This is a genomic window from Acinetobacter seifertii (genome assembly GCF_000368065.1).
GTDB lineage: Bacteria > Pseudomonadota > Gammaproteobacteria > Pseudomonadales > Moraxellaceae > Acinetobacter > Acinetobacter seifertii.
This window is the reverse complement of record NZ_KB851200.1, coordinates 1-57671: the sequence shown is the minus strand read 5'-3', so window position 1 is coordinate 57671 and position 57671 is coordinate 1. Positions and strand designations below refer to the sequence as shown.

General features: G+C 38.0%; 45 protein-coding genes, 4 tRNA genes and 3 pseudogenes (1 of these 52 running past the window's edge). 23 read left to right on the top strand and 29 right to left on the bottom strand.

Features of this window, described 5'->3' with window-relative positions; genetic code table 11:
- Nucleotides 1–1102: the 5' portion of a hypothetical protein gene (locus tag F985_RS07595; protein WP_000344079.1), read on the bottom strand. The gene continues 626 nt to the left of window position 1, outside the view; only the first 1102 of its 1728 coding nucleotides appear in the window; the start codon lies at nt 1100–1102; its stop codon lies off the left edge, out of view.
- Nucleotides 1103–1286: 184 nt separating this feature from the next.
- Between F985_RS07595 and F985_RS07590 the strand changes: the two genes are divergently transcribed.
- A complete protein-coding gene (locus F985_RS07590) occupies nt 1287–2024 on the top strand; it encodes a hypothetical protein (protein ID WP_000101621.1) in 738 nt (245 codons plus the stop codon).
- A gap of 31 nt (nt 2025–2055) precedes the next feature.
- Here F985_RS07590 and F985_RS07585 read toward each other — a convergent pair whose 3' ends face one another.
- A complete protein-coding gene (locus F985_RS07585) occupies nt 2056–2976 on the bottom strand; it encodes a hypothetical protein (protein ID WP_000022452.1) in 921 nt (306 codons plus the stop codon).
- A 177-nt stretch (nt 2977–3153) separates the two neighbouring features.
- Here F985_RS07585 and F985_RS07580 point away from each other — a divergent pair, with 177 nt between their 5' ends.
- Nucleotides 3154–3420, top strand: a complete 267-nt coding sequence (locus F985_RS07580) for a helix-turn-helix transcriptional regulator (RefSeq protein ID WP_000572501.1) — start codon at nt 3154–3156, stop codon at nt 3418–3420.
- Between the two features lie 55 nt (nt 3421–3475).
- On the opposite strand, the gene F985_RS07575 is transcribed toward F985_RS07580, so the two are convergent.
- Together F985_RS07575 and F985_RS07570 are read right to left on the bottom strand one after the other, a co-directional pair.
- A complete protein-coding gene (locus F985_RS07575; protein WP_000235462.1) occupies nt 3476–4690 on the bottom strand; it encodes a tyrosine-type recombinase/integrase in 1215 nt (404 codons plus the stop codon).
- Nucleotides 4691–4858: 168 nt separating this feature from the next.
- Nucleotides 4859–4948, bottom strand: a tRNA-Ser gene (locus F985_RS07570).
- A 350-nt stretch (nt 4949–5298) separates the two neighbouring features.
- Here F985_RS07570 and greB point away from each other — a divergent pair.
- The 3 genes from greB to F985_RS07555 all read left to right on the top strand — a co-directional run bounded on the left by greB (nt 5299) and on the right by F985_RS07555 (nt 8587).
- Entirely contained in the window at nt 5299–5772 is a 474-nt protein-coding gene (greB, locus tag F985_RS07565) for a transcription elongation factor GreB (RefSeq protein ID WP_004699685.1), read from the top strand.
- A 196-nt stretch (nt 5773–5968) separates the two neighbouring features.
- Nucleotides 5969–6943, top strand: coding sequence for a 3-oxoacyl-[acyl-carrier-protein] synthase III C-terminal domain-containing protein (locus F985_RS07560; RefSeq protein ID WP_004699683.1), 975 nt, complete (start codon nt 5969–5971; stop codon nt 6941–6943).
- Between the two features lie 531 nt (nt 6944–7474).
- Nucleotides 7475–8587, top strand: coding sequence for an MltF family protein (locus tag F985_RS07555; protein ID WP_004699682.1), 1113 nt, complete (start codon nt 7475–7477; stop codon nt 8585–8587).
- 78 nt (nt 8588–8665) lie between these two features.
- Here F985_RS07555 and F985_RS07550 read toward each other — a convergent pair whose 3' ends face one another.
- From F985_RS07550 to ttcA, 3 genes are all read right to left on the bottom strand, one after another.
- Nucleotides 8666–9367: an IS1-like element ISPa14 family transposase gene (locus F985_RS07550; RefSeq protein ID WP_001223318.1), complete on the bottom strand. Its 702-nt coding sequence runs from the start codon at nt 9365–9367 to the stop codon at nt 8666–8668.
- A 107-nt stretch (nt 9368–9474) separates the two neighbouring features.
- Nucleotides 9475–9861 carry an SCP2 sterol-binding domain-containing protein gene (locus F985_RS07545; protein WP_004699680.1) on the bottom strand — a complete coding sequence of 129 codons (387 nt, stop codon included), beginning with the start codon at nt 9859–9861 and terminating at the stop codon, nt 9475–9477.
- A 208-nt stretch (nt 9862–10069) separates the two neighbouring features.
- Entirely contained in the window at nt 10070–10975 is a 906-nt protein-coding gene (gene ttcA, locus F985_RS07540) for a tRNA 2-thiocytidine(32) synthetase TtcA (RefSeq protein WP_004699678.1), read from the bottom strand.
- Between the two features lie 505 nt (nt 10976–11480).
- Here ttcA and F985_RS07535 point away from each other — a divergent pair.
- Together F985_RS07535 and htpX are read left to right on the top strand one after the other, a co-directional pair.
- On the top strand, nt 11481–12347 hold the full coding sequence (locus F985_RS07535; protein WP_004699674.1) for a lytic transglycosylase domain-containing protein: 867 nt from the start codon (nt 11481–11483) through the stop codon (nt 12345–12347).
- 257 nt (nt 12348–12604) lie between these two features.
- Nucleotides 12605–13510, top strand: a complete 906-nt coding sequence (gene htpX, locus F985_RS07530; protein WP_004699673.1) for a protease HtpX — start codon at nt 12605–12607, stop codon at nt 13508–13510.
- A gap of 38 nt (nt 13511–13548) precedes the next feature.
- On the opposite strand, the gene F985_RS07525 is transcribed toward htpX, so the two are convergent.
- A complete protein-coding gene (locus F985_RS07525; protein ID WP_004699670.1) occupies nt 13549–14124 on the bottom strand; it encodes a DUF4112 domain-containing protein in 576 nt (191 codons plus the stop codon).
- A gap of 72 nt (nt 14125–14196) precedes the next feature.
- Nucleotides 14197–17292, bottom strand: coding sequence for a multidrug efflux RND transporter permease subunit (locus F985_RS07520; protein WP_004699668.1), 3096 nt, complete (start codon nt 17290–17292; stop codon nt 14197–14199).
- A 264-nt stretch (nt 17293–17556) separates the two neighbouring features.
- Here F985_RS07520 and F985_RS07515 point away from each other — a divergent pair, with 264 nt between their 5' ends.
- Entirely contained in the window at nt 17557–18696 is a 1140-nt protein-coding gene (locus F985_RS07515) for a glycerophosphodiester phosphodiesterase (protein WP_004699666.1), read from the top strand.
- Between the two features lie 42 nt (nt 18697–18738).
- Here F985_RS07515 and F985_RS07510 read toward each other — a convergent pair whose 3' ends face one another.
- On the bottom strand, nt 18739–19701 hold the full coding sequence (locus F985_RS07510; RefSeq protein ID WP_004699665.1) for an MBL fold metallo-hydrolase: 963 nt from the start codon (nt 19699–19701) through the stop codon (nt 18739–18741).
- Nucleotides 19702–19808: 107 nt separating this feature from the next.
- Between F985_RS07510 and F985_RS07505 the strand changes: the two genes are divergently transcribed.
- Complete coding sequence (locus tag F985_RS07505; protein WP_004699662.1) at nt 19809–20183, top strand: diacylglycerol kinase; 375 nt, start codon at nt 19809–19811, stop codon at nt 20181–20183.
- Nucleotides 20184–20356: 173 nt separating this feature from the next.
- Here F985_RS07505 and groL read toward each other — a convergent pair whose 3' ends face one another.
- The 4 genes from groL to F985_RS07485 all read right to left on the bottom strand — a co-directional run bounded on the left by groL (nt 20357) and on the right by F985_RS07485 (nt 24203).
- Entirely contained in the window at nt 20357–21991 is a 1635-nt protein-coding gene (gene groL / locus F985_RS07500; protein ID WP_004699660.1) for a chaperonin GroEL, read from the bottom strand.
- Between the two features lie 58 nt (nt 21992–22049).
- Nucleotides 22050–22340: a co-chaperone GroES gene (locus tag F985_RS07495; RefSeq protein WP_004652030.1), complete on the bottom strand. Its 291-nt coding sequence runs from the start codon at nt 22338–22340 to the stop codon at nt 22050–22052.
- Between the two features lie 185 nt (nt 22341–22525).
- Nucleotides 22526–23284, bottom strand: a complete 759-nt coding sequence (locus tag F985_RS07490) for a metallophosphoesterase family protein (protein ID WP_004699657.1) — start codon at nt 23282–23284, stop codon at nt 22526–22528.
- The gene (locus tag F985_RS07485; protein ID WP_004699656.1) at nt 23265–24203 is read right to left on the bottom strand and encodes a diacylglycerol/lipid kinase family protein; all 939 of its coding nucleotides are present in this window, start codon (nt 24201–24203) and stop codon (nt 23265–23267) included. Before F985_RS07485 ends, F985_RS07490 begins: the two co-directional genes overlap by 20 nt.
- Before the next feature lie 391 nt (nt 24204–24594).
- Between F985_RS07485 and F985_RS07480 the strand changes: the two genes are divergently transcribed.
- Nucleotides 24595–26427: a phosphoenolpyruvate carboxykinase (GTP) gene (locus F985_RS07480; protein WP_004699652.1), complete on the top strand. Its 1833-nt coding sequence runs from the start codon at nt 24595–24597 to the stop codon at nt 26425–26427.
- 41 nt (nt 26428–26468) lie between these two features.
- Here the strand turns inward: F985_RS07480 and glpD are convergent, their stop codons facing one another.
- Both glpD and glpK read right to left on the bottom strand, forming a co-directional pair.
- Nucleotides 26469–27983 (bottom strand): glycerol-3-phosphate dehydrogenase, encoded by a 1515-nt coding sequence (gene glpD / locus F985_RS07475; protein ID WP_004699650.1) that lies wholly within the window; start codon nt 27981–27983, stop codon nt 26469–26471.
- A 149-nt stretch (nt 27984–28132) separates the two neighbouring features.
- Nucleotides 28133–29641 carry a glycerol kinase GlpK gene (glpK, locus tag F985_RS07470; RefSeq protein ID WP_004699649.1) on the bottom strand — a complete coding sequence of 503 codons (1509 nt, stop codon included), beginning with the start codon at nt 29639–29641 and terminating at the stop codon, nt 28133–28135.
- Between the two features lie 373 nt (nt 29642–30014).
- Between glpK and F985_RS07465 the strand changes: the two genes are divergently transcribed.
- Together F985_RS07465 and F985_RS07460 are read left to right on the top strand one after the other, a co-directional pair.
- Nucleotides 30015–31346 carry an MFS transporter gene (locus tag F985_RS07465; protein WP_077165145.1) on the top strand — a complete coding sequence of 444 codons (1332 nt, stop codon included), beginning with the start codon at nt 30015–30017 and terminating at the stop codon, nt 31344–31346.
- Nucleotides 31347–31462: 116 nt separating this feature from the next.
- The gene (locus tag F985_RS07460) at nt 31463–31885 is read left to right on the top strand and encodes a hypothetical protein (RefSeq protein ID WP_004699645.1); all 423 of its coding nucleotides are present in this window, start codon (nt 31463–31465) and stop codon (nt 31883–31885) included.
- 21 nt (nt 31886–31906) lie between these two features.
- On the opposite strand, the gene F985_RS07455 is transcribed toward F985_RS07460, so the two are convergent.
- Together F985_RS07455 and folD are read right to left on the bottom strand one after the other, a co-directional pair.
- Complete coding sequence (locus F985_RS07455) at nt 31907–32575, bottom strand: class I SAM-dependent methyltransferase (protein ID WP_004699643.1); 669 nt, start codon at nt 32573–32575, stop codon at nt 31907–31909.
- Nucleotides 32576–32831: 256 nt separating this feature from the next.
- A complete protein-coding gene (gene folD / locus F985_RS07450) occupies nt 32832–33680 on the bottom strand; it encodes a bifunctional methylenetetrahydrofolate dehydrogenase/methenyltetrahydrofolate cyclohydrolase FolD (RefSeq protein ID WP_004699641.1) in 849 nt (282 codons plus the stop codon).
- A 152-nt stretch (nt 33681–33832) separates the two neighbouring features.
- Between folD and F985_RS07445 the strand changes: the two genes are divergently transcribed.
- Nucleotides 33833–33906: transfer RNA gene (locus tag F985_RS07445), tRNA-Cys, on the top strand.
- 11 nt (nt 33907–33917) lie between these two features.
- Nucleotides 33918–34003: transfer RNA gene (locus F985_RS07440), tRNA-Leu, on the top strand.
- A 100-nt stretch (nt 34004–34103) separates the two neighbouring features.
- Here the strand turns inward: F985_RS07440 and F985_RS07435 are convergent.
- Nucleotides 34104–35867: an alkaline phosphatase D family protein gene (locus tag F985_RS07435; RefSeq protein ID WP_004699639.1), complete on the bottom strand. Its 1764-nt coding sequence runs from the start codon at nt 35865–35867 to the stop codon at nt 34104–34106.
- Nucleotides 35868–36063: 196 nt separating this feature from the next.
- Here F985_RS07435 and F985_RS07430 point away from each other — a divergent pair.
- A tRNA-Leu gene (locus F985_RS07430) sits at nt 36064–36149 on the top strand.
- Nucleotides 36150–36568: 419 nt separating this feature from the next.
- Here F985_RS07430 and F985_RS07425 read toward each other — a convergent pair.
- The 4 genes from F985_RS07425 to rlmE all read right to left on the bottom strand — a co-directional run bounded on the left by F985_RS07425 (nt 36569) and on the right by rlmE (nt 40678).
- Nucleotides 36569–36883 (bottom strand): DUF5713 family protein, encoded by a 315-nt coding sequence (locus tag F985_RS07425; protein WP_004699637.1) that lies wholly within the window; start codon nt 36881–36883, stop codon nt 36569–36571.
- A gap of 128 nt (nt 36884–37011) precedes the next feature.
- Nucleotides 37012–37863, bottom strand: coding sequence for a dihydropteroate synthase (gene folP, locus F985_RS07420; protein WP_004699635.1), 852 nt, complete (start codon nt 37861–37863; stop codon nt 37012–37014).
- 134 nt (nt 37864–37997) lie between these two features.
- Nucleotides 37998–39893 (bottom strand): ATP-dependent zinc metalloprotease FtsH, encoded by a 1896-nt coding sequence (ftsH, locus tag F985_RS07415; RefSeq protein ID WP_025469076.1) that lies wholly within the window; start codon nt 39891–39893, stop codon nt 37998–38000.
- 134 nt (nt 39894–40027) lie between these two features.
- Nucleotides 40028–40678: a 23S rRNA (uridine(2552)-2'-O)-methyltransferase RlmE gene (gene rlmE / locus F985_RS07410; RefSeq protein WP_000235573.1), complete on the bottom strand. Its 651-nt coding sequence runs from the start codon at nt 40676–40678 to the stop codon at nt 40028–40030.
- A 199-nt stretch (nt 40679–40877) separates the two neighbouring features.
- Between rlmE and yhbY the strand changes: the two genes are divergently transcribed.
- Both yhbY and F985_RS07400 read left to right on the top strand, forming a co-directional pair.
- On the top strand, nt 40878–41201 hold the full coding sequence (yhbY, locus tag F985_RS07405) for a ribosome assembly RNA-binding protein YhbY (RefSeq protein ID WP_004699631.1): 324 nt from the start codon (nt 40878–40880) through the stop codon (nt 41199–41201).
- Between the two features lie 15 nt (nt 41202–41216).
- The gene (locus F985_RS07400; RefSeq protein ID WP_004699629.1) at nt 41217–41753 is read left to right on the top strand and encodes a DOMON-like domain-containing protein; all 537 of its coding nucleotides are present in this window, start codon (nt 41217–41219) and stop codon (nt 41751–41753) included.
- Between the two features lie 56 nt (nt 41754–41809).
- Here the strand turns inward: F985_RS07400 and F985_RS07395 are convergent, their stop codons facing one another.
- Nucleotides 41810–42394: a hypothetical protein gene (locus tag F985_RS07395; RefSeq protein ID WP_004699627.1), complete on the bottom strand. Its 585-nt coding sequence runs from the start codon at nt 42392–42394 to the stop codon at nt 41810–41812.
- Between the two features lie 312 nt (nt 42395–42706).
- Between F985_RS07395 and carA the strand changes: the two genes are divergently transcribed.
- The 5 genes from carA (at nt 42707) to F985_RS07370 (ending at nt 48919) form a co-directional block, all read left to right on the top strand.
- Nucleotides 42707–43846 (top strand): glutamine-hydrolyzing carbamoyl-phosphate synthase small subunit, encoded by a 1140-nt coding sequence (gene carA, locus F985_RS07390; protein ID WP_004699625.1) that lies wholly within the window; start codon nt 42707–42709, stop codon nt 43844–43846.
- A gap of 14 nt (nt 43847–43860) precedes the next feature.
- Nucleotides 43861–47091, top strand: a complete 3231-nt coding sequence (gene carB / locus F985_RS07385; protein ID WP_004699623.1) for a carbamoyl-phosphate synthase large subunit — start codon at nt 43861–43863, stop codon at nt 47089–47091.
- A gap of 87 nt (nt 47092–47178) precedes the next feature.
- Nucleotides 47179–47655 carry a transcription elongation factor GreA gene (gene greA, locus F985_RS07380; RefSeq protein WP_004699621.1) on the top strand — a complete coding sequence of 159 codons (477 nt, stop codon included), beginning with the start codon at nt 47179–47181 and terminating at the stop codon, nt 47653–47655.
- Nucleotides 47656–47726: 71 nt separating this feature from the next.
- Entirely contained in the window at nt 47727–48359 is a 633-nt protein-coding gene (locus tag F985_RS07375; protein ID WP_004699619.1) for a CatB-related O-acetyltransferase, read from the top strand.
- A gap of 122 nt (nt 48360–48481) precedes the next feature.
- Nucleotides 48482–48919: a universal stress protein gene (locus tag F985_RS07370; RefSeq protein ID WP_004699616.1), complete on the top strand. Its 438-nt coding sequence runs from the start codon at nt 48482–48484 to the stop codon at nt 48917–48919.
- Nucleotides 48920–48957: 38 nt separating this feature from the next.
- Here the strand turns inward: F985_RS07370 and F985_RS0104185 are convergent.
- Nucleotides 48958–49702: pseudogene (locus F985_RS0104185) on the bottom strand (hypothetical protein).
- A 24-nt stretch (nt 49703–49726) separates the two neighbouring features.
- A complete protein-coding gene (locus F985_RS07365; protein WP_029767333.1) occupies nt 49727–50056 on the bottom strand; it encodes an MGMT family protein in 330 nt (109 codons plus the stop codon).
- Between the two features lie 79 nt (nt 50057–50135).
- Here F985_RS07365 and F985_RS07360 point away from each other — a divergent pair, with 79 nt between their 5' ends.
- Nucleotides 50136–50855 (top strand): zinc metalloprotease, encoded by a 720-nt coding sequence (locus F985_RS07360; RefSeq protein WP_025469075.1) that lies wholly within the window; start codon nt 50136–50138, stop codon nt 50853–50855.
- On the opposite strand, the gene F985_RS07355 is transcribed toward F985_RS07360, so the two are convergent.
- The 3 genes and pseudogenes from F985_RS07355 to F985_RS07350 all read right to left on the bottom strand — a co-directional run.
- Nucleotides 50852–52576, bottom strand: a complete 1725-nt coding sequence (locus tag F985_RS07355; protein ID WP_004699606.1) for a CapA family protein — start codon at nt 52574–52576, stop codon at nt 50852–50854. The two genes, F985_RS07360 and F985_RS07355, sit on opposite strands and share 4 nt — an antisense overlap.
- A pseudogene (locus F985_RS0104180) lies at nt 52573–54228 on the bottom strand (poly alpha-glucosyltransferase). The gene F985_RS07355 and the pseudogene F985_RS0104180 overlap by 4 nt, the downstream one beginning before the upstream one ends.
- A gap of 146 nt (nt 54229–54374) precedes the next feature.
- Nucleotides 54375–57578, bottom strand: a pseudogene (locus tag F985_RS07350) (BapA/Bap/LapF family large adhesin); the annotation flags it as partial.
- Nucleotides 57579–57671 lie beyond the last annotated feature (93 nt).

Genomic DNA, 57671 nt, shown 5'->3' with positions numbered 1-57671 from the left:
AATCCAAATCATTCAACTTGATATGTTGCTTCTTTTTATTGATTAATGCTTGTTTGAACACTTTTGCAAATACTGTCAAATCTCCTTGTTCCTGATGGCATTGTTGTAATTGCAAATAATGAATTAGACATTCTTTAATGAAACTAGAAATCGTCTCCTGAACTTGTGATGAAGACTGGATACGCTCAATCATTGTTCCAGAAATAATGTTGATTTTATCTGAATCAAGCCCCTTAAGAACCAATGTCGTAAGGTGATTGAGATCGCGTGAGTTGTCAGAATCCAACGGCTGCACCTGCTCAGAAATTACCGTAAAAATATCAGCAATCATTTTTATTTCAAAATGATGTCTTTCACTCGCTTCCAATATATAAAACCGACCATACCGAGCATGATTACCCCAAAAGGTATGAGATAAATTCAACACGTAGGTTGGCGTTATATTTTTTATAAATTTGTTATTGATCGTCCCATGCACATGTACCCGAAGCAGACCTATCTTTTTCAAAAAGTAGATCGAATCAAATATTGCTTGCTTATTTAACCCTGTTTTAGCAACCAGTTGTGTTGTACCTATATTACGTATCACCCCATAAGCATCACATGAGCGAGTCAAGTTTGATAATGTCAACAATACCCTAAAATCCAGTTTTTGTTCGGGTAGTAAATCAAACTTTTTAGTGGTCACTCTGACTTGAGATAATTTGATTAAAATAAGCATTAAAAGGTCAAACTGCTTAATCGCTCTCTTAAGGCGGACATACCTATGATGGGATGTTTCATGTTGATTAACTTTACTCAATAGCAGATTTAAATAATCTAAATTCAGCTGTATTGTTCTAACTCTTGCCCGCCGACCTGTTTCTGGATATGAAAACTCCAATATCTCAAAGCCTGATAACTCCTCCAATACCAGTTTTAATTTTTTATGTTGCACACCTATCTTTTCAGACAATTCCAACAATGAATCGTTGGTTTTTTGTGTACCAAAGAGACTAATAAATTTAATCAGCACCAGTCTAGCGTAGGAACTTAATCTATGTGGTGATAACTCATTAAAATTAAAAATGAGCTGCTTATGCTCTTCTGTCATTTCATCCATACATTTTTATTCATTCAACATTGCTATTAGTAAATTTTAGAATTATTTTTAGATAGGCACAAATATTTACTATAAAATAAATTTAAAACAAATAAACATTTACTAAACGTATTTAGAAATGTTTATTCCACCTTAATTAAAATCTATAATCATATTAGAATTTCAAACATCATAGAACATCAAAATGGCAAGAAAACAACTGACATTGCAACAATGGCTTGATAAAGATCAGACATTAAAATCCTTGTTTTTAGAGCACGAATGTAACAAAGAGCAGGCACTACTGCAGATAGTTCAGCTTCCTGATGGACGATTGCAAATTCAGCCCATCGAAACCATGATCCACCCATTACTCGTAGCAGAAATAACGAATCAATGGGTACTTTTACTCAATGAAAAATATTTTTCCGATCTAAAAAATAGATTCAGAAATTTCAAATATTCCAAGAAAAATCATGCGAATGTGAGAAAGCAATTTTATCTAACCTCACATACAGCCAAAAAAATGGAGGCATTGACTGAAAAGCTCAAACTTAAAACTGAGGCAGAGTGTCTAGAATTCCTGATGAATACGTATGAGGCAAAGCAAACGCTCCCTCCACCCTATAAGCAAAAATTAAATGAAAAAGACATGATTATTGAGGAATTGAACCAACGCATCAAAGCCCTTGATAAAATGCTTTATATTAAACAGCTTCAGGTACGCAAACAGGATGAAGTCATCCAGAAGTATCTCATTAATGAATTAATCAACAGTAAAATTACCATTAATGAATTAACCAATAGCCCCCTTCAGGACGCCAGTGAAATTCAGAAATTAAAACTCCAGTTTTTAAAGGAAATACAGAAAAATATTCAGCTAGAGCAAATCAGGCACCTATCCGTTGATCAAATTGCTTCTGATACTTTTGGTAATGAATAAGCTGATGATTGTTTTTTATGAGTACTTCTTATCACTTTTGAATAAGAATATCCTGTAACAGTTCAGTACAATCCCTTAAGTGGTGAAGAATACTTTCATCATTATAAATGGTGTTATAGGGTATTTTTTTCCCCAGCAGCAAAGCAGGGTCAGTTGACTTCTGAGCAATGATTAATTCGTTTATTTCTAACTGAAGTTTGTCGATCCTGTTCTGATATTTACGATTCTGATAAACCTTTCCATGATAATTTTCATTCTGTTTATTATGGGAATTAATGAGTCGTCCCTTTTCCAATTCTTCAATCAATGCCAGCTTAGAATCTATTTCATTCTGAATCCAGACCAGATTATTTTTTTGATATTCAAGTCTAAGTATTGGCAAAATTGATTTTACCGCCTGTGATAAATTCTCCCACCGACCATTTTTATGAGCTTCATCCCTTAAAACCCGATACAGAATTTGATGCCGTGGGTATACATTCTTATCATTACGAACTTTGACTGCCCGAATACCTCTCATTCGTTTCAAAATCTTTAAATTGCGTTGGGTGCAAATATTTTCATCCAGAGCCTGATAAGCCTGTAAAATGACACTATAACGTTTTTTTTGAATTGTATTTGAAAGCGTATCAAACTCGTCTTTTAATGCATTTAGCTGTTCCAATAGTACTACTATCTGCATAGGTGAAATGACAGTATTCTCACCTAAAATCAGTTGATGAAATTCATTTATTTCTTTCAGAATTAAATCATTGAGGTGTAGTCGCTCGTTCAGCACCTTTCGCTGTATATCGCTTAACTCAGCAACGATGATTCTTTTTTCTGGCTCATCAGCTGTTTTTATATTTCCACATGCCTCATTTTGTAAAAAACTGGATTCATAATAAGTAAACAGACAATCAATGAACTCCTGTTCCAATTCATTTAAGTCTTCAAATTTTATAATAGACATATTTTTATATTCCAATATGTTAACAATGTATAATAGTAATGTTTTTTTATAATTATGCACTGTTCTTTTATCACTGTATACCACTGTCTATCATGAGCCATATGAAAGTATGCAATGTTCAATATCAATACTTTCATACTGTTAATATTTATGTGTATAAAATCCTAGAGGTGGAAAATGATAGAACAGCATTATCGTGTCAAAGACTTAGTCAACTACCCTGAACGCCCTGCCAAGGACTATGTAGATCGTGGTGGTCGCAGACGAAAGCTATCTTATAAGCCTGCAACCAAAGGGATATTGAATATTGCAGAATCCACCTTCTGGAAAATGATTCGTCGGGGTGATTTTCCTGAACCTACCTATTTAACAGCAAGTATGCCCACATGGGCTGAAAGCCAGATTATTGAATGGCTTGAACTCAAAGAGCTTAAAGCAGCATAAATTAAATAGCCTGTCGTTTGACAGGCTATTTTTTTATCATTGGATTTTCATCTTTTTACTGTTGCTGATCCAGCAATGATTCTAGGTAATTCGCCCACTCCTGCATCATCTCCCGACGATTGTTTAAAAATTTGGTTCGATTGTAGGCTGTACCATTATTATCTTTTACTTTATGTGCCAATTGATGCTCAATAAAGTCTACACGTTGTTCTAATATTTCATCCAACATGGTTCGTGCGGTTGCACGTAATCCATGTGCCGTTTGCTTCCCAGCATAGCCCAAGCGTTTTAACGCTGAGTTAATCGTATTATCAGAAATAAAAGTTTTACCATCCCGACCCACGAAAATGTATTCACTGTATGGGTGCAGATCAATAATTGAATCAATTAAGTCAAAGGCCTGATCTGACAATGGTACAATATGAAGCTGCTTGGTTTTACTAGCTGTAAATTTAAAGCATCTTTCTTCACAATAGAAATACTCCTTTTTCAGCTTGCGTATCTCCCCAGGTCGCTGAAAGGTCAACACGGAGATTTTTAACGCCACTTGTGTGATATGTGAACAACGTGGATAAAGTTTGGAGTAGTTCCAAATTTTATTGAGCATTGGAGCTAGTTCCTGCTCCTCTGTCACGGCTGCAAAGTTCCCACCCTGTGGTTTGGGCAGTTCAATATCCTCAATAGGATTGTATTGAATCAGCTTCTTTTTACGTGCTGACTTAAATATCTGGTTCAAGTCCGATTTTAGGCGTTTGGCAACTGACAATGCACCACGTTCAATAATGCGCTTAAAGACCTTAATCTCAAGAATTTCCAAGGTAAGCTGTGGAAAGGTTAAATCACCAATATAGGGATAGACATCGTGCTTTAAACGACGGATCGTCTCTTCATCCTGTTTTTGCTCTAGCTCACGTTTATATAGCCATGCTTCAGCAACAATACGAAAGGTATTTTCTGCTTCTTTCTGTTTCTGGGACTTGGTTTCAATCCGCTCCATTGCTGGATCGATGCCCTGCTTAATGAGCTTCTTATATTCATCACGAATAGTGCGAGCATCATCCAGTGAAACTTCAGGATAAGTACCTAAAGATAAATCATTACGTTTGGCTAAAAATGGACGTGTGTAATTGAATATCCAGTACTTGCTACCACTCTGATCAATACGCAGGTACAGGTTTCCCCCATCAGACAGCTTATACATCTTGTCAGGATCAGGTTTAGCTTTTTTAACTTGTAAAGCACTAAGCTTATTGATTCCACGAGTCGCCATAATTCAGACATAAAAAAATGCAGTAAGAAATAATCTTACTGCATTTTTTACTACTTTATAACTACCGATTGGCGTAGTGCGTCACGGCTTGTCATATCGTATATTTCCAACTTTAACCTTATAAATCATAAACTTATATAGTGTTAAACAGTGTCAGAAACTTGAATTTGGCGGAAGCGGTGAGATTCGAACTCACGGAGGACTCACACCCTCGTCGGTTTTCAAGACCGGTGCATTAAACCGCTCTGCCACGCTTCCAACGAGCGCTATAATATAAATAAAAAGCCAACTTGGCAAATCTTTTTATTTAAGTTTTTATCTGAACGCTCAAAATAAAAACAAAAAACCTTTAATTTTGAGTTTTTATCTACCTCTTACTACTTTTATGCCTAAACTTATTTTTATTTGGGAAGTATTAATTGTCTTTAACTATCCTTCATGCTTCACATAACTATATGATACTGGTCTATCTTTTTGATAACATAGTCACAAAGATAAAAAAGCTTTACGCTTTACTCAGGGTATTCTCCCCTTTTCAATTACAGATAAGTTTTAATTCCTGATGTGGTTTCTAACGAAACTATCTATATGAAGAAAGTTTGAGCTATATGACGAACCGCAAATTATTAACGGCTGAAGGCTATCAACGATTACAAGATGAGCTAAATGATCTTGTAAGAAAAGAACGCCCAGAAATTACCAAAATTGTGTCTTGGGCAGCTAGTCTTGGCGATCGCTCAGAAAATGCAGATTATCACTACAACAAAAGAAAGCTACGTGAAATTGATCGTAGGATCAGATACCTCACCAAACTTTTTGAAGTTGCCCAAAAAGTAGAATATCGGCCGGAACAAGATGGTAAAGCTTATTTTGGAGCTTGGGTTGAGTTAGAAAATGATGAAGGCGAAACTACTAAATTCCGTATTGTCGGCGATGAAGAAATTTATGGTCGCAAAGACTATATTTCTTTGCAGTCACCTATGGCAAAAGCTTGTTTAGGTAAAGCCGTAGATGATGAAATACAAGTTCAAACACCTAAAGGTAAAATGATTTGGTACATAACAAAAATAAGTTATCAGTAATTAATTCAGAGTATTCATTTTATTTTTTATTACAACCCAAATTATAATATTAAAAATATATTAATATCCAAATTTATACATATTATTTTATATAAAATTAGAAATCATTAAATTTAAAAAAGTATATAAAATGCCATCGATAATTGATCAAAATTAAAACACAATTATATTTTTATATAAAAAGAGATTATTAATCATGAAAGGTATAAAAATTTCTGCAATATCTACTTATCATCCAAGAACAATTAGAAATAATGAATATTTTTTAAATAAATTTGAAGATAAAGACAGTTTAAATAGAATTTTTAAAAAAGTAGGAAGAAATAAAAGACATGTCATTATTAATGATGAAGAAAATGCGCTCACAATGGCAGTTAATGCATCAAAACAATTATTAAAAGATTATAACATTTCACATGATAGCATTGATATTATTATATTTTCTTCTACAACATTAGAATATCTATCTCCAACTAATGCTTTACTGATTCATTCAGAATTAAATATTAAAACTGATTGTATATGCTTTGATATAAATGCTAATTGTTTAGGAATGTTCGTTGCTCTTGAACAAGCATCCGTTTTGCTCGCATCAAAAGAAAGTTATAAACGCGCACTGGTGATTGGGTCTGATCATCTAACAATGCTTGGAGATGAAAAACAGGTGATTCCTTCAACAATTGTCGGAGATGCAGCAGCAGCAATAATACTAGAAAAAAATACCGATGATTCGGGCATTATTGACAGGATGTACCAAACAGATAGTAGTTTTTGTAAAACTATTGTTTTTCCTCCTCATGGCCTAACGAATTATCACAGTAAGGAACAAAAAATTCATTGGGCACCATTTACTGGTTTGGAAAGTGTGGAATTCGCGGCAGATGCACTAGATAAATTATTGAAGAAAAATAATTTAAACATTGAAGATATATCTTGTTTTTTACTATCCCAATTTACGAAATCAAATATTGATATTCTTCAAGATAAAATCAATATTCCCTCTGAAAAAATTGAATATATTGGAGATCAATATGGATATACAGGAGTAAGTAGTTTTTTTATTGCCTACAAAAAACGGTTAGAAAAATCACTTATAAATAAAGGTGATATTATTGTTTTTTGGTCTTTAGGAGCAGGTTATCAGACCGGTGTAATGCTATGGAAGATTTAATAAGATATAACTGATAAAGATATTACTTTAGCTAAAAGATACTTTTTCTAATGGTATCTTTTAGCTTTAATTTAAATGTAAACAAATTAAATAGAACTAAAAATCACTAAATTATTTTATTTTTTCAGTTATTTAAGCTATAGCAGTTACCTAGTATATAAATCAAATTTCACGTTGTAATAACATGATGGCTACAAAACGTAGCATTTCATACCCGATTTTCTCACACCATAAGTGTATAAATTTTCTTCCTTAATAAATTCATGGTGTTATGTTGATATATCCGATATTTAATTGTTCAAAATTTGACAAACTTTTTTTTGAATATTATGATGCGCGCATCTTAAATGTTGAGTATTTTTTAACCCAACCTAAAACTATGTAGATTTTCTACACAGTCTGTTTTTTCATTTCATGTCATTTTGAATGACGTCATGAGTGCCCACCCCTTATTGAATTTATCAACTTTTAGAAGTTATGGCAGCTTTTTGTCTGGCTTTTAGGGCATAAATTATCTGTAGCGGAGACAACATGCACAGTAATTCAAGTTCTGGGTCGAGGCTTTGCCTTAACTCTTTATTTTCTTCTCTCCCATTGAAAGTTCTTGCACTCAGCACTATGTTTTTTCCATTTCATAGTATTAATGCAGGAAAAACCCTACAGTACAATACTGTAGTTAACACAAACACATTAACGGTAGTTGCTGTAGAAAGCCCGACTACTGTTTTTAAAGAAGATCAATTTTTGCATGGCTTTGGTTATGACCTAGCTCGTAACTATGCGCAAAGCTTAAATGTAAAACTAGACTTCAAAATCGTGGCAGATAATGCCACTGCACTCAAATGGGTCCAGCAAGGTAAAGCAAATCTTGCAATGACGACCGCAGGCTTAAGCTCAATCGAGAGCAAAGGTTTAATGTCTTTTTCTGCAAGTTGTGGTGATATCGTAAATTTGCAAAAAAATGGATTAAATCCTGATTTAAGCTGGGTGTTTAAACAAGCAGATGATCCTCTTACACAAACTGCCAGTGGTTTTGTTTGTCAAAGCAAGCAAAATGGTCTGACTCAACAACTGGCTTCATTTTATAACCGTAACGTTGTAAAACCTGAGTCTTGGTCTACGATTCAACGTGATTTAAGTACACGTCTGCCCATTTACAAAGCTAGCTTCAAACAAAGCGCAGCAAAGTATGATTTAGATTGGCATTTGCTTGCAGCAATGAGCTATCAAGAGTCATATCTCAAGCCAGAGTCTGTTTCACCAACAGGCGTACGTGGATTAATGATGTTAACCAACAGTACAGCTCGGGCAATGGGTGTAAGTAACCGTAGTGATCCAGCGCAAAGCATTCAAGGCGGTGCGAAATATTATGATCTCATGTTAAGTGAGTATGATGATATTCCTTTCCCAGATCGTAACTGGTATGCCCTTGTGGCTTACAATATGGGTCCGGGTGCAGTCAACCAGATCCAGAAACGCTTACAGACTCAAGGAAAAGATCCAAACCAGTGGGTTAACCTCTATGAGTATTTACAGCGTAATCAAATGCGAAATGGTCGATACAAACAAGCGGTACAGTATGTGACCCGTATTCGTGCTTATCTTGAGCACATTAAAACGGCACAACCTCGAATCAATATCTAATTTTTATTATTTAAAAGTTGATAAATTCAGTGTTTGTACAAATAAAAAGCTGGTGGTGTTTCAAAAAGTATGCTGACATTAAATGAAGCCATTATTGATGTAAAAAAAGGTTAAGTCGAAAGCTTTAAAATGGTTTTCAATCTTTTTTGAAAAATTACAACTCCTTCTAAAACCACGCCTAATTCGATGCCTTATTTTGCAATTATTACCTTCAATACCTACAGTAAAAAATTTACCAATACTTTGCTTGCAGTTTTTAAAAGCAGTTATGAAACTGTCCCAATGATCACTTGCAATTCGGGTGTAGTGAATACCTAATTGTTTAAGCTTTGTTTTCAATCGTTGAACTGTAGCTAAGTCTCTTTTACCCCAAACATAAGCAACAATCTCACCTGTTTCTCGATGGTAGGCGTAAATAAGCCATTGTTTATTATTTTTATTTCCCACAAAAGTCCAAAACTCATCAACTTCAAGAGACTCATAATGACTTTGTTTAGGCTGAATTTGGTAGGTCGATTCGGTTAAAGTACGTAAAACTTTACCGATACTGATTCGCTCAACTTCAGCGATATCTCGTATACCACTACCTCTGACCATCAACTGTAATATTTTTCGAGTAATGCCTGAATTACATCCTAGATAGCTCAGAGCATGGTCACCAATAAACTGACGTTTACAGTCTTTGCACTGATAGTTTTGTTTCCCATCTACTTTGATGCCATTTTTCTTTATACTGTCACTGAGGCAGGTTGGACATTTGATTTCTAGAGTTATTCGCATTTCTCTATTTTATCAAAATTCAACCTGCTTTGTTTCAGCATACTTTTTGAAACACCACCAAAAAGCTTACCTCTTGGGGTAAGCTTTTTATATGAATTCTTTTTAACTTAAGCTGTTGTTTGTTCTAATACTTTCTTGAACAAATCTTTTTGTTCTTGGCTTGGTTTAGCTGTTTGCAAAGCCATTAACTGAGACATATCGCCTTGAACTTTAATTTTACCAGTCATAAATGCTTGCATAGCTGCAGCCATATCAAACTCTAAAAATACTTTACGTAAAGTTTCAGCATCCATATTTAAAGTTGTTTTGGCATTTGAAGACAAACCTTTTTGGATTTTACCCCCATCCAAAGCTAATTCGGTATTTCCAGAAGCATCTGTAACTACTAAATTAATTGCCAAATTCGCAAGAGCTGGTGGCAAATTAAGATCACCTGCTTCAGCAGTTAATTTTTCGACAGTCGCAAACCAATCATCAGTTAAAAATGCAGGCATGATTCTTCCTCAAATTTATTTGTTCAATTTCTCTAGTTAGTTGTCTATCCAGACAACATCATATGAAGCACTTCTGCTTGTGCGTTGTTATAGCATGTAATTTTAAGGTTGGGCTATGACTTTTTGTACGGAACATTCATTTTTTAGTGTTTTGATACATTAAAGACACTTGTTTATAAAGTGCCTTTAATTGACTTGTTCAAATATTTTATTCAGCAGCGAAACTTAAATTCACTACATCTAAACGATTTTTAAGTTCTTCAGGGTCTTTAAAGTCGATCTCACGCTGAGAATCTAGCGCTTCAAAATCAAACAACTCACGGTCAGCTAACTGAGACGGAGAAACGTTTTGTAAAGCACCAAAAATACTGTGTAAGCGTTTCGGATATTGCTTATCCCACTCACGTAGCATTTCATTAAGCATGGCACGTTGTAAGTTCTCTTGTGAACCACAAAGGTTACACGGAATAATTGGGAACTTACGTAATTCGGCATATTTGATAATGTCTTTTTCTTCAACATAGGCCAAAGGACGAATCAAAATATTTTTCTTATCTGATGATAAAAGCTTAGGTGGCATTGCCTTTAAGCTGCCACCATGGAATAAGTTCAAGAAGAAAGTTGCAATGATGTCATCACGGTGATGGCCTAGCGCAACTTTGGTGGCACCAATTTCTTGAGCGAAGCCGTATAGCGAACCACGGCGCAAACGTGAACACACTGCGCAGTATGTTTTACCTTCAGGTGTTAAACGCTTGGTAATGGTATAAGTGTCTTTTTCCAAAATGTAATATGGAATGTTATTTTCTTCCATATAACGTGGTAAGACATCTTCCGGAAAACCCGGCTGCTTTTGGTCAAGGTTAACCGCAACAATGTCAAAATTGATCGGTGCAACACGTTTGAACTGCAACAAAATGTCGAGCAAGGTATAACTGTCTTTACCACCAGACACACACACCATGACCTTGTCACCATCTTCAATCATATTGAAGTCACGAATGGCATGCCCAACTTGACGGCGAAGCTTCTTAAGCAAACGATAATAAACCGAGCTTGTTGGAAGTTCAGGCTTAAAATTAAATCCTTCGTTGGACTCAACTGGCGCGTACATAGACGAGATATACCCATAAATAAAAATACCGCGCAATTTTATATGATTCGGACGGGAATCGCATCAAAAGAATAGTTTCAATTCTTGAAGTCGTCATAATGCTCAGGCATGATGCAAAAGTCGTGCTCCATTTTGACCGATGAGTTCATTTTTTGCGCAAAATGCTTACTTTTTGGACTTTTCCACAGTTTTCCACAAAACCTGTGGATAAAATTGTGGATTTCTTCGTGCTTGACAAACTGTTTTCACCTTCTGTTAAGGGTTTTATTTAAATTGATCATTTTTTAACCAATCATTTTTACCTTTATTTTTCAAACAGTTATTCAAGTCAATAGAATCATTTTAAAAAAAAAATTTTAATTTTTTTTGATGATCATTCGAACAAAACAGCTTGATTTTTTAAAACAGCGAAAATAAAAAAAATTACACAAAACTTCTTTCTTTAATATTTTTTGATAAACTCTTTGACAAGTCTTGAATACCTTAAAATTGTGAATAACATAAAATGAAAAATTCGGTTCAATATCTTTTTTCTTGTTTGCTGGGGATGACCACTTTTTCGGTCGGTGTAACGTCGACTTTTGCAGGTCAGATGTACGTTTACCAAGACAAAAATGGCAGTACTTTACTGACTAACCGTAAAAGCTATGACAATTCACTCAAGAAAGTAAAAGTGACTTACTATCCTGATAGTAATATTCATAGTTATACAAACTGGGGCGCTTCAGAAGCTTCTGTTCTACCAAGCTATAGCAAAAATAAAAATGCGTTTGACCATATTATTAAGCAGGCGGCGCAACAGCACGGTGTATCTGAAGGTTTAATTAAAGCAGTCATGCATACCGAATCGGGTTTCAATATAAATGCCCACTCTCCAGTCGGTGCCCAAGGCCTAATGCAACTCATGCCAGCCACTGCCCGTCGCTTTAACGTTTCTAACGCTTACGATCCTCAGCAAAATATCTTTGCTGGTGCGAAATATCTGGGCTGGTTGCTCAAGCGTTTTAATGGCAATACGCAAATGGCACTCGCAGCCTATAATGCTGGTGAAGGCAACGTTGATAAATACGGTGGCATTCCCCCATTTCGTGAAACCCAAGATTATGTTCGCCGAGTAACCAGTCGATATCAGAACTTATATTCTTCTGGGGTAAGCCTTTCATCTTTTACGAACTCAAATATTTCTACCCAGACTGTAAGTCGCCCAGAGCTACCTCAAGCCGCCACAACACAACAAGTATCGTCTAAACCTGTTAAATATTCTTCTGCACGCCAAATTGTGACTTTGGCTGATGGTACCTATACTGATGCACCTACAGGAACTTATGTCACCAATAACGCAACAGCAATTGCGCATATTAGAATCGAGTAAATTGAAACAACTCATGCATTGCAGTTAATCTTTTAACGAGGCCCATTGTCTAAAAATTGTAATGATCTATTACCCACGCCTCTGTGTTTAGATGGGCCGTATAAATAACTTGTTTAATTTAAATACATTCTTATCCACTAAAGAATGTATTGATTCCTTATTTTTTTCTTGAATTTTTCCCCTAAGCGCCGCATATTAGCTAAGTGATTTATAATTTATAAATCAGATAATATTTTATTTATAAGAGGATTTTCTCAATGATGCGGATTGGTTTGTTTTTGCTTACCAACCTCGCGGTACTGGTTGTAGCTGGCATTATTTTGTCACTCTTCGGTGTCGGTAGTTACCATGGCGCGGGTGGCTTGAATCTAGGCAACCTTTTAGTCATCTGTTTTGTGTTTGGTATGGTGGGCTCATTAGTCTCTCTATTTATGTCCAAATGGATGGCTAAAAAAACTACTGGTACAGAACTGATTGACCCAAATGCTCCTCGTAACCAAGCTGAAAGCTGGTTATTGCAAACAGTCGCTGAACTTTCTCAACGTGCTGGTATTAATATGCCAGAGGTTGGTATCTTTCCTTCATATCAGTCTAATGCCTTCGCAACAGGCTGGAATAAAAATGATGCCTTAGTTGCCGTTTCAAGCGGTCTACTTGAGCGTATGAACAAAGATGAGCTACGTGCAGTGCTTGCGCACGAGATTGGTCACGTTGCAAATGGTGACATGGTCACATTGGCACTCATCCAAGGTGTTGTAAACGCCTTTGTTATGTTCTTTGCTCGCGTAGTAGGTGACTTTATCGACCGTAATGTTTTTGGTCGTCAAGACAATGAAGCACCTGGTATGGGTTATTTCCTCATTACGATGGTTTTAGATATCGTGTTCGGTATCCTAGCTTCTGCTATTGTGATGTGGTTCTCTCGCTACCGTGAATACCGTGCTGATGAAGCAGGTGCACGTTTAGCTGGTAAACAAGCAATGATTTCTGCTTTATTACGTTTACAGGCAGAAACAGAGTTACCTGACCAAATGCCAAAAGAAATGAAAGCGTTCGCTATTGCGGAAGGTAAAGAACAAGGCTTTAGCTTGGCTGCATTGTTCCAAACTCACCCTTCGATCGAACAGCGTGTTGCAGCTCTACATCAGTTAGATTGCCCATAACACAGTGAATGAAAAGCCTCCAGTTGGAGGCTTTTTTATTAGGCTGAATGGGCAAGTCCCCAAAGAAAACTGATTCCCCACCACATTGCAAAACCAATCAAAATAAGCACAAACATCCCCAATAAATCGGGTATATGTAGCCATAGCCAACTCACAACAGGGTTACGCCAGAAAGCTGACTGTTGCTGCTTCTTTTCAAGCTTTTCATGTAAATACGGATGGACAACATGCATATCACTTTGAATCGCATATTCTTCACGAATGTGGGTATGGACGACGTCTAACGCTTTTCTGCTAGGACGTATAAAAATATCGAAAATAGTCCCAGCAACTGGAACACAACCCACCACAGCATCGACTACAGCCAATTTTATAACGGGAGTGAGCTTATGCTGCGGTACACCAATTTGCTTGGCTTTATATATGGCATAGCAAGTCAGGACGAAACCCGCTACATCACCCGCAATAGGAATGGTACTTAGGGCCGCATCGGCCCCAATACCCTGCTTTGTAAAAGGAATACGGACTGCGCTATCCATCATGGTTGCGAATTTAGCCAGATCTCGTTCTAATGCGATGACCTGTTGCTGTGTTAGTTTTTTTTCTTGAGGCATCTAAATCAAATATATGAAGAGAAGTTAAACTTAATATACTTGATTTAATGCCTGATTTTAAATTGTTTGCTTTTAACTCGAAGCTTTCGCTTTAAACAGTGAGCGTAATAACACGTACATCACTGGAATAAAGAATAAAACCAGCACAGTACCAAACATCACACCACCTAAAATACTAATACCAATTTCTTGACGGCTCACCGCACCAGCACCCTGTGCAAACACAAGTGGAATCACCCCAGCACCAAAGGCTAAAGAAGTCATTAAAATCGGTCTTAAACGCAAGCTCGCGCCTTCTAGAGCAGCCTGAATAGCATTCTTTCCTTTCTCTTGAGCTAATGCAGCGAACTCAACAATTAAAATTCCGTTTTTACATGACAACCCAATCGTAGTTAAAAGTGCAATTTGGAAATACACGTCATTTGGTAAACCAAAGATATAAGAGAAAATGACACTTCCTCCTACACCTAGCGGAATAGAAGTCATTACAGCAGCAGGAATACTTAAGCTTTCATACAAAGCAGCTAAACATAAGAAAATAAAACCAGCCGAAATCAGATATAACCATACAGCCTGATTCGTCGACTTTTGTTCTTCAAAAGACAAGCCAGTCCATGCTAAGCCGATGTCTTTTTGCTGGTTGACGAGTTGTTCAACATCCTTCATGGCTTGACCAGAACTGCTACCACTCGCAACATCTGCCTGTAGCTGTAAAGCACTATATCCCATATAGCGTTTCACAATTTCCGGTGCCCCGCCCCAGCTGAAGTTTGCAAATGAGCTAAAAGGCACCATTTCATTTTGGCTATTACGCACAGACCAATTATATAAATCTTCAGGTTTAGATCTAAACTGGGCATCACCTTGAATCATGACGCGTTTAATACGGCCCCGATCAATAAAGTCATTTACGTAAGTTCCACCCCATGCACTCGATAACGTATTGTTAATTGCTGAGAGTTCCAAACTATTTGCCAAAGCCTGTTTCTGATCAATCTTGATATTCAGATTCGCTTTACTATTGGTAGACTGCTTATCAAAATTTTCGAAAGTTGAATAGTTTTTACTTTGAGTTTGTAACTGTCGGAACATCCCATCTAAGAAGTTTTGACCTTGACCATTTAAGTCCTGAATCCAAAAATCTAGACCATCCGTTTGGCCTAAACCATTTACTGAAGGTGGTAAGGTCACATTAATTTGAGCATTATTTAAATGACTAAAATATTTCATTGCACGCTTTTGTATAGCGTCAGCGGAGTTTTCTTTTGCAGTACGGACATCCCAAGGTTTTAAAGCAACAAAGCCTTGTGCTAAATTTTGTCCAGTACCGGCATTATTTCGACCGTAACGAATTAAAACCAAATCAACATTTTTATCTTCTTGTTTCAGAAAGTATTGGCGTACTTGCTCACCGATTTTCTGACTTTCAGAAATTGGAGCACTATCTACCAATTTAATTTGAACGCTTAAAATACCTTGGTCTTCTTTAGGAATAAATCCACTTTTTAAACCACTATAGAACAGCGTAAAAACTGCTATCAGCGCAACAAAAATCACAATAACTGATTTACTGTAATCAATACTCGTCTGAACAAGCTTGATATATTTATTCTTAAGTTGATCAATTTTTTGGTTAAACCAAATTGCCCAACGCTTAGGTTCAGAGTTCGGTTTTAAAATTAATGCACATAAGGCGGGGGTTAATACAAGTGCAACAACCAGCGATAGTGCCATAGCGGCAACTAAAGTAATGGAAAACTGGCGGTAAATCACCCCAATTGAGCCACCTAAAAAAGACATTGGAATAAAAACTGCGGTTAAAACCAAAGTAATCCCAACTAAGGCCCCACTAATTTCACCCATTGACTCAATCGCAGCTTCTTTAGGGCTTAAGTGCTGTTCATGCATGAGCCGTTCAACGTTTTCAACAACCACAATTGCATCATCAACCAACAAACCTATGGCGAGTACCAATGCAAATAATGTCAATGTGTTAATACTAAACCCGAGCACATATAAGACCGCAAAAGTCCCTAGAATAACAACTGGCACGGTAATACTCGGAATAAGAGTGGCGCGCCAGCTTTGTAAAAATAGGAACATGACCAAAATAACCAGAATAATCGCTTCTACAAGGGTCTTAACAACTTCCTTAATTGACTCTTGAACAAACGGCGTATTATCTCGTGGATAAACGATCTTATAGCCAGCTGGTAATTTAGTTGCGAGCTGATCTAAGGTTTGATGAATGAGCTTAGAGGTCTGAATTGCATTTGCACCAGAAGATAACGAAATACCTAAACCTGCCGCAGGATAACCATTAATCGTATTAAAGGACTGGTAGTTCTCTGCACCAAGCTCAACTCGTGCAATATCTTTTAAGTAAACATAACTCGCAGTTTTATTCGACTTTACAACAATATTTTTAAAATCATCGACTGTTTTGAGTCGAGAACCTGCAGTCACTTTTGTATTTAAATATTGTCCATCAATGACTGGTAAATCACCAATTGCACCTGCAGCAACTTGGGTATTTTGGGCAGTGATTGCGTTCGCCACATCACTTGGCATTAAATTATATTGTTTTAACTTGTCCGGATTTAACCAAATACGCATCGCATATTGCGAACCAAATACATCAGTTTCACCCACCCCTTCAATACGGTTCAGGTTATCTACCACGTGCGTAGTTAAATAGTCTGATAGCTCAATATTTCCCGTTTTACCTGTCGAGTCATATAAACCAATTACCATAAAAGTATCACCTAGTGACTTATTGACTGTCACACCTTGGCGCTGAACTTCATCGGGTAAACGGCGTATGACACCGCTAATACTGTTTTGGACTTGGACCTGAGCAGTGTCTGGGTTGGTTCCATTATCAAAACTAATGGTAATTCGGCTACGTCCCGATGAATCACTTGATGAACTAAAATAGAGTAAGTGGTCAATCCCTTGTATTTGCTGTTCTAAAATTTGAGTCACACTTTGCTCAACCGTTTGCGCATCTGCGCCACTATAGTTGGCTGACACTGTAATCTTCGGCGGCGCGATATCTGGATATCGTTCTACAGGTAAATTCATGACCGAAAAAATACCGAAAGCCATAACAATGATCGCCAGGACATTGGCAAAAATAGGACGTTCAATAAAAAATTTAGATAGCATGGCTGCCCGGTATAATGTCGTTAATTAACAGAAATAAATGCCGCTTTGAGACCATGTGATCATCAACGAGCAATGTAAAAAAGACAAGTAGAATTAAAACAATAAATGTAATTAAGACAAAAACAAAGCGCGTTTGAATATTTCCAACAAAGCAATAAAGAACCAGTTAACTAGTGTCACTTAAAATTCATGAATTCTTCATGATCATGTCAAACTAAATCTTAATACTTGAGTCGTTTCAACTAAAACAATATGAGTAGAATTATGTTTAGAAAAGCACTTTTATGCTTAAGTTTAGTTAGCTTGGTCGGTTGTAATGACGATGATAAAATTGAAACGACACCAACTACACCAGAATATCAACTTCCTAAAATTTTAGTTATCGGACACCGCGGCGCTAGCGCTTTACGTCCTGAACATACGTTAGCTTCATATCAAGAAGCGATTGATGATGGTGCTGACTTTATCGAACCCGATCTGGTGTCAACAAAAGATGGTGTATTGGTTACGCGTCATGAAAACGAAATTGGTGGGACTACCAATATCAGTACCCTTACCCAATTTGCGGACCGCAAAACCACCAAAAATATTGATGGTGTTAATTTAACGGGTTGGTTTACTGAAGACCTCACCTTAAATGAATTACAACAAGTTAAAGCACGTGAGCGTATTCCTGAGTTCCGACCAGCAAATACAGCTTACAATGACCTCTATTCAATTCCGACGCTCGAACAAGTCATTGAACTTGCCGAAGCAAATTATAAAAAAACTGGCAAGATTATTGGTTTATATATCGAAACCAAACATCCCACTTATTTTAAAAATAGAAATTTGGCTATGGAGGACACACTTCTTAAAACTCTGGCCAAGTATCAATATACACGTGATATCGCACCTATCTATTTGCAGTCTTTTGAAGTCAGCAATTTAAAATATTTAAAAGATCAACTTGACCTTCATAAGACACTTAAACATGCACAAATCATTCAGTTATATGATGCAAAAACATCTCGACCAGCCGACTTTGTTGAATCTGGTGTATCTAAGACGTATGGTGATTTGGCCACAGCACAAAGCTTAAAAGATGTTGCTAAATATGCAAATGGCGTTGGCCCAAGCAAAAACTATATTCTTAATTTCAATACTGATGGTTCAGTACAAACCACTTCATTTATTAGCGATGCACATGCCGCTGGCTTAAAAGTACACCCATATACTTTCCGCCCAGAAAACAACTTTTTACCACAACCTTTAAAATGTAGCGACAAACCTGCTGAACGTTGTCCAACAGGTGCTTTAAAAGAGTTCGAAGCATATTTTAAAGCAGGTGTAGATGGTGTCTTTACCGATGATCCTGCACTTGGCCGTCAAGCTGTGACTAATTTTGAGAAAACAACAAAATAATTAAATACTTAATAAAAAATGGGGCATTGAATGCCCCATTTTTTACTTCTCAAGACTGTTATTAAAATATAAAGGAATCCACTGATATTGCTCTGCATTCACTTTATATACATGGCCAATCCCCGGAAATGGCAAATGTGGAGCAGCTACCCATTGCTGTTTATTTGAAATTTCAGCAAACATTTTTAAACGGGTATTAATTGCCTGCTCGGAATTTACATCAAAATCTACGCCAGTTTTTGGAGCATCAAACTGCAAAGAATGTGAGTGGACAATGTCCCCTACAAAGACAATTTGTTGACCCTTGCTCTTTAAACGGAAGCTATGGTGACCCGGTGTGTGCCCTTGTGTATTGATTACTTCAAAACCTTGAATGACATCACCATCTTTAAAGGTTTTGAATGCTTTTCTCGCCTCATAAGGTGCAAGTGCAACTTTTACATTTTTAACAGTGCCTAAATAATTTTCTTTTTGATTTGCTGGTACTGTTTTTTCAGAAGCTGGGTTTAACCAGTAATCTGCTTCACGTTCATGCGCATAAATAGTTGCATTAGGAAATACTGCTTTTCCATCTTTAGCAATTCCACAAACATGGTCTGGGTGCAAATGTGTCAATAAAACCGTTTTCACGTTAGCAAGCTGATAGCCTGCCAGTTCAAGATTTTTAGCAATCGAACCCAACTGTGGGCCAAAACAACTTGAGGCACCGCTATCAACAAGCGTCAAACTTTTGCCGTCATCTACTAAAAATGCATTTACAGAAGTCTGGATGCCCTTCTCATTAACAGCGGCATACTTAGTTAAAATTTTAGTCTTCTCAGCCTGACTCAAATTTTTGAATAATTTAGGGTCTAAATAAATGGTGCCATCAAGTAAAGAGGTGATGCGATAATTACCAAATTGATGCTTATAATATCCCGGTACTTGCTGAGCTGAAGCAGGCTCTGCATAGCTTACATGTAAGCCACCCATGACAAGTCCTAATGCTACAAATAGTTTTTTCATCTCTTCTTCTCTATCAAGTTATAAAGTCAAAATCTTTAAAAAAGATTTAATATTTTTTTTGAGGGCCGCGATATATAATGCATGAAAAGTGTTAAAAATATAAGTGAATGAATAGTTATTCTCCCTACAAAGGCAAAAGCGGACTCAAGCGCATCTTGAATGCGACAGGTTATTCAATTTCAGGATTTAAGGCAGCTTATAAAAATGAAGCCGCTTTTCGACAAATTGTTTTAATTAATGTCGTGCTTATCCCTACTAGCTTTTTCCTAGATGTGACTCGTGGTGAACATGCACTTATGGTCGTTGTATGTTTATTTGCAATTATTGTAGAACTATTCAATTCTGCGATTGAGGCAGTAGTTGACCGCGTATCACTTGAAAAACATCAACTCTCTAAAAATGCCAAAGATATGGGAAGTGCTGCACAGTTTGTTGCACTGTCTATTATTGCAGTGACATGGCTTATCATTTTATTAGGCTAAAAAAAAACCATGCTTATAAAAGGATAAGCATGGTGTAACAAAAAAGAGGAACTACAGCTACTGTTCCTGACTATAAGTTTAAGAATATCAACTTAACTTTTTCTTAATTTATATAAGAAATAAAAAAAATCCCTGCAAATGCAGGGATTTTTTATTTAGACGTTAATGTTGAATTACATCATGCCGCCCATTCCACCCATACCGCCCATGTCTGGAGCAGCTGGTTTGTCTTCAGGAATGTCAGTAATCATACATTCTGTAGTCAACATTAAGCCCGCAACAGAAGCAGCGTGCTCAAGTGCAGAACGAGTTACTTTAGCTGGGTCAAGAATACCCATTTCTAACATATCGCCATATTCGCCAGTTGCAGCGTTATAACCGAAGTTACCTTCACCACCCTTAACAGCGTTGATCACTACAGATGGCTCATCACCAGCGTTCGCAACGATTTGACGAAGTGGAGCTTCGATCGCACGGCGTAAAATGTTGATACCTGCAGTTTGGTCTTCGTTAGAACCTTTTAAGCCATCAAGAACGTTTACAGCACGTACAAGCGCAACACCACCACCTGCAACAACACCTTCTTCAACTGCTGCACGAGTTGCGTGAAGAGCGTCGTCTACACGGTCTTTCTTCTCTTTCATTTCAACTTCAGTTGCTGCACCGATTTTAATTACAGCAACACCGCCTGCCAATTTAGCAACGCGTTCTTGTAATTTTTCACGGTCATATTCTGAAGTAGATTCTTCGATTTGAGCACGGATTTGTTGAACACGCTCAGCGATAGCAGCAGCATCACCAGCACCGTCAACAATAACTGTGTTTTCTTTAGAAACAGTGATTTTGTGCGCTGTACCTAAATCTTGAAGAGTCGCTTGTTCTAAAGACATACCAACTTCTTCAGAAATAACAGTTGCGCCAGTCAAGATTGCGATGTCTTGAAGCATAGCTTTACGACGGTCACCGAAACCAGGAGCTTTAACAGCACACACTTTGATAATACCGCGCATGTTGTTTACAACAAGAGTTGCAAGCGCTTCACCTTCAACATCTTCAGCGATGATAAGAAGTGGTTTACCAGTTTTAGCAACTGCTTCTAAAACAGAAATCAATTCACGAATGTTGCTGATTTTTTTGTCAACAAGAAGGATGAATGGGTTTTCAAGTTCAGCAGTCAAAGTATCTTGCTTGTTAGCAAAGTACGGAGAGATATAACCACGGTCAAACTGCATACCTTCTACAACGTCTAATGCGTCTTCGAAGCCAGAACCTTCTTCTACAGTGATTACACCTTCTTTACCTACTTTTTCCATTGCTTGAGCAATAAGTTTACCAACAGTAGTATCAGAGTTAGCAGAGATAGAACCAACTTGTTCAATTGCTTTGAAATCATCAGCTGGTTTAGCAATAGAACGTATATTTTCAACTACAGTTTTTACTGCAATATCGATACCGCGTTTTAAATCCATTGGGTTCATACCAGCAGTTACTGATTTGATACCTTCGTTTAAAATTGCTTGAGCAAGTACAGTCGCAGTTGTTGTACCGTCACCTGCGATGTCATTAGTTTTGCTTGAAACTTCACGAACAAGTTGAGCACCCATGTTTTCAAACTTGTCTTTTAATGAAATTTCTTTAGCAACAGTCACACCGTCTTTAGTGATGTGCGGCGCACCGAAAGAACGGTCGATCACAACATTACGGCCTTTAGGACCTAAAGTCACTTTAACCGCATCTGCAAGTACGTTTACACCTGCAATCATTTTTGAGCGAGCTGAATCACCAAATTTTACGTCTTTAGCTGACATATTAAACTCCGAATCTTTTTAAATACTGAATCTGATAATGAATTGAGTTATGAATCGATTAGCCTTCTAATACAGCTAAGATGTCTGACTCTTTCATGATTAAGAGTTCTTCACCGCTTACTTTAACTGTTGTACCTGCATAAGTACCGAATAACACTTTGTCACCAACTTTAACATCCAAAGCACGTACGCCGTTATCAGTGATTTGACCATTACCTACTGCAATTACTTCACCTTGAGATGGTTTTTCAGCAGCAGAACCTGGCAATAAAATACCACCAGCAGTTTTGGTTTCTTCTTCTACACGACGAATCACAACGCGATCATGTAATGGACGAATGTTGCTCATAATTAACTCCATCAGACTAAGTCTTTTTGATTAATCGTTATTGCTTTAATCCAGAGCAATAACAAAATATTTAGATGTCACTTTTGTGGGGATGAAAAAAAAGGCTTCAAGGGGAAATAAGAAAAAATTTCCTCTTTTTTGAATATTTTTTAAACAATCAAATATTTAATCTCATCTAACCCAGATCAATCTGAAGTGAATTCAGCCAACTGTTCATTGAACCAATAATGCTGAATCTTTCCTGTATTTGAAACTGTATTAAAGCTATTCGGATTGTGATGATATAAACGAGTAGAAGTTGCTGTACCCGCATGAATATCATAAATAGGATGATCTATTTCTAAATGATAAATTTGCGTTAAATCATATACAGCCGTTTTATGGAGATGACCATGCAACATTCCAAATAATCCTGTTGTACTCCACTTTTCTAAGGCAATTTTTCCCAAAACCGGACAATCCTTTATTCCATGCTTATTGTCAGGTGGTGTATAAAAAGGTTGATGGAAAACCACCAGCTTTATTTTATCTTTTGGCGCTTTCTCTAAACGCTCATAAGTATCTTGAATTTGTTCAATCGAAATATGCCCACGTGTGTGATAACGACGACGTATGCTGTTTACCCCAACAATATAGAAATGTTCGGTTTCTAAAGTCGGCTCTAGTTCACCAAAAAAATATCGATATCGGGTAAATGGAGAAAAAAAACGGTTCCAGACATGATACAAAGGAATATCATGATTTCCAGGCACCACAAGATAAGGAATATTGAGACTATCTAAAAACTGTCGGCATTTAAAAAATTGTTCATATCTGGCACGTTGGGTAATATCCCCACTCACAACAATCACTTCAGGCTGTTGCTGAATACAAAAGTATCTTATCGCCTCTAAACACTCTTTTTTTTCTGTGCCAAAGTGTAAATCAGACAGATGTAATAACATTCGGCACCATAATATTTAAAGCATTCTTTTCTACAGTGAAATTTAAAGGTGGTTTCATTTCTATAATTTCACCATCTAAAGCAACTGTAAGTTTCGATTTCTTTGCACATTCCACCACAACATGATCTGCACAAAAACTATATACGTCTTCTGCATCTTCAACTTTACCTTGAACCCATTGCCAAAGCATATTCAGCAAACTCAGCTTATCACTTTTTGTAATTACAACTCCAGCCACTCTTCCCTGTGCTGCACATTCTGCAATCCTGAGTTTCATATCACACAACTGTAATTGGTTATTTCCAAAAAAAATTAGAGGGGCTTTAACTGGATATTTTTTCCCATCTACCGTTATCGACAACTTCATGGATTTATTTTCTCTTAATAAAACATCTAAAGCTGAGGTATAAGCATGTAAAGGAAGCCTTCCTAAATATTTATTGTAAAGTTCGCGCTTTTTAATAAAGAGTGGATATAGACCTAAACTGGCATTATTCAAATAAATATGATCATTGATTGCTGCTATATGAACCGATCGAGGTGTACCTGTGGCAATAACTTCTACTGCGTCCAAAAGGTCTAATGGAATATCTAAAACTTTAGCAACGTAGTTAAAAGTCCCTAAAGGCAAAATTCCCATTGGAATAGATGTATTTTTAAGTTTAGATGCAACAGCATTTAAAGTGCCATCCCCACCAGCTGCAACAACTACCCCTCTATTTTCGTTTTGTGAATGCCGATGGATCACATTATTCATCAAATCATCAAATGATGTATCTTCATTTAATTCAAAAACTTGTATCTCAAAATCATGTTCTGTTAACGCGGTCATCACTTGCTCATAAACATCTTCATGCTTTGAAGCATGAAATCCTGATTTTTCATTGTAGATGATTGAAAGAGGTTTTAAGGGCCGCATTTTATTATCGTAAATAGGGATGTTTATTCTATTTTGTATATAAAATCACCTATTAAAAGTCTCTTTATGTAAATTTTGAATGATCTTCATTTGTTTAATCAATAATAATTCTCAAGAAATATTTAAGAGTTAATTTATTGATTTTAAATAAAATAATTTTAATAAATAACACACATACAACATAAAAATATGAAAGTATAAACCGTATAAAAAACTCTAACCAAATGATTTTCATTAAAAAACTCTCAGAAACCCAAATATCTAATTGTTAGTCTTTAGTCTTATTTTTTTTATGATTTTATGCTTTAATACAGCCACTTTTTTATTTGATCTTTCATTGTACCCCAATGAATAGACTTGTACGTTGTACATATTTTGAATAGGCCTCACCATGACCACAGTGAACGCACCAGAATTCGTTCGTCATCCTAAGCTTATAGCATGGGTTGAAGAAATTGCAAACTTAACCAAACCAGCAAAAATCGAATGGTGTGACGGAAGCGAAGAAGAATCTCAACGTCTAATCGACTTGATGATCGCTAACGGCACCATGCAGAAATTAAACCAAGAAAAACATCCTGGTTCTTATCTTGCAAATTCTGACCCATCTGACGTTGCGCGTGTTGAAGATCGTACTTACATCTGCTCTCAAAATAAAGAAGATGCTGGTGCGACAAACAACTGGGAAGATCCAGCTGTTATGCGTGAAAAATTAAATGGTTTATTTGAAGGTTCAATGGAAGGCCGTACGATGTACGTTGTTCCTTTCTCTATGGGTCCTTTAGGTAGCCATATTGCTCATATCGGTATCGAGTTAACTGACTCTCCTTATGTTGCTGTTAGCATGCGCAAAATGGCACGTATGGGTAAAGCAGTTTATGACGTATTAGGTACAGACGGCGAATTCGTTCCTTGCGTACACACAGTAGGTGCACCACTTGCTGAAGGTCAAAAAGACGTTGCATGGCCATGTAACCCAGAGAAATATATCGTTCATTACCCAGAGACTCGTGAAATCTGGTCTTTCGGTTCTGGGTACGGCGGTAACGCATTACTTGGTAAAAAATGTTTAGCTCTTCGTATCGCTTCTGTCATGGGACGCGAACAAGGTTGGTTAGCTGAACACATGCTTATTCTTGGTGTAACTAACCCTCAAGGTGAAAAACACTACATCGCTGCTGCTTTCCCATCTGCTTGTGGTAAAACAAACTTTGCGATGTTAATTCCACCAGCAGGTTATGAAGGTTGGAAAATCGAAACTGTAGGTGACGATATTGCTTGGATCAAACCAGGTGAAGACGGCCGTTTATATGCGATTAACCCTGAAGCTGGTTTCTTCGGTGTAGCTCCTGGTACAAATACCAAGACTAACCCAAACTGTATGGCAACTCTTCATAAAGATGTTATCTACACAAACGTAGCAGTAACTGAAGATGGTCAAGTATGGTGGGAAGGTCTTTCTAAAGAAGTTCCAACAAACTTAACGAACTGGAAAGGTCAACCTCACGTAAACGGTGAAAAAGCAGCACATCCAAATGCTCGTTTCACTGTTGCAGCAGGTCAATGTCCATCTATCGATGCTGATTGGGAAAACCCAGCAGGTGTTCCAATTTCTGCATTCATCTTCGGTGGTCGCCGTGCAGATACAGTTCCTTTAGTTTCTGAAGCTTTTGACTGGGTTGACGGCGTTTATAAAGCTGCAACTATGGGTTCTGAAACTACAGCTGCTGCTGTTGGTCAACAAGGTATCGTTCGTCGTGACCCATTCGCGATGCTTCCATTTGCTGGCTACAACATGGCTGACTACTTCGATCACTGGTTAAGCCTTGGTCAAGAAGTAAGTACAAAAGCTGAAGCTGCTGGTAATAAATTACCAAAAATCTTCAATGTAAACTGGTTCCGTCGTGATGCTGAAGGCAACTTCGTATGGCCTGGTTTCGGTCAAAACATGCGTGTTCTTGAGTGGATCATTGACCGTTGTGAAGGTCGTGCAAACGCTGTTGAAACACCAATTGGCCTTGTTCCAACTTACGATGACTTGAACTGGGAAGGTACTGAGTTCTCTAAAGAAGAATTTGACCTTATCACAGCTCAAGATAAAGATCAGTGGGTTACTGAAATTGAAAGCCACACTGAGTTATTCAATAAACTTGGTGAGCGCTTACCAAAAGCATTAAAAGAACGTCAAGCAGCTTTACTTGAAGCTGTAAAAACTGGCTTCTAATTGCTGAATATAAAAAAGGCCGCTTTATGCGGCCTTTTTTATTATGCGGCATCATCTTTTAGTCGACGTTCAGATAAATAAGCTTCTAACACTTTTATCTGTTTATCATCAAATGCCAAACCTAATTTAGATCTTCGCCAGAGTATGTCTTCTGCAGTATTTGCCCACTCATATTCACATAAATATTTAACTTCACATTCAAATAAATCGTGACCAAAGTTTTGCCCCAATTGTTCCATAGCATTTCGTTCATGGAGCATGTTCCAAACTCTTGTGCCATATGCATGAGCCCAACGCTTGGCAAGGGATTCAGAAACTCCACTTACATGTAATTGAATCTGGTTGATTAAATCATCTAGTGTGGTCCAGTTCTCAGCACCTGGTAATGGCTTATTGGCAGTCCACTCCTCTGCCATTTCACTAAAGAACGGAGACAAATGTTCTAAAGCAGCCTCAGCCAGTTTTCGATAAGTCGTAATCTTGCCGCCAAATACCGATAACAATGGTGCATTATTTTCTGCCTGTAGTGCCAAAGTATAGTCACGGGTAATTGCCGAAGGGTTATCAGACTCATCATCACATAAAGCGCGTACACCTGAGTACTGACTTACAATATCTGCTCGCGTTAACTGCTTTTTAAAATGTGAATTTGTGACCGTCAAAAGATAATCTATTTCTACATCGGTAATCTCTACCTTTTGTGGATCACCTTTATATTCCTGATCTGTTGTACCAATGAGGGTATATTTTTCTAAATATGGTATTGCAAACACGATACGTCGGTCTTCATTTTGCATAATAAAGGCTTTATGACAATCACATAGCTTTGGCACAACAATATGACTTCCTTGGATCAATCGGACTTGATAAGGTGATCTTAAGTTTAGGTTTTCACTAATAATTTCTTCAACCCAAGGACCAGCTGCATTTACTAAAGCTCTTGCACGTATCTGATAAACCTCAGCTCCACTTTGTAGTTCCAAGTACCACAGTTCTTGTTCTTTATAAGCCTTCACACATCGAGTTCGTGTCACGACTTTGGCACCCTGCTCTTTAGCTTGTAGCGCATTTAATACAACAAGACGTGCGTCATCTACAGTACAGTCAGAATATTCAAACCCACGCGTTATAGCTGGTTTCAAGGGACTATCTTCTTTGAAATAAATCAGATTTGAACCTAATAATTTTTCTCGTTTTCCCAAATGATCATAAAAGAATAGACCCGCTCGAATTAGCCAAGCCGGACGTAAGTGTGGTCGATGAGGCATAATAAAACGCATTGGTGCAATAATATGTGGCGCTTTAGCCAACAACACTTCTCGTTCTGCTAATGCTTCCCTGACCAACCTGAACTCTTTATGTTCTAAATAACGTAGACCACCATGAATTAATTTACTGCTAGCAGATGAGGTGTGACTGGCTAAATCATCTTTTTCACATAAAAATACGGATAATCCACGGCCTACTGCATCATTAGCAATACCGACGCCATTAATACCGCCACCAATTACGGCAATATCATATACTTTTGAATAATCATTAGATTGTATTGTCATTTCTTATATTCTTTTTATTGTTGATCTTATAAAAATTAAAACATCAAATTGATGAAACAACAATCTAAAAAGTAGAATAATCAAATTTGAATTAGCAAACCTTTAACCATTAATTGATTACTCTACAATTTAATTAATTTAAGAAAAAATCAATCCTCAGCCCAATTTTGACTACGCTTAACCGCCTTAAGCCAACCTTTATAAATCAGCTCAGATTGTTCAGCAGACATTTTTGGCTCAAATACCTTTTCTATGGCAGATTTATTTCTTAACTCATGAAGATCCTGCCAAAAACCCGTCGCCAAACCTGCAAGGAAAGCTGCACCCAAAGCAGTTGTTTCTTTCATTATTGGGCGTTCTACTGGTGTCGCTAAAATATCGGCTTGAAATTGCATCAAGAAATTATTTTCCGTTACTCCACCATCAACACGGAGAGTCCGAAGCTCTTCTTCGGCATCTTGCTGCATGGCATCAAGTACATCTCTTGTCTGGTAAGCAATGGACTCTAAAGTTGCACGAATAATATGTTCAATGCTAGCTCCACGTGTCAGACCAAAAATTGCCCCACGCGCTGTTGGGTCCCAATACGGTGCACCTAATCCAGTAAAAGCAGGAACCACATATACACCATTACTGTCTTTTACCCGTGTTGCATAAAGCTCAGAGTCTTTAGCGTTCTTAATGACCTTTAATTCATCACGTAGCCACTGTACACAAGAGCCACCATTAAATACGGCACCCTCTAAAGCATAGTTCACCTCACCGCTTGAACCGCATGCAATAGTTGTGAGTAATCCATGCTCTGAACGGACAATCTTTTTACCCGTGTTCATGAGTAAAAAGCAGCCAGTACCGTAAGTATTTTTAGCCTGCCCTGCCTCAACACACATTTGTCCAAAAAGCGCAGCTTGTTGATCACCTGCAATTCCCGCAATTGGAATACCGACTTCTTGCCCACTAATGGTATGTGTATATCCATAAACCTCAGATGAACTTCGTACCTCAGGTAACATTGCTTTAGGGATATCTAAGGCCTGTAAAAGCTTTTCATCCCATTCAAGCTTTTCAATATCAAACAGCATAGTTCGTGAAGCATTGGTAAAATCAGTGACGTGAACACCGCCATTGGTTAATTTCCAGATTAACCATGTATCCACCGTACCAAACAACAACTCTCCTCGCTTAGCACGTTCACGGCTTCCTTCAACATGGTCTAAAATCCATTTAATTTTTGTCGCTGAAAAATAAGGATCAATGACTAAACCCGTTGTTTTACGGATATATTCTTGCCAACCTGCTTTATGCAATTGATTACAAATTTCAGTCGTCTGTCGGCTTTGCCAAACAATTGCATTGTAAATCGGCTTGCCTGTTTTTTTATCCCAAACAACTGTAGTTTCTCGCTGGTTTGTAATGCCAATTGCCGCAACTTGTTCACTCTTAATACCGGCTTGAGCCAATGCCTCTACCCATACCGCACTTTGTGTTGCCCAAATTTCCATAGGGTCATGCTCAACCCAACCCGGTTGAGGATATATTTGAGTAAATTCTTTTTGAGCAATACTGACAACGTTTGCATCATGGTCTAAAACAATTGCTCTTGAGCTTGTTGTTCCCTGATCAAAAGCAACAATATATTTTTTTGGGCAATTTGACATCTGAATGTCCCTTTCATTATCTACACACATCTAGTCCACAATGCTAAGACATTATGTCCAACTGTATTTATTTAAAATTTTCTTTGGAATATATCATTATTTTTAAGGGATATAGGTTTTCTTCTTCCAAACATTACTCATTCTTTATCAGTTTTTACTAATCGGGAAAAAATAACAGCCCAAAGTTTCAGATAAGATCACAAAAATCAGTTGGTCGACTGATTTGAAATCACATAAATATTCAACTTATTCATTCGCTTAAATAATAAACATTGTTTTACAGACATAAAAAAAATAAAGTGAAATACTCTTCTAGATAATATGAAAAATCAGAATAAATCTTCTCTTTTTTAGCATTCAACCCAAGCAAAACATGGAGCGAATCATGGTTGATCAACCTTCTACCGCAACACCTCCACATTCTAATTTAGATACAAAAACTCGTCTAAAATCAATTTTGGGCGGTTCTGCCGGTAACCTTGTCGAATGGTACGACTGGTATGTATATGCCGCATTTACGCTCTATTTTGCTCATGCCTTTTTCCCAAAAGGAAGTCAAACAGCTCAACTCCTACAAGCAGCTGCAATTTTTGCAGTAGGTTTCCTTATGCGTCCCATCGGCGCATGGATTATGGGGATTTATTCAGACCGTAAAGGACGTAAGGCGGGTCTTACACTTTCCGTTACTTTAATGTGTGTTGGCTCTCTACTTATTGCAGTTACACCATCTTATGAAAGCATTGGTGTATTTGCCCCATTACTTCTGGTTGTTGCACGTTTAATACAAGGTCTAAGTGTAGGCGGTGAATATGGTGCAAGTGCTACTTATTTAAGTGAGATGGCAGAAAAAGACCGACGTGGTTTTTTTTCAAGCTTTCAATATGTCACCTTAATTGCCGGACAGCTCACTGCCTTGTGTGTACTTCTCATTTTACAAATGGTACTTACAGAGCAGCAATTACATGATTGGGGATGGCGTATTCCATTCTTTATTGGCGCTTTACTTGCGATTGTTGTGTTCCGTATTCGTCGTGGCTTACTAGAAACTCAATCTTTTAAAAATGCTCAAGCTGAAAAAGACCAACCACAATCGGGCATGTTTGCTTTATTTAAACACTACCCTAAAGAAGCGTTCACTGTATTATTCTTAACTGCTGGTGGTACTTTAGCTTTCTATACTTACACGACCTATTTACAGAAATATTTAGTGAATACTTCTGGTTTTTCTAAACCTGAAGCTACTCAAATTACCACTTTAGCGTTATTTATTTTCATGTGTCTACAACCTGTAGCAGGTGCTTTATCAGACCGAATTGGTCGAAAACCTCTTATGATTTTCTTCGGAATAACAGGTGTTTTATTCACATATATTTTATTTGATGCACTGGCAAACACACATAACTACTGGACAGCATTTTGGTTATGTTTTGGAGGTCTAGTAATGGTGACTGGCTACACTTCAATTAATGCTGTAGTGAAGGCCGAACTTTTTCCTGCTCATATTCGCGCTTTAGGAGTAGCTTTACCCTACGCGATTGCAAATACTTTGTTTGGTGGCACAGCAGAGTTTTTCGCATTAAGTTTCAAAGAGGCTGGACATGAGTCTTGGTACTTTATTTATGTCAGTGTCATGATTTTCATTTCATTGCTGATTTATATTTTTATGAAAGACACTAAGCATCATTCAAAAATTAAAGAGCATTAATATTTTACAATTAGAGCCAATATCGTCAGTTAATATTGGCTCTAACCAAGCGAATAAGCACAAACAACCCTTCTATTTTATGAGATACTTCATATAAGAAAATAAGGACGATACTGATGAACAAAAGTATTTTATGTTTGGCATTAAGTAGTATGTTTATTTTAACTGCTTGTCAGACTACACCTCGACAATATAATGGTTCAACTGGCTATCAGATTGAAAACCAAACTAAAACTTCAGCGACTTTAGCTTATACTTTAGCTGGTCGTAGTAACCAGCAACTTGATGAGCGTAAATTACAACGTGCTTGCCAAAATGTGTTAGGTGCTCAGAAAGTTTATAAATTATCAATTTTAAGTGTCAATGAAATTCCAAACCCAGCTAAAGATGAGCAGTATGGAATTAAATTGGGTGAAACTCGTGCTTCTTTCGGTTTATCAAACACACCAAGTTTAAATAATGGTGAAGATTATGCGACTCGTCAAGCACTTGAAGCTCGCCCAAGCACATTAAAAGTGGTTCGTTATACTTGTTCATAGAATAAAAAAGACGCTGTTCTTTTACAGCGTCTTATAAAAACTTACATTTTTAAATTCTCTTGCTTCATCCAGGTCTGGCCACGTAGTAGCACTTCTTTCTTCAATTTTTTCATATTTTGGATGACTAAAATTTTTAACTCGGCTATCTGCTACCCAAACTTCTTGTGCAAACTTTAAGAACTCATCTAAAAAGAAACGATTACATTGGTCATATAAAACATCGGCAGCCAATAAAACATCGACTTGTTCAGCCTTATATAAATCGTCCAAATATTCAAGCTCTACGCCATTAAGCAATGCATTTTCACGGCAAGCATTTAGACTAACTTGATCAATGTCACAGCAGATTACTCGTTTTGCTCCTGCCATTTTTGCAGCAATAGCGACTACACCAGAACCCGCGCCAAAATCTAATACCACTTTATCTTTAACATGGTGCGGCTCTGCAAGTATCCACTGAGCCATCGCCAAACCTGATGCCCAACAGAAAATCCAATACGGCGTGTCATTCCAAATACGGCGAATAACTTCATCATCTAAACGATCAGTCGAGAAAACTGGCGGAATCAACCATAAAGAAATAGGAGTTTCAGGCAACTGTTGTGCCATTAACTCACAGTGAGGAATCACTTCATGTAAGGCTTGAAGTAAATATTCAGGTGCGTTGGTCAGTTGAAAGGTACAGCTCATCAGATTTCTTTTAATTCATTTTTATAACAAGCATAACAGAGTCATTCCATTATGATTTGGATTTTTACCTTAACCTTCGGTTGGACCTACTTTTCTTTCGGGAAAAGTAGGCAAAACCATTGTCATCCGCAAAACTCGGCAGATACTCTCTAGAATCGAAAGCATCGCAGAAACATTAAATTTTTAACGTATTTCTGCCTCAAACAATTGCGGATGACGGTTACGCGTATCAAATAACAGCCTAGCGTTAATTAAATTAACCTAAAGCTTTTTCAGCAGCTTCTACAGTTTGACGAATCAAAGTTGTGATTGTCATTGGACCAACACCACCCGGTACTGGTGTATAAGCAGAAGCAATTTCTTCAATACCTAGTAATTGAATATCGCCAACACCGCCGCCATCACGCGGATGGAAACCTGCGTCTACAACAACTGCACCTTGTTTAATCCAATCTTTTTGAATAAGTTCAGCTTTACCTACAGCACCAACAATAATGTCAGCTTGTTTTACAAGCTCAGGTAAATTTTGTGTACGCGAATGGCAAATCGTTACTGTTGCATTTGCTTGTAACAACATCATTGCCATTGGTTTACCTAAAATTGCTGAACGGCCAACTACAACTGCATGTTTGCCCGCAATTTCAATATTATTTTCTTTGAGAATCGTCATAATGCCAGCTGGAGTTGCTGAACCGTACGCAGCTTCACCCATTGCCATACGACCAAAACCAAGGCAAGTTACGCCATCAACATCTTTTGCTAATGAGATTGCATCAAAACATGCACGCTCATCAATTTGTGCAGGAACTGGATGTTGTAAAAGAATACCGTGAACATCTGGATTGGCATTTAGCTTTTCAATTTCAGCTAACAATTGTTCTGTTGTCGTTTCTTGTGGTAATTCGATTTTTAATGAATCCATACCTACGCGGCGGCAGGCATTACCTTTCATACGTACATAAGTTGCAGATGCACCGTCATCCCCAACCAAAATAGTCGCCAAAATCGGGGTACGACCTGTTTTTGCTTTTAAAGCTTCAACACGTACCGACAAATTTTCTTCAATTTGCTTTGCTAATGCACGACCGTCTAAAACCAATGCCACAGCACATCTCCAAGGTAGACATGAATTTAATGTGCCAATAATACATGATAATTTCGCTAATTTTATTCTAGATGTTGTTTTTATGTGCATCTTCGCTCAAAACGGTATTGTTTTTTTCGTAAAGGTTGCTAATATGTGCATCACCAAATGTAGGCGGGGTGGCAGAGTGGTCATGCAGCGGACTGCAACTCCGTGGACGCCGGTTCGATTCCGACCTCCGCCTCCAAATTTGGTAAAGCCCGGGTGGTGAAATAGGTAGACACAGGGGATTTAAAATCCCCCGCCCACAAAGCGTGCCGGTTCGAGTCCGGCCCCGGGCACCATCTTCAAGTACTGAATATGGTGTCATAAAGAATCCAGCGTAAGCTGGTTTTTTTATATCTAAAAAAAGGGCTACATATGTAATCCCTATTCTTTTATGCTTTAAGCAGTTTTCTGATCTTGCTTTAAAGGCGTCAAATTCAGATCCAATATAATCTCGTTTTGCCTGCTTGAATCCACTTGATATTCAGCATTCTTAATTGAATCTAAAAATACCCACTCCGAATGAACTTGTGCCTGATCGAGAGTAACGAGCAAGTATCCGCGTTGATTTAAATTACAATAGACCAATTCATCAATCAATGTAGTAAACGCAAACTCAAACTGCTGTAACTGTGCCAATGGAATACTTAAATATTTTTCTAAGCCAGGAGATGATACAGAGCTTGTTGCCAGTTCAACACCTACATATTTTCCTTTTTGGCTATATAAATAAGATGCCCAAGCATTGTGTGTATCTCCCGCAAGCACAATCATCTTTTTATTAAACTCTGCCAATTTATCGTATACAAGCTCTCGCTCAGCATAGTAACCATCCCAAGCATCTAAATTGTATGGTGCCACCGTCATAATCCTTGCTTTTTCTTGGGCTGTTAATGTCGGATCATTTTGTTGTAAACGAAGTTTTAAAGTGACCAACTCAGTAATTTGTGCGTTCATCTTAGCAAGTGCTTCAGATGAAGTTCCTCCTGAAGTAATCTGCCCTAAAGATGCCAGCAATTCGGCTGGAATCCACATTTTACTCATTAAGACTTGCTGCCCCACCACATTCCATGTTGCTGTAGATTGCTTTAATTTATCTACTAACCAATCTCTTTGCGTATACCCCATTAAAGTACGCGCCGGATTTGTTAAATCTGCTTGAAATTTTACAATATCTAAGCCAGAGGCAGTCATATAGTCCGCATATTCAAGTTGCTTGTCACGCGCAATAATGCGTGTATCTAGCATAGTGAGTTGGACAAGAGAGCCAAAGTTAAACTGGCGATAAATATTTAAATGGTCAGAACTAGAAACTGGACGAATTGGCATCCATTCAAAATAAGCTTGCAGAGCAGCTAATTTACGATCTGAGAAAGATCCTTCGTTACTTTGATGGTTTTCCGCACCATCACGCCAAGCATCGTTCGCTAACTCGTGATCATCCCAAATTACAATAAAAGGATGGCGTTGATGAGCTGCTTGTAAATCTTTATCCTGACGATAAAGTGCATAGCGTTTGCGATAATCATCTAATTTAATAATTTCTTTATTATTGTCAGCAGGTAACGTACGACCTAGCTTTGCAGCATCTTCTGTCGCATAACCATCTGCCCCATACTCATAAATATAGTCACCTAAATGAATAATGACATCGACGTTTTGCTTTGCCATTTCACGATAAACATAAAAGTAACCCGCAGGATAGTTTGAGCAAGAACATACTGCAAAGCTTACTTTATTGGTCGATGTTGGTAATGTTTTCGTCTGCCCTACTGGTGAAACCTTACTACCAAACTTAAAACGGTAGTAGTACACCGTATCTGGTTGTAAACCAGCTGCATCAACTTTCACTGTAAAGTCATCAGTTTTGCTTGTTTCAACCATCCCCGTCTTTAAATTTTGTTTAAACTGATTATCGGTTGAAATTTCCCACACAACTTTTAAGCGTACCCCGGAGTCTGCAGGTGTCAGCCGTGTCCATAAGATGACTTTATCCTGCAAGGGGTCTCCACTTGCGACACCATGAAGAAAATCTGCTTGTATTTGCGGACTTTCATCATCGGAACCATCATTACAACCAGTGAAAGCAACAGGCATAGATAAAGCCCCAAAACCGAGTAGACTTTTTTGAATTAATTCTCGGCGTGAAATTTTCTCTGACATAAAATTCTCTAAGTTTTAAGCAATGAGTGCTTTAAACTTAAGTACATAAGATGAACGTCTGATCTCAGTTTGATGAACAAATCATGACACAAACTGGTTAATTTATATAAATACCGACAAGAACTGATTGAAAATAAAGCAAACTCTCTGTTTTTCTCTTGCCAATCGCGCACTTGTCCTCTATTATTGCGCACATGCCCGGGTGGTGAAATAGGTAGACACAGGGGATTTAAAATCCCCCGCCCACAAAGCGTGCCGGTTCGAGTCCGGCCCCGGGCACCATTTTCAACTATTGAATTTGGTGTTAGAAAGAATCCAGCGTAAGCTGGTTTTTTTTATGTCTGATGAAAATAAAAATTATGATAAAAACAATCATATTTATTTCCACCCTACTTTTTATATCGATTGCAGATGCTGAAGATATATTTAACGGCACAATCTTATTTAAAAATAATGATTGGCACTTTATACGCTGCTCTCTAACTCAGGATGACTACCTAATCAAAACATCTCAAGATGTAATTACTCAATTAAAAGCATTACAACATAAAGAGACAACCTATTGAATAAGCGTATTAGCAGATGTGAATGAACAGCAAAATGGACATTTAATTTTAGAAATTAAAAAAATAGATCAGGTACATTTAAAAGCATCTTGTCATTTATTAGATGCGATTGAAAATTTTGAGAATCGAGAGTAATTACCACTCTCGATTCATAACCAGCTCTTCCATTTCAAGATCTAAAAATCCTGCATCTTGAACTACCATCATCATTGCCTCAGCAATGTAATCGGCAGCACTATCATCAAGCGATGAATCCAGATCTTCAAACTGTGGTTTCATTTCATTAATTTCATTTACAGTCTGATGAGCATATCGATAAACATCTTGATCAGCTAAAGCAGGCTTCTGAACTTTTTTAGCAAATTGTTCAATAAGCTGCTTAAGTTCAGCGACCAAAATATCTGGATAATATTCATCATCAAACATTGGGAGAAGTAGGTCTTCGAACATACAAAAGATTACACAACAGCAAAAACTTGCCGCTTATAACATATTTTCGCAAAAATCACGAGATTTTTACCCAACTCCTCATCCACCTTTATGTGACACACAGGCATCAAATTCAATAAGAATACACTTTATGCATGCTGCATGGCTTGCCAAACTAAAACAGCCTCATGCATCGCTTTCACATCATGTGCTCTTACAATCGACGCTCCTTGCTGAATACTTAACAAATGCCCAGTAACACTTCCTACAGCACGCTGATCAGCAGCTGCACCTTTCAAAGCCTCCCCGATAAAGCGTTTACGAGAAAGACCAGATAAAATTGGAAAGCCCAATTCATTAAGTTTCCAAAATTCTTTTAATAATTTTAAATTCTGCTGTGCATTTTTTGCAAAACCAAACCCAGGATCAATAATAATATTATGCTGCTGAATTCCAGCAACCAAAGCCTCATCAATGCGTTGTTGCAGCTCTTGCATCACATCAAGTGTTACATCACTATATTGATCTAACTGATTCATTGTGGTTGGCTCACCACGCATATGCATAATCACTACAGGTATATCTAACTCTGCTGCGGTCTCCAATGCATTAGGGCGTGTTAGAGCGCGTACATCATTCCAAATATGCGCCCCTGCTGCTTTTGCTGCGCGAATCACCTCTGGCTGGCTCGTATCGATTGATAAAATAATATTATGATGAGATAAAGCTTCAACTACAGGTACCACACGGCGTATTTCTTCTTCAATCGCCACTTCTGAAGCACCAGGTCGAGTAGATTCACCACCAATATCAATAATAGTCGCGCCTTGTTCAATCATACTAAGCGCATGCTCAACCGCTTGGTCTAATTGATTATGTTTACCACCATCGCTAAAAGAATCCGGGGTAACATTTAAAATACCCATAACATGTGGCTGAGATAAATCTAGTTGAAGCTGTCCACACTGTAAAATCTGCTTGGGTAAAGATATTAACTGCATAAAAAGCTCCGGTTCAAAATCAGGTGATATTTTAGCAACTCTATACTTTACATGCTGTTGATTTCTTTTCAGCTTTAGCCGAATTTAAGACAAATAAAAAAAGCCACATGAATGTGGCTTTTTTATTAATTAACTTAATTCATCGCTGGTAATGGCGGTGGAGTAGATGGACCATCTTTCGGTGGTTCAAATGCCGATACCGGATTTTCAGCAATATAAACTTTAGGTGGTTGAGGCTCGCGACCTTCCATGATGTCACGGATTTGCTCACGATCAATAGTTTCCCATTCCATCAACGCTTTAACCATAGCATGTGCGATATCTTTATTATTTTCCAAGATATCACGAGCAACTTTATATTGTTCATCTAAAATACGGCGTACTTCCTGATCAACCTGTTGTTGAGTTGCTTCAGAAATTGTGCGGCTACCTACGTTACCGAAGAATCCATTTTGATTTTCATCTTCGTAAACCATAACACCCATTTTGTCAGACATACCGTACTTCGTAACCATCGCACGAGCCATTTTCGTAGCACGCTCAAAGTCATTTGAAGCACCAGTCGATTGCTGCTGAATAAAGACTTCTTCAGCAATACGACCACCAAACAAAATTGCAATTTCATTTAACATTTTGTCTTTATAGTGGCTAATCTGATCTTGTTCAGGTAACTGCCAAGTTACACCTAAAGCCCAACCACGCGGCATAATTGTTACTTTATGCACAGGGTCAGTACCCGGTAAAATCTCAGCAACAATTGCATGTCCAGCTTCATGATAAGCTGTTGCGCGGCGTTCTTCTTCACGCAGAACCATTGATTTACGTTCTGGCCCCATATAGATCTTATCTTTTGCATCTTCAAAGTCATGCATATCGACAGTGTTCTTATTACGGCGAGCAGCAAACAAGGCAGCTTCGTTTACAAGGTTTGCCAACTGAGCACCAGAGAAACCAGGTGTACCACGTGATAAGACTTTAACATCTACACCAGTCACTGAAGGTAACTTTTTCAAATGTACATTCAGGATTTGCTCACGACCACGGATGTCCGGTAGACCGACCATAACTTGACGGTCGAAACGGCCTGGACGTAACAATGCTTTATCCAACACATCAACACGGTTAGTTGCAGCAATAACGATTACGCCTTCATTACCTTCAAAACCATCCATCTCTACGAGCATTTGGTTTAAGGTTTGTTCGCGTTCATCATGTCCACCGCCAGTACCTGAACCACGGTGACGACCTACTGCATCAATCTCATCAATAAAGATGATACATGGTGCATGACGTTTTGCTTGTTCAAACATATCACGGACACGGGATGCACCCACACCCACAAACATCTCAACAAAGTCAGAACCAGAAATGCTGAAGAATGGAACTTTTGCTTCACCAGCAATAGCTTTAGCTAATAACGTTTTACCAGTACCTGGAGGACCAACCATAAGTACGCCACGTGGAATTGTAGCGCCCAAGCGTTTGAACTTTGCAGGATCTTTTAAGAAATCTACAATTTCTACAACTTCTTGCTTCGCTTCATCACAACCAGCAACGTCAGCAAAAGTCACTTTGATTTGGTCTTCAGAAAGCATTTTTGCTTTTGACTTACCAAAACTCATCGGACCATTTTTACCGCCTGCACCACCACCCATGTTACGCATAAAGAACATGAATAACAGAATGATTAACAGTACAGGGAAACTAGCAATGAGAAGTTGCATCAAAATGCCTTGACGTTGTGGTGCTGTGCCCTCTACAACAACATTTTGCTTGTTTAAGCTTGGCATAAGTTCAGTGTCTTCAACTTGCGGACGAACAGTTTCAAACTGAGATCCGTTAGTTTTTTCACCACTAATATTTAAACCGTCAATCGTGACTTGCTTAATTTGGCCAGCATTCACCGCTGCAACAAAATCTGAATATTTCATTGCAGAAGGCTTATTGCGGTCACTGATATTACTGAAAATTAAAATCAGAACACCCAGTATTATTAGCCACAATACGGCATTCTTGAAGTAATCGCTCAAAGCTTTATTCCCATATCGATCTAATTTGATCATGCCTAATCTTGGCCGATCTTCTTAAAAACAGCAATTGTCTTGCTTGCGGATAACCTAAAAGATACAAAATGCACAATTTTTAGGAGCTTGGCAAGTAAACTTTATTGCAATGCTTTCTTACGCCCTTGTCCAACCAAAAAAACTTCTTTAGATCGTGCCCGAGAAGCTGCTGGTTTTGCTGTTTTTAACACATCAAAACTATCAACGACTTGTTTACGAAACTCATCAAATCCTGCGCCTTGGAACACTTTAACAACAAATTGTCCATTTGGACCCAAGACTTTTTGAGCAAAGTCTAAAGCAAGTTCACATAAGTAAATCTGTCGAGGTTGATCAACAGCCCTATTACCTGATGTATTGGGGGCCATATCAGAAATTACAATGTCTACTTGTCTTCCATTTAAAATATTTAACAATTTTTCAAATACTGCTTCTTCTCTGAAGTCGCCTTGTAAGAAAGTGACATCCGGCAAAGCATCCATAGGTAAAATATCGGAAGCAATAACCAACCCCTTGCTACCAACAAGTTTCCCAGCAATTTGCGACCAACTCCCAGGAGCCGCTCCCAAATCAACCACTGTCATGCCTGGCTTGATCAACTTATATTTTTCTTGAATTTCAAGAAGTTTATATGCTGCTCGTGCACGATATCCTTCCTTTTGTGCTTTTTTTACAAAAGGATCGTCTAGATGTTCCCTCATCCACGCACGACTACTTTTAGACAATTTTTGGTTTGTAATGCGTGTTGCCATAACTCACTAAATATCAAAAAAACTTCTGATTGCTCATTGTACGTGAAAATTACTCTCATTACAGTACGGATGTAACGTAATCTCAATAACTTTTACAGTTTTTTTCCAATAATGTTGATCGATTATTTATACAGTTTTTCGTACATTTGATTTTAAGTTTTTTGCTATACTAAGTCGTTTTTAAAATCAGGTATTTTTAATGGCCGCTTTATCTATTCATGAACGTAAACGTTTACGTCAAATTGGTCATGTGCTTAATCCGGTTGTCATGATTGGTGGACAAGGCTTAACAGATGCTGTAATCGAAGAAACTCTTCGTGCTTTGAATGATCATGAACTCATCAAAGTAAAAGTTGCTGGCGAAGATCGTGAAGCTCGTGCTGCTGTAATCGATGCAATTGTTGAAGCAACTGGTGCTGAAGCTGTGCAAAAAATTGGTAAAATTGTTTTACTTTACAAAAAAGCAGCTAAACAGAACCAACACTTATCTAATCTTGTTCGTCACGCTCACTTAGCAAACTAATTTATTGACTACTTTATGGCAAGTTACGAACTTTCAGCTTTTGATCGTTTTCATGCTGTTTCTGTTGTTGGCGCAATTGAACAGCAAACCCCACATACATTAAATGTGGGTTTTTGGATTCGTGATCCAAACCAACTTATTATCTGGCCTCAAGAAGTTGCAGCTCATCCCCGCCAAGATTTTTTGTGGGAAGAGACTTGTTTTGAGATTTTTATTGGCGTGCATGGTGAAGATTTCTATCGGGAAATTAATCTTTCTCCTTCTCAAGCATGGCAAACTTACCAGTTTGAAGAATATCGCTATCCGGAAAGCATGCCTCCCCTCGTTGCTTACGATATCGAGCTTAATCATCTCAAGCGTACTCACTACGGCTTAAATGTAAGTCTTGATTTAGGTCAGTTTATGCAGCAGCATCATTTAAAATGGGCAAACCTTTATTTAGGTTTAACCGCTGTTTTAAAGACTAAAGATGGTATACAGTACTATGCAATGCAGCATAGTGGACAAAATGCTGATTTTCACAATAAACGTGATTGGCTACATCAGTTTTAAAAATAAAAAAGCGAGAAATTGATTCTCGCTTTTTTATTAATTTTATGAAGCTAAACTTAGTTATCTCTTGCTTTGTTCCAAGCTTCAACCGCATTATTTTTAGTGCGTTTCAAACTCTCACTTAAAGAATCTTTATGCTTCAAAGAGATTTGGCTAATGTCACCTTTAAGTTCTTTGGTGACTTTTGTTAAATCTTCAATTAATGCATTAATTTCAGCTTTTAATGTATTTTTTAGTTCATTTAATCCTTCTTGAGACGTATTGAACTGAGCTTTAATCACATCAAGACGTTGTAAAATATCTTGTTTAATCTGAGCAAACTGATTTTGAATGTTTTGGTTCAACTCTTGAGTCTCAGTCTCAATTTTTTCTTCAGTTTCACTCAATACAACTTTTACTTGTTCTTGAGTTTCATTTATAGCTTCTTTAACTTGCGAAGTTGCTTCTTGAGCGACTTCTTTCACCTGTTCTGTTTTTTCAGCTACAACTTCTTTTACCTGCGTCGCTTTAGCACTCACTGCTTTTTTAGCGCGGGTCGTTGTTTTAGTAACAGCTTCTTTCACTTCGGTTACTTCAGCTTTAACAACATCTGCAACTGTAGAAGCGTTTTCAGCTATATCTTTTGAAACTTGATTGCTCATACTATTTCCTCATATTGTTTATTTTTTTCTGAGATTACAATAAGTGGAATTAGCATAATTTAACCGCCAGATTGTTAGACAATTTGCCAAAAGTATCAATTTCAGACAAGCGGATGAATATTTTTGCAAAAAGCAAGCAAGGAATTATATTTTTTAATAGAAAACAAATAGACTTTTTAGGGTTCCATGCGTATAATGCGCTGTTAAGTTACAAGCGGGCAGACCGATGAGGAGGGGCATGTTTTTTTAGAACATCGCCTATCTTTTTTAGGTCTACTCGCTTTTTTACAGCCGAAATTCAGGAGCTTTGGTTTGAGCATCCCCGCCATTTTAGCCCTCGCAGATGGAACGATCTTTAAAGGAACGTCAATCGGCGCAACGGGAAGTACGACTGGTGAAGTCGTTTTTAACACAGCCATGACAGGCTATCAAGAAATTTTGACTGACCCAAGTTATGCACAACAAATTGTGACATTAACTTACCCTCATATTGGTAACACTGGTTGCAACGAAGAAGACGTTGAATCTGGTCGTATCCATAAAGTATGGGCGAATGGTTTAATTATTCGTGACCTTCCACTACTACACAGTAATTTCCGTTCTGAGCAGTCGTTAGGTGAATATTTACAAGCGCACAATGTTGTTGCAATTGCTGATATTGATACACGTAAACTTACTCGTATTTTACGTGACAAAGGTGCACAAAATGGTTGCATCCTTGCTGGCGAAAATATTACTGAAGAAGAAGCAATTGCTAAAGCTCGCGCTTTTGGTGGTCTAAATGGTTTAGACCTTGCTAAAGAGTGCTGTGATCCAACAGGTTTTGAATGGTCTGAAGGTTCATGGGTATTAGGTAAGGGCTTTACACAACCTGAGTTAAAATATCATGTGGTTGCATACGATTATGGTGTCAAAACCAACATCTTGCGTATGCTTGCAGACCGCGGTTGCAAACTTACTGTTGTCCCTGCTGAAACTCCGGCTGAAAAAGTATTAGCACTTAATCCAGATGGCGTACTCCTTTCAAACGGTCCTGGTGACCCAGCTGCTTGTGACTATGCAATCGAAGCTGTAAACACTATTGTTGAAACCACAACATTACCTGTATTTGGTATCTGTTTAGGACACCAAATCTTGGCACTCGCTTCTGGTGCAAAAACTGTAAAAATGAATCATGGTCACCACGGTGCAAACCACCCTGTACAAAATCTTGAAGATGGTACAGTGATGATTACATCTCAAAACCATGGTTTTGCTGTAGATGCAGAAACATTACCGGCTAACTTAAAAGCAACGCATAAATCATTGTTCGATGGCACCTTACAAGGTATCCACCGTACTGACAAACCAGCTTTCAGCTTCCAAGGTCACCCTGAAGCAAGCCCAGGTCCACATGATTGTGCACCATTGTTCGATCATTTCATCGAACTTATCGAAGCATCTAAACAGTAATTACGGAGCGAATAATGCCTAAACGTACGGATATTAAAAGCATCTTAATTATTGGTGCTGGTCCAATTGTTATTGGTCAGGCTTGTGAGTTTGACTACTCTGGTGCTCAAGCATGTAAAGCGCTTCGTGAAGAAGGCTACCGTGTTATTTTGGTTAACTCTAACCCAGCGACCATTATGACTGACCCATCAATGGCGGATGCAACATATATTGAGCCAATTACTTGGCAAACTGTTGCTCAAATCATTGAAAAAGAGCGTCCAGATGCAGTCCTACCTACGATGGGTGGACAAACTGCATTGAACTGCGCACTTGCACTTGATGAAAATGGCGTATTAGCGAAGTACAATGTAGAACTTATTGGTGCAACTAAAGAAGCGATTGAAAAAGCCGAAGACCGTAAACTCTTCGACATCGCTATGCGCAAAATCGGTTTGGAATGTCCAAAAGCTGCTATTGCTGAAACCATGGAAGAAGCATTGGAAATCCAATCTCGCTTTGGTTTCCCAGTAATTATCCGTCCTTCATTCACAATGGGTGGTTCAGGCGGTGGTATTGCATATAACCGTGAAGAATTCCTTGAAATCTGTGAACGTGGTTTCGACCTCTCTCCTACTCACCAATTATTGATTGATGAATCATTAATCGGCTGGAAAGAATACGAAATGGAAGTTGTTCGTGACAAAAACGACAACTGTATTATCGTATGTGCGATCGAAAACTTTGACCCAATGGGTGTTCACACTGGTGACTCAATCACTGTAGCACCAGCTCAAACATTAACTGACAAAGAATATCAATTGATGCGTAATGCTTCAGTTGCAGTTCTTCGTGAAATTGGTGTTGAGACCGGTGGTTCTAACGTTCAGTTCGGTATTAACCCGAAAGACGGCCGTATGGTTGTGATCGAGATGAACCCTCGTGTATCTCGTTCGTCTGCTCTTGCTTCTAAAGCAACTGGTTTCCCAATTGCAAAAATCGCTGCGAAACTAGCTGTTGGTTACACTCTTGATGAATTGAAAAATGACATCACTGGTGGTGTAACTCCTGCGAGCTTTGAACCAGCAATTGACTATGTTGTAACGAAGATTCCTCGTTTTAACTTTGAGAAGTTCCCACAAGCAGAACCAGTTCTTACCACTCAGATGAAGTCTGTTGGTGAAGTCATGGCAATTGGTCGTAACTTCCAAGAATCTGTACAAAAAGCATTACGTGGTCTTGAAGTTGGTGTAAGCGGTTTTGATGAAAAAATCGAAGCTGGTGCAACAAACGTAAAAGAAACGATTTTAAAAGAGCTTAAAGTTCCGGGTCCTGAGCGTATTTGGTACGTAGCAGATGCATTCCGTCATGGCTTCTCTTTAGATGACGTATTTGAAGCAACTAAAATTGACCGTTGGTTCTTGATCCAAATTCAAGATATCGTCAACACAGAAGCTCAAGTAAAAACTTTAGGTTTTGGTGACTTAAACGCGGACAACATCCGTTCGTTCAAGCGTAAAGGTTTATCTGACCTTCGTATTGCTCACCTTATGGGCATTTCACAAAAGCAATTCCGTAAACAACGTTGGAACTTGGGTGTTTATCCAGTTTACAAACGTGTTGATACATGTGCTGCCGAGTTTGAATCTGGCACAGCATATATGTATTCAACTTACGATGAAGAATGTGAAGCAAATCCATCAAATCGTGACAAGATCATGGTAATTGGTGGTGGTCCAAACCGTATTGGTCAAGGTATCGAATTTGACTACTGCTGTGTACACGCTGCTCTAGCTATGCGTGAAGACGGTTATGAAACAATCATGGTGAACTGTAACCCTGAGACTGTTTCTACCGACTATGACACATCAGATCGTTTGTACTTCGAACCTGTAACACTTGAAGATGTTCTTGAAATCGTTCGTACTGAGAAGCCAAAAGGCGTAATCGTACAATACGGTGGTCAGACTCCACTTAAGTTAGCACGTGCTTTAGAAGAAGCTGGTACTCCTATTATCGGTACTTCTCCAGATGCAATTGACCGTGCAGAAGACCGTGAACGTTTCCAACAAATGATTCAACGTTTACAGCTTCGTCAACCAAACAACAGCATTGTAAAATCTGCTGAAGAAGGTATCTCTGAAGCTGCGAAAGTTGGTTATCCGTTAGTTGTTCGCCCATCTTATGTATTGGGTGGTCGCGCAATGGAAATCGTGTATAACGAAGATGAACTTAAACGTTATCTTCGCGAAGCAGTACAAGCTTCTAACGAAGCCCCTGTTCTTCTTGACCGTTTCCTTGACGATGCAACTGAAGTTGACGTTGACTGCGTATCTGACGGTAAAGATGTTGTGATTGGCGGTATCATGCAGCACATCGAACAAGCAGGTATTCACTCAGGTGACTCTGCGTGTTCTATTCCTCCTTACTCTCTATCTCAAGAGATTCAGGACGAAATGCGTCGTCAAACAGTGGCTATGGCAAAAGAACTTGGTGTTGTTGGCTTGATGAACGTTCAATTCGCAGTTAAAGGCGATGACGTTTATGTTCTTGAAGTTAACCCACGTGCTTCACGTACTGTTCCGTTCGTATCGAAATGTATTGGTGAATCTTTAGCAAAAGTAGCTGCTCGTTGTATGGCGGGTCAATCACTTGAATCTCAAGGCTTTACTAAAGAAATCATTCCAACACACTTTTCTGTGAAAGAAGCAGTTTTCCCATTTGCTAAATTCCAAGGTGTAGATCCTATGCTTGGACCTGAGATGAAATCTACAGGTGAAGTAATGGGTGTTGGTAAGACATTCGGTGAAGCATTCTATAAAGCTGTTTTAGGTTCTAATGACCGCTTACCGGGCTTGCCAACTGAAGGCGAAGAAAAGATTGCTTTCTTATCTGTCCGTGAATCTGATAAGAAATATATCGCTGATATCGCTAAAAAGTTTGTAGCATACGGCTTCAAACTGGTAGCAACAGGTGGAACTTATAAAGTGCTTAAAGAAGCAGGTTTGGAATGTGAACCTGTAAATAAAGTAACTGAAGGTCGTCCACATATTGTTGACCGCTTGAAAAATGGCGAAATACACCTTATTGTCAACACTACTGAAGGCAAACAAGCTCAATATGACTCTGCAATGATTCGTCGTGCTGCCCTACAAGGCAAAGTGTATTACACAACGACTATCAATGGCGCAGAAGCAGTTTGCCAAGCCTTTGCTGTGAAATTGCCAATGGATGTATACCGCTTGCAAGATTTAACTGTAGGTTAATTTTTTTCCGATAAGTCCCGCCACCTTATCGGTGGCGGGATTTTTTCATTTTTTTAACTGTGTTTTCTCAACTTAAGAGGGACCGAAATGCAACGTTATCCAATGACCCCTGAAGGTAAAAGTGCCTTAGAGAAAGAATTACAACATCTGAAATCTGTTGAACGTCCGCGTATTACTCAAGCGATTGCTGAGGCACGTGAACATGGGGACTTAAAAGAAAATGCAGAATATCATGCTGCTCGTGAGCAACAAGGTTTCTGCGAAGGCCGTATCCAAGATATCGAAGGAAAATTGGGTGCTGCACAAGTCATCGATGTTAAAGACTTAGAACAAAACGGTCGTGTTGTATTCGGTGTTACGGTAACGATTGAAAACCTTGATACTGAAGAACGCAAGACTTATAAAATTGTTGGCGATGATGAGGCTGATTTTAAAATTAATAAAATCTCAGTGAACTCACCAATTGCTCGTGGCCTTTTAGGCAAAAATGAAGGTGATGAAGCAAAAATTATCACTCCTCAAGGTGAAGTTGAATACGAAGTTGTAAGTGTAGAATATCTTTAAGATACTACTCTTAAGCCCCTCTTTATGAGGGGTTTTTAATTGCTTTAACTCATTTGTTTGGATAGTAAATTATGGATACACCTCTGATTAACTCGCCAGTCCGTCATTGGTGTGAATTTGAGTTTATTTCCAAAACTGTCAAAAATCCGAATATCCATATCAAGGGTAATTACTCTTACTACTCAGCCTATTGGGATCAAGGTTTTGAGCGTTGTGTAGTGCGCTATTTACATGACAAACCCTCTACTCCAGAAAAACCTATTGATCAGCTTTATATTGGTAATTTTGTATGTTTTGGGGCTGAATGCGTGATTATGATGGGTGGCAATCAGCTTCATAGACCAGATTGGATTGCAACTTTCCCCTTCGATACTCGTAGTTTTTTAGCTGCTGGTGACACCATCATTGCAGATGGCTGTTGGGTTGGAAGCCGTGCAATGATTATGCAAGGCGTAAAAATTGGTGAAGGTGCAGTTATTGCAACTGGAGCCGTTGTAACAAAAGACGTCCCACCCTATGCAATTGTTGGTGGAGTTCCGGCAAAAGTTATTAAATACCGTTTTCCGACAGAGCAAATAGAGAAACTACTCACTTTAAAACTTTATGATTTAGATGAAAAACAAGTTTTAAAAATGCGTGAATATTTGCAAACTGATGATATCAATGCTTTAACAACACATATTGAAAATTTAAGAGATAAATAAAAAATAGTGCCAAGATTTTCTTGTTTCAATAACACAAATCATTACGAGCTAGAATTTAAATCGTAAGAAAAGAAGTATAAAGTATTGAATAAATAAGCATCATTACAATAAGGAACAATCTCATGTCATATCAGCATATTCTTGTACCAATTGATGGTTCTGAAACTTCTACGGTCGCTATGAAAGAAGCCATCAAGCTCGGAAAAGCATTAAATAGTAAAATTACTATCGTACAAGTGATGGCACTTGATCCAATTATTGCGGATCTTTATGTAAAGACTGGTCAAACAAATGAATTGATTGAACGCACTAGAACTTATTTACTCGATATTTTAGAACAAGCCAAACAACAATTTGTACAAGAAGGGCTTACCGTAGAAACCAAATTACTTGAAGGCTTTGTGGTTCATGAAGAAATTATTCAAGCTGCACAAGACATCAATGCAGATCTCATCGTTATGGGTTCGCATGGCCGTACAGGTGTCCGAAAACTTGTATTAGGAAGTGTTGCACAAAAAGTTTTAGGTGAAAGCCATATCCCTGTTTTGATTGTTCGCTAAAAAAACACCTATCTGGCTCAATTTAGTCAGGTAGGTATCTATTTTTTAAATGGAATAACATCTTCACTCGATTGTTCAACTGTTATTGTTTTTTTACTTTTAAAAGCATCCCAAGAATAATTTTTATAATTTAATTGCCATAAATAGTATGGTTGACCAGTATCTTTAAACCTTATGTTTAGAGTCATCCATGCCTCGTCATGACAATGGGGAGATTTCTTATAATCTTGTTCTGAAAAGCATGCACGAATCATTTCACTTGAAGAAAAATTAATATCTTTTAATGCAACTTGATACCGCCCTTTAGACTTAAGCTCAATAAAATCAGCATTTTCTTCAAAACGCCCTCCTCCAGAGTAACCAGTAAACCAAGTATTTAGTACTGCTATGGCATATTCATTTTTATTGAGGGTATAGTGCTGGAAAGATTTTGAGTCCATTAGGACCTAAATCATCAGAATGTGGCTCTTTATTACTATGCTCATAATTTTTAAAGTTCCACTCATTTATTACTGTGTATTGGTTATTCTGCTTTTTAACTTGAGCAATTTGCGGAGTCTCATCTATTAAATAATAAGTCTGATCTTGTGTATTTTTGGGTTTCCACAGCTTAACTTCATCGCTACATTTCTGACTCAACTGCTGACAAATCGAATGTATTTCTTGTGATGAAGCATTCACATTTATAAAAGGTTGGGCTGAAATAGCCTGCTCTGCAAAACTCGATTGCACTGTTAAACCTAATAGTAATATGGCTAGACTCTGCCATTTATAATGCTGCATTTGTATTTGTTCTCTTTAATAATTTTAAGGTTGCCATGCGAACTGCTTTAAGTTCACTTTGCCATTCAACAAATAGACTCCTTCATCTTCAAGCTTTAACTGCTGAACATTCTCACCTTTTTCATTAAATCTGCTTAGGCTAATTTTACCTTGTGAATTAATAACGCGGTACCAAGGCACCTGATGGTCTGCTTCAAGATGTTTAAGAACATAACCCACTAATCTGGCATGTTTAGGTAAACCTGCCATACGTGCTATTTGTCCGTAAGTTGCTACTTTTCCATATGGAATTAAAGCGATGACTTCTAAAATTTGTCGATGTAGTTCATACTGAGTTGTCAAAATGGAATCCATAAAAATTGACATCATTCATATCATATAAAAATTTACTTTAAATCACTTTAGAATAATATGCAGAGATAATGCGATGAATATGAAAAAAACCTTATTGATGATTACAGGAACACTTCTTTGTGCCTCTTGTACAACTACTCCTCCTCAACTAAAGCCAGAGCCATTGATAGAAGAACCTGCTAATAATAGGCCTGTAGTTCCAGTCACTTTCGTTTTTACAACCAACAATCCGTCTGCTGCACGTTTCGACAACCTTGCACAAATGCGAAAAGAAGTTGGTATTTTGAATAAATATTATTTAGATGACCAAGGAAACAAAATATTTAATTTTAAGTTAAATCGTTATATCTCTTATCAAGATTTCTCAAAATTGCACTGCCAACTTAGTAATGAAATAAATCAACCTCGCCCTATTTCTATAGGATCTATGCCTGCAAGCGTCAATGCATGCTTTCCTAAACGTACGACAAGTAAAGAAGTCATTGTTTTTATATACGATGCTTATTCAAAAAAGTTAGAGTTTAATGATATTACGAGCCGAACATTCCGTAATAATGGAAAGCCTTTCATTTTATTAGACTGGAATAGATTAAATTATAATATACAAGCAGGTAGTATTCATGAAATGGGCCACGCTTTCGGCTTGAAACATGTTTGTGCCCCTAATGCTACCAAAACCACACCAACCAATATTATGGCCAGTGCTGAATGTAAATTAGGCAGTGGTGGCTTAAGAAATTTGGGTTTCACCCCATCACAGCTACAAACGATTTTATCGAGTTATCAGCAATACCCTTAAAATTTGATCTCAACGTACCGTCCTAAGTTATCATGGGTACTCGTGTAATCCTCATGGGGCAGTAAAGATGTCATATAAGTACTGGCCTTTGAGAAATCATTAATATCTACTGGATATGGCTGCCAAAAAGTTTTTAAGTTATCCGTATAAATTGGATAAAGTCGAAGCAAGTCCTTTGCTAGATCTATTCTGGCAATACAGCCAAATGGCAAAGAATGATGCTGCTCATATTCTCCATCACTATTAAATACAGCATTGCCGATACCCAACACCACTGGCTTTTGGTTGATAAGCTGAATTGGCTGAATAGTATGAGCACCATGACCAATAATTAGGTCAGCCCCAGCCTGTGTAAGAATACCAGCAAGTTTAATTTGCTCTTTTGTAGGAGGTTTAAAGTCGACTCCCCAATGACAAATAACAATAATTTTATGTTTAGGATGAGCCTGTTTATAAAAAACTATTTGCTCAAGTAAGACACCGTTTAAACAAGCGACTCCACTTCTTGACCCTAGCGCATAAAAGTCATAATCCAAATAAGCAGTGTCTCTATGCCAGTAACCATTAAAAATTGCATAGTGCTTATTTTCAAAAACTATTTCAAAGTAATTGTGAGCATCTTTTTGGTTGTGCCCAGCACCAATATAGGAAACATTAGCCTCGTCCAATTGTTGTAATGTATAGGCCAGCCCTTCATCACCATAATCTTTAAGATGATTATTTGCTAACACCAAATAATTTAGATGAATGCTTTTAAATTCTTCTAATGTCTTTTTAGCATTGGCTTTTAGAATGAATGGCTTTTTATCTTTTAATAGTGATTGGTTTTCTAGAGAAAAGACTGCTTCAAAGTTAGCTATGTTTATGTCATTTTTACCTAAAAATGGCTGTATTTTTTCAAATGAAAAGTGATATCCATATTGTTGTAGAGCATCTATTTGCCTTCTCGACTTACGCTTTTCAGTATAGGTCTCACCGAAATATGTATCTCCAAGAATATTAATAATCCCAGTCTGTGAAGTACAATTCTTCGCCTTTACGCGCTCTTCTTGGAAACAGTGATAATAAGGAACCAAATGCTCGAGACGGTGAATGTCATCTAAAAAAGAGAAAAAGCCAATGCTCTGGTTATCCTCAAGATAAGTGACATAAATTTTTCTAAATTGATGGGAGATATATAAAGCCGAGGTTAGCACTGGATGAGCAATTAAAGGTGTAATCGGTTGATATACTTTATTTTTAAAAGAAAGTGTTTTGAGAAATAAAAGGTTGTTTAGCTCGGCTGGATAGCTATAAATATTTTTTGCCAACAAAAATAGATTTTTTAATTGATTAGGTGATTTTAAAGTTAACTTGTAGTTTTCCGCCCTTTTAGACAGGATCAATTGAGCTTGCTCAACGGAATCAAACAGTATATTGCTTAAGGCATCTTTAACATCATTTGCATGAGTAAAAATTAAGAATTGTAAGAGCTCGACAAATGTATAAGATTCATTTTTTTCTAAACCTAAATTTTGTTCACCAAGTTGCTTAGGCTTTTGCTCAGATACAACATAGGTCTTATTTGCTTCGATGTTTTTTTGTTGAAATTGCTCCAATGCATAATCAATAAGCAATAAAGTTGAAACATCTCCATCAACTTCAAATTTCCAAATCGCATTATCGAAGTTAGTATGATCTAGAGGCGCCAATAACTTAATTTCAAAAAGAGAGTAAGTCATATCTCCTCTCCTTCGAAATCTTTTACGTAGGCTATATAGCCTGATAAGTTATGTTCTTGGTCATCTATTCTTACTCTAAAGCGATCATGTCGCACATAAAAAGCATGTAATATTTTATCTGGACGATCCATATACATCGCCATTTCTGGATAGAAAAAACCCGTAGTTTGGAATTCAGCCCGAAATTTAATGAGTTTTTTTAGCTCTGACATATAAGCTTGTTCAAGAAGCTCTTGATGGCCTTGCTCTTTTAATCGATTTACCATTTTATAAGCAGCCATGAGCATTTCTAATAAAGTGGCATAAGTTGTCTTTCTATTTCTTATAAAAATAAAATGTTTTAAATAATTATTTAAACCAAAAATAAAATATTTTTCTTCAGGACATATTTTTGTAAGCTCATTGGTACAATAACTTAACCAATGATCATGATATTTTTCATATCTTTTATGAATAAAATTATCAAACATTAATTTAACTGTTTCTAATAATCTTTTATCCTGATTTATTTGATATAACCTTAATAAAGCTAATGCTGCTTCGCCATCGTAATAAATAATTCTAAACTTTTCTTTTAAATCATAGTCTGGATAATTTAACACATGGGTAGTTAATCCATCTGAATCAACTAATTTTAAAATACCATTTGCAAGTTTTTCTGCATATTTTAAATATTCAGACTTTTGGGTAATTTCCTGAAATTTCGTTAACATTAAAATAGCTGCTGCGTTTGCACCTAGTTTAATTTCAAACTCCCCTTCTTTTCCATCAATCATAAAAGCAGTTGTAGGGTCTTTTTCTTTATAAAAGTTAGAGAGTGCATATTGCATGGCACTCATTATTTTAGGCAAATATTCAGGTTTATCTTGTACTTCGAAAGTTTCTAATAGTGCATAAAGTGATGTGCAATGACGTACTGTATTATAACTGCGGATATCACGATCAAAAGCAGGAAAATAGCCATAAATGAATTTGCCATTTTCTTGAATCTGACTGTGCAAAAAAGTTGCATTTTTCTCAATAAGCTCTCTAAAATGCTGCTTCTAGTTCTTTACAATACCTCTAATACCATTTGCATCATAACGGCTTGCTAAATTAATGAATTGTCCATTTTCATAAAAAGTTGCATAGGTATCGAAAGTCCAAACATCTTGCAGCTCTTGTAGTCTAATTTGTGGTTTAGTAGCGTTATATTTTTGCTTAATTGCATAGTTCAGATTGTTTTCATCAAAAAAATTAGGTTTGTCATAACTCAAACCTCGAATAATTGCTTTTCCATAGATCTCTTGCTCCAGAAAAACCACTGACCATGCTTCATCAAATGCGATTCCTCTGCGGTAATGATTATTATGAAATTGATGATGAACAAGTTGTTCTATTTGACTCCAACTTTGTTTTTCTAGGTTGTACGCAACATCAATTTTTATATAGTCTGGAAGTTGATTTGGAGAAAACTGTCTATCAATAAAATCGAGTAATTGTATAGTAGCTTGTGAAAAAGCTGTTTTGTCGGTATGCCAGACATTACATCTTTGATCTTTAGGACCAAATGATATAAACAAAATTGTTTCTTCTGTAAGATCTGGAACATGCTGAACAATATGTTCCAACCAAAGCTTAAGTTGTCTTTTAAAGTCTAAAAATACCGACACTCGAATTAAGTCCCTATTCGTTATTTGTTGTTCTATAAAATTTTCAATACATCATAGCATGAACTCTGTAAAAGCTAAGTTAACGTATTGTTTAAACATAAAAAAGAGAACCCTAAGGTTCTCTTTTTTACTTGGTTAATTATCTATTAGTAGATAATTTGACCATTATTAAGTAACTCAGTTTCACTGGTCGTAACACCTTGTAAAACTAATAGATTAGTAAAGTTATTTGTAGGTAAAATCAATCCAGTTAACCCATCACGGTCAATTTGAATAGTGGTATTACCATTACTTACAGTAACATTCAAATATTCACCAATATTAGCAGACGTTTGTGCTCCATCTAATAAGCCTCTGATATCAATCAAATCAGCCTGAGAATCTGTAGCAACATTACCCACATGGAAATTAGTCCAAGTATCTACACCATTACCACCCGTGCTTGCACCATTGTTAGCAGTAGCAGTACTTCCATCTAATACATGATAAATCAATGTATCTGAACCAAAGCCAATGGTGCCATTATCAGTATTAAACGTATCATTCGCTGATGTACTGAGTACATGGGTATTGTAATCAGAAGTAGTCAGATTAACCGTCAATGTTGAGAAAGACTCAGCACCATTTGCTGCTACTAACTTATAGTTAATCGTATCGGTTGGATTAGCCAATGTTAATGATGAGGTATTAGCACGGTATTCATAATCACCATTCGAATTGATCACAAGTGTGCCATTTGTCGTGGTAACCGTTTGCCCAGTAGCTTCAACATAAGTGCCAACACTATTTTGAACATAAAGTTTGACACCATCAGCAGTAAAGGTACCACTGTCCGCAACCCCACCAATTGTGTCTCCGGTAAGAATGTTACCGTGAACCCAGTCAGATGAGTAACTGTTCAAATGCGTTGTTGTGGTCGTTACTTGAGTATCCAAAGTGGTTGTACCAAGTGATATTGCCGTCAACGTATATTGAACACGGTATGTACCAGCACTTAAATGCTCAACAGCATCTTGGAATGCCACCGTTCCGAGGCTAATACCACCTACACTCGCAAGTGCTGTCGCCGAACCAGTATAGGTTGTGTTAACCCATGTTGCTCCAACCAACTGCTGAACAACATAACTTACCGTTGGTAATGCACTTAGCAATGGTTGGTTAGCATAAGTCGCAGCAACCTGCACATCGACTAAGTCTCCCGCCGCAACAGTGAAGCTATTAGACACAACAGAAGTCGAACCAAGTAAGCTGATTGATATATTCGGACTTGGAACATCTACTGGTGTATCTGTTGAGTTACTAAAGTCAACCGTTGCAATAGCCTGATCTGCATTTGCAATAACTTGCGTTATGCCATCTGTTCCAGGACTCGCAGTATTCCAAGTAATACTTACATCAGGTGATCCAATCTGTATGTGTAATACAGCTGTACTTGTAGCACCCGTTGCTGGGTCTTTAATTGTGTAAGTAAAGCTATCTACTTTACCAATGTTGGCAGGGTTAGCAGTCGGTGTGTAGCTATACGAACCATTCGCAGAAATCGTAAGTGTTCCGTAAGCGCCAGTTACTGGTGTTGAAGAACCAATAGTTGTGGTTACCGCACCTACTTGTTCACCAACTACTGTAGATACTACAGTCGTTCCAGTGATTGTATCTGGAGTATACGAAGGACCATATATAGCAGAATCATCATCTGTAAGCACATTACCGCTTACTGTTGCTGCAGTATATGTAGGTACTACTGTGTGGTTATAATCATCGCGAACCACACTCATTGTACCTAACAATCCTACACCTACACCGGTATAGACCATAAATGCTCTATAAGAACCACTTGCTAAGTCTGTGATAGTCGCACCGTATCCATTACCGCCGAGTATTCCGACGTTAATTAATCCAGTACTCGCGTCACCTGCAACATTCTGCCATGAACCATCCGGTGCTTGTTTTTGCAAGACTATTTTATAGTCGTTAAGCAAAGATAAACTGAGTAAAGCTCCATAACTAATCGTTGCATCTGAAGTATGTCCAGCGGCAATATTGAAGCTCACGCTCGGAGTACCTAAAAGCGATACGTTGAGATTCTCAGTTAGACCGATCAATGCTAGATAAGTTGCAGAACCAGCATTAATACCCGTTGTCGTTAATGGAACAATGTCTATAGCTACACTATCCACATTGTCATGTGCAGTAATTGTTGGTACCAGAACAAGGCCAGCAAGATTAGCACCTGAACCCGGGTTACCTGCAAGGTCGGTATAAGTACCGTTCGCTACACTCAAGCTCGGTGGTGTTGCTGTGCCGTCTTGGGTAAAGGTCGCTGTCCAGGTCTTACCACCATCGGTACTTGCTAAACCAGCCAAAGTACCACCCGCCAAGGTTACATCAGTTGCATCAAAGCCAGTCACCGGTTCACTGAAAGTGAAGGTCACTGTGGTGCTTTCGCCCGCTGCAAGGTTCAGGTCACTTGCACTAATCGCAAGCGTCGGTGGCGTAATATCAGCTGTTAAGCCAGCAAGACTCGCACCTGAACCAGGGTTACCTGCGAGGTCGGTATAAGTACCGTTTGCTACACTCAAGCTCGGTGGTGTTGCTGTACCGTCTTGAGTAAAGGTCGCTGTCCAAGTCACACCATCAGTGGTCGCCAAGCCAATCAGTGTACCTCCTGCCACTGCCACATCAGTTGCATCAAAGCCAGTCACCGCTTCACTGAAGGTGAAGGTCACTGTGGTGCTTTCGCCCGCTGCAAGGTTCAGGTCACTTGCACTAATCGCAAGCGTCGGTGGCGTAATGTCGGCTGTTAAGCCTGCAAGACTCGCACCTGAACCCGGATTACCTGCAAGGTCAGTATAAGTACCGTTTGCTACACTCAAGCTCGGTGGTGTTGCTGTACCGTCTTGAGTAAAGGTCGCTGTCCAAGTCACACCATCAGTGGTCGTCAAGCCAGTCAGTGTACCGCCCGCCACTGCCACATCAGTTGCATCAAAGCCAGTCACCGCTTCACTGAAGGTAAAGGTCACTGTGGTGCTTTCGCCCGCTGCAAGGTTCAAGTCAGTCGCACTGATCGCAAGGGTCGGTGGAGTAATGTCAGCTGTTAAGCCTGCAAGACTTGCACCTGAACCCGGGTTACCTGCAAGGTCGGTATAAGTACCGTTTGCTACACTCAAGCTTGGTGCAGTTGCACTACCGTCTTGAGTAAAGGTCGCTGTCCAGGTCTTACCACCATCGGTACTTGCTAAACCAGCCAAAGTACCACCCGCTAAGGTTACATCAGTTGCATCAAAGCCAGTTACTGCTTCACTGAACGTGAAGGTCACTGTGGTGCTTTCACCTGCCGCTAAGTTCAGGTCACTTGCGCTAATCGCAAGTGTCGGTAGTGTATTATCCACAGTCACCGTCACATCGGTCGGGCTGCTGATGTTACCTTGCGCATCCACCGCTTG

What these genes read in the sequence shown, in the direction of transcription:
- F985_RS07590 (WP_000101621.1), top strand. Translation starts at nt 1,287, where the DNA reads ATGGCAAGAAAACAACTGACATTGCAACAATGGCTTGATAAAGATCAG.
- F985_RS07585 (WP_000022452.1), bottom strand. Translation starts at nt 2,976, where the DNA reads ATGTCTATTATAAAATTTGAAGACTTAAATGAATTGGAACAGGAGTTC.
- F985_RS07580 (WP_000572501.1), top strand. Translation starts at nt 3,154, where the DNA reads ATGATAGAACAGCATTATCGTGTCAAAGACTTAGTCAACTACCCTGAA.
- F985_RS07575 (WP_000235462.1), bottom strand. Translation starts at nt 4,690, where the DNA reads ATGGCGACTCGTGGAATCAATAAGCTTAGTGCTTTACAAGTTAAAAAA.
- greB (WP_004699685.1), top strand. Translation starts at nt 5,299, where the DNA reads ATGACGAACCGCAAATTATTAACGGCTGAAGGCTATCAACGATTACAA.
- F985_RS07560 (WP_004699683.1), top strand. Translation starts at nt 5,969, where the DNA reads ATGAAAGGTATAAAAATTTCTGCAATATCTACTTATCATCCAAGAACA.
- F985_RS07555 (WP_004699682.1), top strand. Translation starts at nt 7,475, where the DNA reads ATGCACAGTAATTCAAGTTCTGGGTCGAGGCTTTGCCTTAACTCTTTA.
- F985_RS07550 (WP_001223318.1), bottom strand. Translation starts at nt 9,367, where the DNA reads ATGCGAATAACTCTAGAAATCAAATGTCCAACCTGCCTCAGTGACAGT.
- F985_RS07545 (WP_004699680.1), bottom strand. Translation starts at nt 9,861, where the DNA reads ATGCCTGCATTTTTAACTGATGATTGGTTTGCGACTGTCGAAAAATTA.
- ttcA (WP_004699678.1), bottom strand. Translation starts at nt 10,975, where the DNA reads ATGTACGCGCCAGTTGAGTCCAACGAAGGATTTAATTTTAAGCCTGAA.
- F985_RS07535 (WP_004699674.1), top strand. Translation starts at nt 11,481, where the DNA reads ATGAAAAATTCGGTTCAATATCTTTTTTCTTGTTTGCTGGGGATGACC.
- htpX (WP_004699673.1), top strand. Translation starts at nt 12,605, where the DNA reads ATGATGCGGATTGGTTTGTTTTTGCTTACCAACCTCGCGGTACTGGTT.
- F985_RS07525 (WP_004699670.1), bottom strand. Translation starts at nt 14,124, where the DNA reads ATGCCTCAAGAAAAAAAACTAACACAGCAACAGGTCATCGCATTAGAA.
- F985_RS07520 (WP_004699668.1), bottom strand. Translation starts at nt 17,292, where the DNA reads ATGCTATCTAAATTTTTTATTGAACGTCCTATTTTTGCCAATGTCCTG.
- F985_RS07515 (WP_004699666.1), top strand. Translation starts at nt 17,557, where the DNA reads ATGTTTAGAAAAGCACTTTTATGCTTAAGTTTAGTTAGCTTGGTCGGT.
- F985_RS07510 (WP_004699665.1), bottom strand. Translation starts at nt 19,701, where the DNA reads ATGAAAAAACTATTTGTAGCATTAGGACTTGTCATGGGTGGCTTACAT.
- F985_RS07505 (WP_004699662.1), top strand. Translation starts at nt 19,809, where the DNA reads ATGAATAGTTATTCTCCCTACAAAGGCAAAAGCGGACTCAAGCGCATC.
- groL (WP_004699660.1), bottom strand. Translation starts at nt 21,991, where the DNA reads ATGTCAGCTAAAGACGTAAAATTTGGTGATTCAGCTCGCTCAAAAATG.
- F985_RS07495 (WP_004652030.1), bottom strand. Translation starts at nt 22,340, where the DNA reads ATGAGCAACATTCGTCCATTACATGATCGCGTTGTGATTCGTCGTGTA.
- F985_RS07490 (WP_004699657.1), bottom strand. Translation starts at nt 23,284, where the DNA reads ATGTTATTACATCTGTCTGATTTACACTTTGGCACAGAAAAAAAAGAG.
- F985_RS07485 (WP_004699656.1), bottom strand. Translation starts at nt 24,203, where the DNA reads ATGCGGCCCTTAAAACCTCTTTCAATCATCTACAATGAAAAATCAGGA.
- F985_RS07480 (WP_004699652.1), top strand. Translation starts at nt 24,595, where the DNA reads ATGACCACAGTGAACGCACCAGAATTCGTTCGTCATCCTAAGCTTATA.
- glpD (WP_004699650.1), bottom strand. Translation starts at nt 27,983, where the DNA reads ATGACAATACAATCTAATGATTATTCAAAAGTATATGATATTGCCGTA.
- glpK (WP_004699649.1), bottom strand. Translation starts at nt 29,641, where the DNA reads ATGTCAAATTGCCCAAAAAAATATATTGTTGCTTTTGATCAGGGAACA.
- F985_RS07465 (WP_077165145.1), top strand. Translation starts at nt 30,015, where the DNA reads ATGGAGCGAATCATGGTTGATCAACCTTCTACCGCAACACCTCCACAT.
- F985_RS07460 (WP_004699645.1), top strand. Translation starts at nt 31,463, where the DNA reads ATGAACAAAAGTATTTTATGTTTGGCATTAAGTAGTATGTTTATTTTA.
- F985_RS07455 (WP_004699643.1), bottom strand. Translation starts at nt 32,575, where the DNA reads ATGAGCTGTACCTTTCAACTGACCAACGCACCTGAATATTTACTTCAA.
- F985_RS07435 (WP_004699639.1), bottom strand. Translation starts at nt 35,867, where the DNA reads ATGTCAGAGAAAATTTCACGCCGAGAATTAATTCAAAAAAGTCTACTC.
- F985_RS07425 (WP_004699637.1), bottom strand. Translation starts at nt 36,883, where the DNA reads ATGTTCGAAGACCTACTTCTCCCAATGTTTGATGATGAATATTATCCA.
- folP (WP_004699635.1), bottom strand. Translation starts at nt 37,863, where the DNA reads ATGCAGTTAATATCTTTACCCAAGCAGATTTTACAGTGTGGACAGCTT.
- rlmE (WP_000235573.1), bottom strand. Translation starts at nt 40,678, where the DNA reads ATGGCAACACGCATTACAAACCAAAAATTGTCTAAAAGTAGTCGTGCG.
- yhbY (WP_004699631.1), top strand. Translation starts at nt 40,878, where the DNA reads ATGGCCGCTTTATCTATTCATGAACGTAAACGTTTACGTCAAATTGGT.
- F985_RS07400 (WP_004699629.1), top strand. Translation starts at nt 41,217, where the DNA reads ATGGCAAGTTACGAACTTTCAGCTTTTGATCGTTTTCATGCTGTTTCT.
- F985_RS07395 (WP_004699627.1), bottom strand. Translation starts at nt 42,394, where the DNA reads ATGAGCAATCAAGTTTCAAAAGATATAGCTGAAAACGCTTCTACAGTT.
- carB (WP_004699623.1), top strand. Translation starts at nt 43,861, where the DNA reads ATGCCTAAACGTACGGATATTAAAAGCATCTTAATTATTGGTGCTGGT.
- greA (WP_004699621.1), top strand. Translation starts at nt 47,179, where the DNA reads ATGCAACGTTATCCAATGACCCCTGAAGGTAAAAGTGCCTTAGAGAAA.
- F985_RS07375 (WP_004699619.1), top strand. Translation starts at nt 47,727, where the DNA reads ATGGATACACCTCTGATTAACTCGCCAGTCCGTCATTGGTGTGAATTT.
- F985_RS07370 (WP_004699616.1), top strand. Translation starts at nt 48,482, where the DNA reads ATGTCATATCAGCATATTCTTGTACCAATTGATGGTTCTGAAACTTCT.
- F985_RS07365 (WP_029767333.1), bottom strand. Translation starts at nt 50,056, where the DNA reads ATGGATTCCATTTTGACAACTCAGTATGAACTACATCGACAAATTTTA.
- F985_RS07360 (WP_025469075.1), top strand. Translation starts at nt 50,136, where the DNA reads ATGAAAAAAACCTTATTGATGATTACAGGAACACTTCTTTGTGCCTCT.
- F985_RS07355 (WP_004699606.1), bottom strand. Translation starts at nt 52,576, where the DNA reads ATGACTTACTCTCTTTTTGAAATTAAGTTATTGGCGCCTCTAGATCAT.